Source organism: Sphingomonas sp. BE138 (assembly GCF_031456125.1).
GTDB lineage: Bacteria > Pseudomonadota > Alphaproteobacteria > Sphingomonadales > Sphingomonadaceae > Sphingomonas.
Window position 1 is genome coordinate 1 of sequence record NZ_JAVDUC010000018.1, and the last position, 55,747, is coordinate 55,747.

The 55,747-nt window shown below is 65.1% G+C and carries 59 protein-coding genes and 2 pseudogenes; 35 read left to right on the top strand and 26 right to left on the bottom strand.

The genetic code is table 11. The features are described from left to right. From J2Y58_RS16895 to J2Y58_RS16920, 6 genes and pseudogenes are all read right to left on the bottom strand, one after another. On the bottom strand, window positions 1-906 hold a 906-nt coding region (locus J2Y58_RS16895; protein WP_310105650.1), incomplete at its 3' end, for an IS3 family transposase. Further along, window positions 867-1,034, bottom strand: a pseudogene (locus J2Y58_RS16900) (transposase); the annotation flags it as partial. The gene J2Y58_RS16895 and the pseudogene J2Y58_RS16900, both read right to left, overlap by 40 nt. Before the next feature lie 306 nt (window positions 1,035-1,340). Then, window positions 1,341-2,609: an MFS transporter gene (locus J2Y58_RS16905; protein WP_310105652.1), complete on the bottom strand. Its 1,269-nt coding sequence runs from the start codon at window positions 2,607-2,609 to the stop codon at window positions 1,341-1,343. A 97-nt stretch (window positions 2,610-2,706) separates the two neighbouring features. Next, window positions 2,707-3,690 (bottom strand): annotated as a pseudogene (gene gnd / locus J2Y58_RS16910) (phosphogluconate dehydrogenase (NAD(+)-dependent, decarboxylating)); the annotation flags it as partial. Window positions 3,691-3,763: 73 nt separating this feature from the next. Then, window positions 3,764-4,252 (bottom strand): DM13 domain-containing protein, encoded by a 489-nt coding sequence (locus J2Y58_RS16915; protein WP_310105655.1) that lies wholly within the window; start codon window positions 4,250-4,252, stop codon window positions 3,764-3,766. A gap of 3 nt (window positions 4,253-4,255) precedes the next feature. After that, window positions 4,256-4,729, bottom strand: coding sequence for a TlpA family protein disulfide reductase (locus J2Y58_RS16920; protein WP_310105658.1), 474 nt, complete (start codon window positions 4,727-4,729; stop codon window positions 4,256-4,258). Between the two features lie 319 nt (window positions 4,730-5,048). Between J2Y58_RS16920 and J2Y58_RS16925 the strand changes: the two genes are divergently transcribed. From J2Y58_RS16925 to J2Y58_RS17010, 18 genes are all read left to right on the top strand, one after another. Beyond that, window positions 5,049-5,993, top strand: coding sequence for a VPGUxxT family thioredoxin-like (seleno)protein, type 2 (locus tag J2Y58_RS16925; protein WP_310105661.1), 945 nt, complete (start codon window positions 5,049-5,051; stop codon window positions 5,991-5,993). Window positions 5,994-6,382: 389 nt separating this feature from the next. After that, the gene (locus tag J2Y58_RS16930) at window positions 6,383-6,988 is read left to right on the top strand and encodes a sulfite oxidase-like oxidoreductase (protein WP_126001419.1); all 606 of its coding nucleotides are present in this window, start codon (window positions 6,383-6,385) and stop codon (window positions 6,986-6,988) included. After that, on the top strand, window positions 6,981-7,748 hold the full coding sequence (locus tag J2Y58_RS16935; protein ID WP_310105668.1) for a ferredoxin reductase: 768 nt from the start codon (window positions 6,981-6,983) through the stop codon (window positions 7,746-7,748). The genes J2Y58_RS16930 and J2Y58_RS16935 overlap by 8 nt, the downstream gene beginning before the upstream one ends. Before the next feature lie 72 nt (window positions 7,749-7,820). Then, window positions 7,821-8,840 carry an NADP-dependent oxidoreductase gene (locus tag J2Y58_RS16940; RefSeq protein ID WP_310105671.1) on the top strand — a complete coding sequence of 340 codons (1,020 nt, stop codon included), beginning with the start codon at window positions 7,821-7,823 and terminating at the stop codon, window positions 8,838-8,840. Window positions 8,841-8,919: 79 nt separating this feature from the next. Continuing rightward, complete coding sequence (locus tag J2Y58_RS16945) at window positions 8,920-10,185, top strand: thiolase family protein (protein WP_310105674.1); 1,266 nt, start codon at window positions 8,920-8,922, stop codon at window positions 10,183-10,185. A 14-nt stretch (window positions 10,186-10,199) separates the two neighbouring features. Further along, window positions 10,200-11,270: an NADP-dependent oxidoreductase gene (locus J2Y58_RS16950; RefSeq protein WP_310105677.1), complete on the top strand. Its 1,071-nt coding sequence runs from the start codon at window positions 10,200-10,202 to the stop codon at window positions 11,268-11,270. Between the two features lie 174 nt (window positions 11,271-11,444). Beyond that, window positions 11,445-13,049 (top strand): GAF domain-containing protein, encoded by a 1,605-nt coding sequence (locus J2Y58_RS16955; RefSeq protein WP_310105680.1) that lies wholly within the window; start codon window positions 11,445-11,447, stop codon window positions 13,047-13,049. 19 nt (window positions 13,050-13,068) lie between these two features. Further along, the gene (locus J2Y58_RS16960; RefSeq protein WP_310105795.1) at window positions 13,069-13,425 is read left to right on the top strand and encodes a response regulator; all 357 of its coding nucleotides are present in this window, start codon (window positions 13,069-13,071) and stop codon (window positions 13,423-13,425) included. A gap of 118 nt (window positions 13,426-13,543) precedes the next feature. Then, entirely contained in the window at window positions 13,544-15,277 is a 1,734-nt protein-coding gene (locus J2Y58_RS16965; protein WP_310105682.1) for a cytochrome c biogenesis protein DipZ, read from the top strand. 59 nt (window positions 15,278-15,336) lie between these two features. Further along, window positions 15,337-15,609: a glutaredoxin 3 gene (grxC, locus tag J2Y58_RS16970; RefSeq protein WP_310105798.1), complete on the top strand. Its 273-nt coding sequence runs from the start codon at window positions 15,337-15,339 to the stop codon at window positions 15,607-15,609. A 50-nt stretch (window positions 15,610-15,659) separates the two neighbouring features. Further along, on the top strand, window positions 15,660-15,941 hold the full coding sequence (locus J2Y58_RS16975; protein WP_310105685.1) for a DUF427 domain-containing protein: 282 nt from the start codon (window positions 15,660-15,662) through the stop codon (window positions 15,939-15,941). 27 nt (window positions 15,942-15,968) lie between these two features. After that, window positions 15,969-17,714 (top strand): arginine--tRNA ligase, encoded by a 1,746-nt coding sequence (argS, locus tag J2Y58_RS16980; protein WP_310105688.1) that lies wholly within the window; start codon window positions 15,969-15,971, stop codon window positions 17,712-17,714. 90 nt (window positions 17,715-17,804) lie between these two features. Continuing rightward, window positions 17,805-18,560, top strand: a complete 756-nt coding sequence (locus tag J2Y58_RS16985) for an SDR family oxidoreductase (protein ID WP_310105697.1) — start codon at window positions 17,805-17,807, stop codon at window positions 18,558-18,560. 140 nt (window positions 18,561-18,700) lie between these two features. Beyond that, complete coding sequence (locus J2Y58_RS16990) at window positions 18,701-18,967, top strand: hypothetical protein (protein WP_310105699.1); 267 nt, start codon at window positions 18,701-18,703, stop codon at window positions 18,965-18,967. A 189-nt stretch (window positions 18,968-19,156) separates the two neighbouring features. Beyond that, on the top strand, window positions 19,157-19,657 hold the full coding sequence (locus tag J2Y58_RS16995; protein ID WP_310105701.1) for a DNA starvation/stationary phase protection protein: 501 nt from the start codon (window positions 19,157-19,159) through the stop codon (window positions 19,655-19,657). A gap of 192 nt (window positions 19,658-19,849) precedes the next feature. Further along, a complete protein-coding gene (locus J2Y58_RS17000; RefSeq protein ID WP_310105703.1) occupies window positions 19,850-20,659 on the top strand; it encodes an alpha/beta fold hydrolase in 810 nt (269 codons plus the stop codon). 6 nt (window positions 20,660-20,665) lie between these two features. After that, on the top strand, window positions 20,666-21,151 hold the full coding sequence (locus J2Y58_RS17005; protein ID WP_310105707.1) for a peptide-methionine (S)-S-oxide reductase: 486 nt from the start codon (window positions 20,666-20,668) through the stop codon (window positions 21,149-21,151). An 8-nt stretch (window positions 21,152-21,159) separates the two neighbouring features. Continuing rightward, window positions 21,160-21,837 carry a 2-dehydro-3-deoxy-6-phosphogalactonate aldolase gene (locus tag J2Y58_RS17010; protein ID WP_310105710.1) on the top strand — a complete coding sequence of 226 codons (678 nt, stop codon included), beginning with the start codon at window positions 21,160-21,162 and terminating at the stop codon, window positions 21,835-21,837. A gap of 157 nt (window positions 21,838-21,994) precedes the next feature. Here J2Y58_RS17010 and J2Y58_RS17015 read toward each other — a convergent pair whose 3' ends face one another. From J2Y58_RS17015 to J2Y58_RS17025, 3 genes are all read right to left on the bottom strand, one after another. Beyond that, window positions 21,995-22,489 carry a hypothetical protein gene (locus J2Y58_RS17015; protein WP_310105715.1) on the bottom strand — a complete coding sequence of 165 codons (495 nt, stop codon included), beginning with the start codon at window positions 22,487-22,489 and terminating at the stop codon, window positions 21,995-21,997. 118 nt (window positions 22,490-22,607) lie between these two features. Continuing rightward, the gene (locus J2Y58_RS17020; protein ID WP_310105718.1) at window positions 22,608-23,162 is read right to left on the bottom strand and encodes a PIN domain-containing protein; all 555 of its coding nucleotides are present in this window, start codon (window positions 23,160-23,162) and stop codon (window positions 22,608-22,610) included. A 6-nt stretch (window positions 23,163-23,168) separates the two neighbouring features. Continuing rightward, window positions 23,169-23,813 (bottom strand): hypothetical protein, encoded by a 645-nt coding sequence (locus J2Y58_RS17025; protein WP_310105720.1) that lies wholly within the window; start codon window positions 23,811-23,813, stop codon window positions 23,169-23,171. Between the two features lie 315 nt (window positions 23,814-24,128). On the opposite strand from J2Y58_RS17025, the gene J2Y58_RS17030 reads away from it, so the two are divergent. The 3 genes from J2Y58_RS17030 (at window position 24,129) to J2Y58_RS17040 (ending at window position 26,813) form a co-directional block, all read left to right on the top strand. Then, window positions 24,129-24,632, top strand: a complete 504-nt coding sequence (locus J2Y58_RS17030) for a helix-turn-helix domain-containing protein (protein WP_310105722.1) — start codon at window positions 24,129-24,131, stop codon at window positions 24,630-24,632. 84 nt (window positions 24,633-24,716) lie between these two features. Then, window positions 24,717-25,925, top strand: coding sequence for an abortive infection family protein (locus J2Y58_RS17035; protein WP_310105724.1), 1,209 nt, complete (start codon window positions 24,717-24,719; stop codon window positions 25,923-25,925). 30 nt (window positions 25,926-25,955) lie between these two features. Then, complete coding sequence (locus J2Y58_RS17040) at window positions 25,956-26,813, top strand: serine protease (protein WP_310105727.1); 858 nt, start codon at window positions 25,956-25,958, stop codon at window positions 26,811-26,813. 39 nt (window positions 26,814-26,852) lie between these two features. Here J2Y58_RS17040 and J2Y58_RS17045 read toward each other — a convergent pair whose 3' ends face one another. The 7 genes from J2Y58_RS17045 to J2Y58_RS17075 all read right to left on the bottom strand — a co-directional run bounded on the left by J2Y58_RS17045 (window position 26,853) and on the right by J2Y58_RS17075 (window position 31,292). Then, window positions 26,853-27,038 carry a hypothetical protein gene (locus tag J2Y58_RS17045; protein ID WP_310105730.1) on the bottom strand — a complete coding sequence of 62 codons (186 nt, stop codon included), beginning with the start codon at window positions 27,036-27,038 and terminating at the stop codon, window positions 26,853-26,855. A 67-nt stretch (window positions 27,039-27,105) separates the two neighbouring features. Further along, entirely contained in the window at window positions 27,106-28,383 is a 1,278-nt protein-coding gene (locus J2Y58_RS17050) for a three-Cys-motif partner protein TcmP (protein WP_310105735.1), read from the bottom strand. Further along, window positions 28,380-29,162: a DUF5131 family protein gene (locus J2Y58_RS17055; protein WP_085811331.1), complete on the bottom strand. Its 783-nt coding sequence runs from the start codon at window positions 29,160-29,162 to the stop codon at window positions 28,380-28,382. Before J2Y58_RS17055 ends, J2Y58_RS17050 begins: the two co-directional genes overlap by 4 nt. Window positions 29,163-29,391: 229 nt before the next feature. Next, window positions 29,392-29,790 (bottom strand): type II toxin-antitoxin system VapC family toxin, encoded by a 399-nt coding sequence (locus J2Y58_RS17060; protein ID WP_144037345.1) that lies wholly within the window; start codon window positions 29,788-29,790, stop codon window positions 29,392-29,394. Then, window positions 29,783-30,031, bottom strand: a complete 249-nt coding sequence (locus J2Y58_RS17065) for an AbrB/MazE/SpoVT family DNA-binding domain-containing protein (protein ID WP_085811332.1) — start codon at window positions 30,029-30,031, stop codon at window positions 29,783-29,785. The genes J2Y58_RS17060 and J2Y58_RS17065 overlap by 8 nt, the downstream gene beginning before the upstream one ends. 254 nt (window positions 30,032-30,285) lie before the next feature. Then, window positions 30,286-30,612 carry a hypothetical protein gene (locus J2Y58_RS17070; protein ID WP_310105739.1) on the bottom strand — a complete coding sequence of 109 codons (327 nt, stop codon included), beginning with the start codon at window positions 30,610-30,612 and terminating at the stop codon, window positions 30,286-30,288. 83 nt (window positions 30,613-30,695) lie between these two features. Further along, window positions 30,696-31,292 (bottom strand): recombinase family protein, encoded by a 597-nt coding sequence (locus J2Y58_RS17075; protein WP_405053121.1) that lies wholly within the window; start codon window positions 31,290-31,292, stop codon window positions 30,696-30,698. Between the two features lie 155 nt (window positions 31,293-31,447). On the opposite strand from J2Y58_RS17075, the gene J2Y58_RS17080 reads away from it, so the two are divergent. The 3 genes from J2Y58_RS17080 to J2Y58_RS17090 all read left to right on the top strand — a co-directional run bounded on the left by J2Y58_RS17080 (window position 31,448) and on the right by J2Y58_RS17090 (window position 34,494). Then, window positions 31,448-32,908, top strand: a complete 1,461-nt coding sequence (locus J2Y58_RS17080) for a Mu transposase C-terminal domain-containing protein (protein WP_310105742.1) — start codon at window positions 31,448-31,450, stop codon at window positions 32,906-32,908. Next, window positions 32,908-33,744 (top strand): AAA family ATPase, encoded by an 837-nt coding sequence (locus J2Y58_RS17085; protein ID WP_310105746.1) that lies wholly within the window; start codon window positions 32,908-32,910, stop codon window positions 33,742-33,744. The genes J2Y58_RS17080 and J2Y58_RS17085 overlap by 1 nt, the downstream gene beginning before the upstream one ends. A gap of 93 nt (window positions 33,745-33,837) precedes the next feature. After that, window positions 33,838-34,494, top strand: a complete 657-nt coding sequence (locus J2Y58_RS17090) for a recombinase family protein (RefSeq protein WP_046408804.1) — start codon at window positions 33,838-33,840, stop codon at window positions 34,492-34,494. Window positions 34,495-34,605: 111 nt separating this feature from the next. On the opposite strand, the gene J2Y58_RS17095 is transcribed toward J2Y58_RS17090, so the two are convergent. Next, window positions 34,606-36,180, bottom strand: a complete 1,575-nt coding sequence (locus J2Y58_RS17095; RefSeq protein WP_310105752.1) for a DUF4403 family protein — start codon at window positions 36,178-36,180, stop codon at window positions 34,606-34,608. A 142-nt stretch (window positions 36,181-36,322) separates the two neighbouring features. Between J2Y58_RS17095 and J2Y58_RS17100 the strand changes: the two genes are divergently transcribed. Next, window positions 36,323-36,892: a DUF4142 domain-containing protein gene (locus tag J2Y58_RS17100; protein WP_046408753.1), complete on the top strand. Its 570-nt coding sequence runs from the start codon at window positions 36,323-36,325 to the stop codon at window positions 36,890-36,892. Between the two features lie 66 nt (window positions 36,893-36,958). On the opposite strand, the gene J2Y58_RS17105 is transcribed toward J2Y58_RS17100, so the two are convergent. From J2Y58_RS17105 to J2Y58_RS17135, 7 genes are all read right to left on the bottom strand, one after another. Next, complete coding sequence (locus J2Y58_RS17105) at window positions 36,959-37,453, bottom strand: MarR family transcriptional regulator (protein WP_046408752.1); 495 nt, start codon at window positions 37,451-37,453, stop codon at window positions 36,959-36,961. Between the two features lie 36 nt (window positions 37,454-37,489). Beyond that, the gene (locus tag J2Y58_RS17110) at window positions 37,490-38,917 is read right to left on the bottom strand and encodes an efflux transporter outer membrane subunit (protein WP_046408751.1); all 1,428 of its coding nucleotides are present in this window, start codon (window positions 38,915-38,917) and stop codon (window positions 37,490-37,492) included. Beyond that, window positions 38,917-40,443, bottom strand: a complete 1,527-nt coding sequence (locus tag J2Y58_RS17115) for a DHA2 family efflux MFS transporter permease subunit (protein WP_046408750.1) — start codon at window positions 40,441-40,443, stop codon at window positions 38,917-38,919. The genes J2Y58_RS17110 and J2Y58_RS17115 overlap by 1 nt, the downstream gene beginning before the upstream one ends. Further along, window positions 40,443-41,579, bottom strand: a complete 1,137-nt coding sequence (locus J2Y58_RS17120; RefSeq protein ID WP_046408749.1) for an HlyD family secretion protein — start codon at window positions 41,577-41,579, stop codon at window positions 40,443-40,445. Before J2Y58_RS17120 ends, J2Y58_RS17115 begins: the two co-directional genes overlap by 1 nt. 438 nt (window positions 41,580-42,017) lie before the next feature. After that, complete coding sequence (locus tag J2Y58_RS17125; RefSeq protein ID WP_046408748.1) at window positions 42,018-42,824, bottom strand: NUDIX domain-containing protein; 807 nt, start codon at window positions 42,822-42,824, stop codon at window positions 42,018-42,020. 23 nt (window positions 42,825-42,847) lie between these two features. After that, window positions 42,848-43,297 (bottom strand): PaaI family thioesterase, encoded by a 450-nt coding sequence (locus J2Y58_RS17130; protein WP_046408747.1) that lies wholly within the window; start codon window positions 43,295-43,297, stop codon window positions 42,848-42,850. Between the two features lies 1 nt (window position 43,298). Beyond that, the gene (locus J2Y58_RS17135) at window positions 43,299-44,108 is read right to left on the bottom strand and encodes an enoyl-CoA hydratase-related protein (RefSeq protein ID WP_046408802.1); all 810 of its coding nucleotides are present in this window, start codon (window positions 44,106-44,108) and stop codon (window positions 43,299-43,301) included. A 126-nt stretch (window positions 44,109-44,234) separates the two neighbouring features. On the opposite strand from J2Y58_RS17135, the gene J2Y58_RS17140 reads away from it, so the two are divergent. Genes J2Y58_RS17140 through J2Y58_RS17180 form a run of 9 tightly spaced genes read left to right on the top strand, consistent with a single transcriptional unit; the run spans window position 44,235 to window position 54,359 of the window. Next, a complete protein-coding gene (locus tag J2Y58_RS17140; RefSeq protein ID WP_046408746.1) occupies window positions 44,235-44,999 on the top strand; it encodes a FadR/GntR family transcriptional regulator in 765 nt (254 codons plus the stop codon). Window positions 45,000-45,045: 46 nt separating this feature from the next. Further along, complete coding sequence (locus J2Y58_RS17145) at window positions 45,046-46,182, top strand: nitronate monooxygenase family protein (RefSeq protein WP_046408745.1); 1,137 nt, start codon at window positions 45,046-45,048, stop codon at window positions 46,180-46,182. Between the two features lie 29 nt (window positions 46,183-46,211). Further along, complete coding sequence (locus J2Y58_RS17150) at window positions 46,212-47,384, top strand: thiolase C-terminal domain-containing protein (protein WP_046408744.1); 1,173 nt, start codon at window positions 46,212-46,214, stop codon at window positions 47,382-47,384. After that, window positions 47,381-47,839, top strand: coding sequence for a Zn-ribbon domain-containing OB-fold protein (locus tag J2Y58_RS17155; protein ID WP_046408743.1), 459 nt, complete (start codon window positions 47,381-47,383; stop codon window positions 47,837-47,839). Before J2Y58_RS17150 ends, J2Y58_RS17155 begins: the two co-directional genes overlap by 4 nt. Window positions 47,840-47,843: 4 nt before the next feature. After that, on the top strand, window positions 47,844-49,064 hold the full coding sequence (locus J2Y58_RS17160) for an acyl-CoA dehydrogenase family protein (RefSeq protein ID WP_066781967.1): 1,221 nt from the start codon (window positions 47,844-47,846) through the stop codon (window positions 49,062-49,064). After that, entirely contained in the window at window positions 49,065-50,159 is a 1,095-nt protein-coding gene (locus J2Y58_RS17165) for an acyl-CoA dehydrogenase family protein (protein WP_066781966.1), read from the top strand. A 17-nt stretch (window positions 50,160-50,176) separates the two neighbouring features. Continuing rightward, on the top strand, window positions 50,177-51,790 hold the full coding sequence (locus J2Y58_RS17170) for an acyl-CoA synthetase (protein ID WP_046408739.1): 1,614 nt from the start codon (window positions 50,177-50,179) through the stop codon (window positions 51,788-51,790). 26 nt (window positions 51,791-51,816) lie between these two features. Further along, window positions 51,817-53,391, top strand: a complete 1,575-nt coding sequence (locus J2Y58_RS17175; RefSeq protein ID WP_310105783.1) for an NAD(P)/FAD-dependent oxidoreductase — start codon at window positions 51,817-51,819, stop codon at window positions 53,389-53,391. Next, the gene (locus tag J2Y58_RS17180; protein WP_046408737.1) at window positions 53,388-54,359 is read left to right on the top strand and encodes an alpha/beta fold hydrolase; all 972 of its coding nucleotides are present in this window, start codon (window positions 53,388-53,390) and stop codon (window positions 54,357-54,359) included. The genes J2Y58_RS17175 and J2Y58_RS17180 overlap by 4 nt, the downstream gene beginning before the upstream one ends. A 5-nt stretch (window positions 54,360-54,364) precedes the next feature. Here the strand turns inward: J2Y58_RS17180 and J2Y58_RS17185 are convergent, their stop codons facing one another. Beyond that, window positions 54,365-54,796 carry a PaaI family thioesterase gene (locus J2Y58_RS17185; protein WP_052742494.1) on the bottom strand — a complete coding sequence of 144 codons (432 nt, stop codon included), beginning with the start codon at window positions 54,794-54,796 and terminating at the stop codon, window positions 54,365-54,367. Further along, the gene (locus tag J2Y58_RS17190) at window positions 54,793-55,206 is read right to left on the bottom strand and encodes a PaaI family thioesterase (RefSeq protein WP_046408736.1); all 414 of its coding nucleotides are present in this window, start codon (window positions 55,204-55,206) and stop codon (window positions 54,793-54,795) included. Before J2Y58_RS17190 ends, J2Y58_RS17185 begins: the two co-directional genes overlap by 4 nt. A gap of 113 nt (window positions 55,207-55,319) precedes the next feature. Between J2Y58_RS17190 and J2Y58_RS17195 the strand changes: the two genes are divergently transcribed. Further along, complete coding sequence (locus J2Y58_RS17195; RefSeq protein ID WP_310105792.1) at window positions 55,320-55,661, top strand: MlaD family protein; 342 nt, start codon at window positions 55,320-55,322, stop codon at window positions 55,659-55,661. The last annotated feature ends 86 nt before the right edge of the window (window positions 55,662-55,747 follow it).

The window sequence follows — 55,747 nt, forward strand, 5'->3', positions numbered from 1 at the left end:
GCCAGCAGCTGGTCCAGAACGTCCTCGTCGATTGCCATATCGATGGTCCTTCCTGTCCATCACTATGCCTCCCGCACAGAATTCCTGACACTCCCCGTTGTCCATCCACCGTCCCCGACCGTCCATGCTGATGCGGACTTCGGCCTCGCGTAGCACGCTGGTGAAGGCGAAGCTGGTGAACTGGCTACCTTGATCGGTGTTGAAGATTTCCGGCTTGCCGAACAGGGCCAGCGCCTCTTCCAGTGCCGCGACGCAGAAGCCGGCATCCATGGTATTCGACAACCGCCAGGCCAAAACCTTCCGGGTCGCCCAATCCATGATCGCCACCAGATAGAGGAAGCCCCGGCGCATGGGGATGTACGTCACGTCGGCGCACCAGACGTGGTTGGGCCGCTCGATCGCCAGCTTGCGCAGCAGATACGGATAGACCCGGTGCTGCGGATGCGGATCGCTCGTACGGGGACGCTGGTAGATCGGCGTCAGGCCCATCTTCGTCATCAACCGCCGTGCCCGACGACGACCGATCTCGTGTCCGGCACGCCGCAAGTGCCGCGCCATCTGGCGGCTGCCATACCACGGGCAGTCCAGGAACGTCGCGTCGATCACCGTCATCAGTGCCAGCGTCTCATCGGTCTCCGGCACCGGCGCATAGTAATAGGACGAGCGGCTGATCCGCAGCAGGCGACACTGCGCCGAGATTGACAGGCGATGGTGAGCAGGTTCGACCATCGCCCGCCTTCGGTCCACGCTCATCGACCGAAGGCTTTCGCTAAAAAATCCCGCTCCACGACCAGTTGCCCGATCTTGGCGTGCAACTTCTCGACCTCGCTCTCGCTGACAGCCTTGGCCACATCTCCGGCTCCAGAAAAGCTGCTCGCCATTCCTTCGATGGCCTGCCGCTTCCACGATGCGATCATCGTATGGTGCACGCCATGCTTGGCAGCCAACTCTGCCAGCGTCAGGTCGCCCCGGATCGCCTCCAGCGCCACCTTCGCCTTGAAATCCGCGCTGTAGCGCTTCCTCGTCGTCTTCATTCCCGTACCAATCCATCAGATCGGGAGTAGCTTAACACCCTGTCCGAAAAACCGGCACCACCTCAATCGACTTCGGACCGAAATCCGCAGTCGCGGAAGGCGCGCTCGTAAAGCTGTCGGGTCGCCACTTCGTCATCGCTGTCTCGACCAGCAAGTTCATGTGCCACGGGCAAGAGCTCATGGGGATCTCGACGATGGCACCGATCTACGAGGCCATCGAGGGCGCGCGACCCGGCGAGACCGTGCAGTTCAATGGCCGCGATCTTCTGGTGGAAGAGGTCGCGTAGGACCTGACGTGATTGTCCCTTAGCGCGTGGCGCTTCGACGTCGGTCCTGCTTTTGTATCATCGCGTCGAGCGCCCCCGTGATCATCGCTGCACTTGGGCATCGGGTGGCCTTCACCGCCAATGAGTGCTCTGGGCACCGGTAAACGATGGCCACCGCTGAAAGGACCGTCAGCAGCGCCGCAGCGCACAGGAAAAGGCCGCCGGGACCAGCGAGGTTCATTGCCACTCCGCCGACCAGCGGTCCCACGGCTGTCCCGATGCCGTTGAGCAGCAGAAGACCGCGCGCGGTTCCCAGAAGACGAGCGGCCGGCAGATCGTCGTTCGCGACCGCGACGCACAGCGAGTATATCGGAATCCCGAACCCTCCGAAGAGCGCTCCCGCGGCGAGCAGGAAGGGCAGGGGTGCCTCGGCCGTCAGGGCTACGCCTACGGCGGCCGCCGCAGATGCCAAGGCGGCGCCGGCGATGATCAGATTTCGAGGCACCCGGTCGGACAGCCAGCCGAGCGGCCATTGCAATGCGAGCGTGCCTCCAAGAACCGCGGCCATGAAGGCGGAAATTCCGGAAACATCGAGACCGACTTTCTGCGCGAAGCTCGGACCCATGCCCCAGAACCCGCCGATGGCCAGGCCCGTCAGGAATGCCCCGACTGTCGCAAGAGGGGAGATCGACAGGAGTTCCCGGAAGGCGACCGGCTCCTGCTCGACTTCGGCCGGAGGATGACTGGGTAGCAGGGTGATCGGAACCACCGCCGCTGAAATCAGCACGGACACGATCAGGAACAGCGTCATCCCGGCAGGTGGCGCGATGTTCAAAAGCGCTTGCCCAGCGGCCCACGATCCCATCGAGACGACACCGAAGATCGACAGAAGCTGCCCGCGCGTCGAAGGCAATGCGTGCGCGTTGAGCCAGCTTTCGGTCGCGAGGATCATGCCGGCGTAAGCCACGCCGGTGATCATTCGCAGCGGCATCCAGGCCAAAGGCTCCACCAGCGCGACATGGAGAATGGCGGTGATGGATGCGATGGCCGCGAAGCCGGCGAACGTCCTCACATGACCGACGGACACAATGACGCGCGGCAGCAAAAGCGCACCGATGGTAAAGCCCGAGAAATAGGCCGACATCATCGCGCCGATGCTGCCGCTGGAGAATCCTTCCTGTCCGGCCCGGACGATCAGCAGGGTTCCCAGCAATCCGTTGCCGAGCAGGAGAAAGGCGACGCTCAGCAGCAGCGCGGCCACGGGCGCGAGCGCGAGACCGCGCGTGGCGGCCGCCTTGACCGACTCCATCGGAGGGGTCATCTTCTGTCCCGCCGGATTAACGAGCGCCCGCATGATCGCCTTACGATGGGCCGGCGCGAGCCCTTGTCGCGGAAGGGTGTCACGGTCACTGCGGCATCTCGACATGTCCGCCGAAACCGAAGCGCATCGCCGAAAGCAGCTTGTCACCGAAGGTATGTTCGACGCGGCTCCTGAAACGCGCATACAGCGCGGCTGAGAGGACGTTGACCGGGACCGCCTCTTCCATCGCCGCCTCGATCGTCCATCGGCCCTCGCCTGAGTCCGAGACATGGCCCGAGAACTGCTCGAGCATCTGATCCCGCGCGAGCGCCGCGGCCGACAGGTCGAGCAACCAGGATGAGATCACGCTGCCGCGACGCCACACCTCGGCAACATCGGTGAGGTTGATGTCGAACCGCTCGTCTTCAGGCAGCTTCGCCGACGACCGGCCCTTGAGTATGTCGAAGCCTTCGGCATAGGCTTGCATGAGCCCATACTCGATGCCGTTATGGACCATCTTGACGAAATGGCCCGCCCCGGCAGCTCCAGCGTGGATGTAGCCCTTCTCCGCGCGCGGGTCGTGACCGTCGCGGCGGTCGACGGTGCGCGGTATCGTCCCGAGCCCCGGCGCAAGAGCGGAAAAGATCGGATCGAGATGATCGATCACCGGCTTCTCGCCGCCGATCATCATGCAATAGCCGCGATCGAGCCCCCACACGCCGCCCGACGTCCCGACATCGACGAAGTGGATACCGCGCTCTGCAAGGCCCTTGGCGCGATGGATATCGTCCTTGTAGAAGCCGTTGCCGCCATCGATGATGATATCGCCCGGCGCAGCCAGGTCGGCGATCGCGGCGATCATTACCTCGGTCGGCTTGCCGGCCGGCAGCATCACCCAGTAGATCGCCGGCTTGTCGAGCTTGCTGCGCATGTCGGCCAGCCCTGAGGCACCAACTGCTCCTTCTCGCACGAGATCGGCAACGGGCTCGGGCGAGCGGTTATAGACTACGGTGTCATGGCCGTGCCGGATCAGCCGCCGGGCTATGTTTGCACCCATGCGGCCGAGCCCGATGATGCCGATCTTCATATTCTTCTCCGCCTTGCAACATACGGTGTCGACGGCGGCCGCATCGGACTTGCGGTATCGGCGCGCCCTTCAGGTTTCATGATGCTCGAGCAGAGCGCCGATACTCGGCCGCGCTGATGAAGCGGTCGAACGCCTCGCACCAGATCACCACCGTGCTGAATGCGGCAACGTCGACGTCGGCCGGGACGGCTATGAGGAAACCATCGAAGGTCTTCACATCGCCGATGCGGCGCGACTTGTTCTTGACTGCAATGAACGCTTCTTTCGTGTCTACGAAGCGCGGGGTGAGATAGAGCTTGTAATCTGGGCCGGGGGAGAGGCGGCCGATGTGCGCTATCCGTTCGCGCGACACCTTCACGTCTCCCTCGCCCCAGTGAACGAAATCGCTGCCCTCAAGCCGGCGCTCAAATCGGCCGGTGTAGAGCGCCTCCGCACCGGTCGACGCGAGCGCCGCCGCATCCGGCGGAGGCGGCGCCGTCAGGATCGGCAGAGCGTAGATGCCGGCGGCAAATCCCAGTGACAGTGTCGCGACATGGGTCGTGGCGAGGACGAGCCAACGGCGCATCGATCAAGCCCGTTCCAGATGCGCCACCAGCTTGTCCGCGTCGATTTGGAAGTCCGAGTATACGACCGCGCCCTCAGCATCGATTACGCTGAACCAGGGCGTGCCGCGCGTCCGGTAATCCTCCATGAACGTGGGGAGACGCGCGCCAGGCGGAATAGGGTCGTGGCCGAATGCGACCGGCAGCTCGTACTGCAACTGGTTTGCCCGCAATTTCTCGAAGGTGTTTTCGTGCTCTCCCTCGAAAACCGTCTGAATCACCGCAAAGCCGACGCCCTTCGGCGCCAGGCCGGTATGAAGCCGCTGCAACGTAGGGAAGCCGTGCAGGTGGCATCCGCGGCACCAGTGCTGAAACGCAAAGAGAATCTTCGGTCCTTGCCCCAGTTGAGAAAGTGTGACCGGGGTGTCCAGCTTCGTGCCGTCTCCCCCGATCCATTGGCTAACCCGGAGTTCAGGCGCTGATTGCTCGGGAGCGGCCACTGCGTCTCTCCTCCTCAGAGATGCCGTTCGACATCCAAATCAATTTCTCCAGACCCAAGCGCCCAGCCAGTTGGATGGCCTTGGTGCTTACGATCTGCCGTGTCCGCGAGATCATGACCGCACCTTCCACAGGCTTCGACGTCGATCCGGGCGTCGACACTATGAAGTTCGCGGCACCTGTTTTCCAATAGCTGTAGGCTATAGTTTCGATAGCCAGGCTGTAAGATCAGAGACTCAGATCGCTTCCTGCGAGCCAAAATATTCGACGTCGCAGATATCGATCAGGTGAATTGCCGCTTCGCTTCACTAAATAGATGGCATGACAAAGACACGAGTTTCATATCGCGAGCATCGTGAGCTCGGCGATGTCGCTTGGCTGCGCGACTATGATCATGCCACATCGCTCGCGGCCGCTCAGGGCAAGCCTGTGTTGCTGCTGTTTCAGGAAGTTCCGGGGTGCGCGACCTGCGTGAACTTCGGGCAGGACGTTCTGACGCATCCTTTGATGGTGGAGCTGATCGCCGAGCGGTTCGTGCCAGTGGCGGTCTTCAACAATCATCCCGGCGCTGATGCCAGGATAATGCGCCTCTATGGTGAGCGATCCTGGAACAACCCGGTCACGCGCTTCCTTCACCCAGATGGAACGGAGCTTTTGCCCCGTTTGGCAGATCGGTACGATCCGCTCGCCCTTCACGAGAGGCTCAGCGCAGCTCTGGAAGCACTCGGCGGCGACGTGCCGGCCTATTTCCGCCTGCTGGGGCGTGACCTGCTCATCGAACATGGCCTGAGCGAGGGGGGCATCTATACGACGCCGTGCTTTTGGTCGGGGGAGACGAGCCTCGCTCAACATCCCGCCGTGATCACGACCGACGCGGGTTGGGTGGGTGGCGAAGAAGCGGTGCGGGTGCAATTCGACCCACGCGCCGTCACCCGGGCCGACTTGGACGCCTACGCCCGCGCAGAGGGCTTCGCACCGGTGGCGCGCGGCAGCTTCCGCTTAGACCGCGAGCCGCAATTCTACCTGCGCAAGAACGCCGTCCGTCATCTGCCGCTGTCGGCGGCGCAGCGAACTCAGATCAACCTGGCCGTACCGTATCGCAACCCGATTCCTGATTATCTCAGCCCTCAGCAGTCCGCCTGGCTTGCCGATCCGCTATTGCAGCGCGTGAGCGACGGAGAGACCTACCGCCAAGACATTCGCGATAGCTGGCCGGTGCTCAAGGCGAAGCTCGATTCCGCTTCCGAAGCCATTGACGCGAGATAGCTCGACCGAACCTCGAATTCATATCGGGGCTTGACTGGATCGCGTCGCGGTCGATCGCGGTGCAGCCGCTCGCGTTTGCGGACCACTCCCCAGGCTTTGCGAGTGCGCGAGGTGCCTGGGTCTTGGCGATCACGCGGCATCCAATGCTCTCACGGCTATTGAAACTATAGTCACAGGCTATTGGGAAACGGCAATGCTCCGAAGTTATAGTCAACACGTCGTCGTCACGAATCATGACGAACGAAATCATGTCTATACTGGCAGAGCATCAGGCACCTAGGTTTCACAAAGTTTATCTTCGTTTCGATCCGCGTGCGTAAGACTTGTGACGCAGGAAAGTGAGCTGAAAACTAGGCCGGGGCTGTCGCGACGAACAAGGGGAGTCCGGCATGGTCACGAGAGGTTTTACCGGTCGCGGATCGGGTAGCGACCAGTCCGGCCGGATTCCGCCTGGCCAGCATCTCGTCGAGAATTTTCCGGTCCTGACCGCGGGACCGACGCCGGACCTCGATACCGCGAAATGGAATTTCACGGTCAAGATCGGGCCGAAGCCGGTCAAGGTCTGGAACTGGAGCCAGTTCAACGCTCTGCCTCAGACCAGGGTGAAGAAGGACATTCACTGCGTCACGTCCTGGTCCAAGCTGGATACGGCATGGGAAGGCGTACTCATCGAGGACATCCTCGCGGACGCAGGGCTCGAGCAACCAACCGATTTCGTCCTCGTACATTCGTACGACGGCTACTCGACCAACGTGCCACTGGCGGATCTGCTTTCCGACAAGGCGATGGTCGCGCTCAAATATGCCGGCCAACCGCTTCCGCGCGATCATGGCGGCCCAGCACGCCTGCTCGTGCCGCATCTGTATTTCTGGAAGTCGGCCAAGTGGGTGAAAGCGCTGCAGTTCACAACGCGCGACGAAGCCGGCTTCTGGGAACTTCGCGGCTATCACATCTATGGCGATCCGTGGCGCGAGCAGCGGTACACCCATGACTGATGGCGCCGTGCAGGCAGCGCCGTGGCAGAAAGCCGTGATTGACCGGGTCGCCCAACAGACCCCGGCGATCAAAAGCTTCTTCTTCCGGCTGCGCACGCCTTTCACCCATGTGGCGGGTCAGCACGTCGACGTGCGCCTGACGGCGCCTGACGGCTACACGGCGATGCGCAGCTATTCGATCGCCACGCCAACCAACGATACCGGGGTCCTCGAGCTCGCCATCGAACGCTTGTCCGATGGGGAAGTGTCCCCCTTCTTCCACGACGTGGCAGCGGTCGGTGACGAGATCGAACTTCGCGGCCCACTCGGCGGGCACTTCCTCTGGCCGGGGCAGGCAGCCGAGCCAATCCTCCTGATCGGAGCAGGCTCTGGCCTGGTCCCGTTGATGGCGATGATCCGACAGCGCCGCGAGATGGCACAGACTGTTCCGACAGCCCTGCTCCTGTCCGCCCGCACGGCTCGCGACGTCCTGTTCTCGGACGAACTGCAGGCCATCGAACTGAATGACCCCGCCTTCGTGCTGTCGCTGGCGATCACCCGTGAAGCTCCGAGGCGTGCGACAGACTTCGCGCGGCGGATCGATAGTGCAGTCGTCCAAGAGGTGATCGGTCGGCTTCCCCGCACGCCTGCGCACGTCTTCGTCTGCGGGTCGAACGGCTTCGTCTGCGGGTCGAACGGCTTCGTGAACATTGCGACCGATGGCGCACTGCGCGCCGGTCTGGATGCCGCGGCAATCAAGACCGAGCGCTATGGTGGATAACGGCGCAGGTCTCGCCGCGTCCTCTCGGGCAGGGACGCTAAACCTCGGCGATCAGCGGGGAGGGCCGATGCGATGACGGTCGTCGCGCGACAATTTCATCTCAAGGCGCGTCCGGAAGGGCTGCCCGCATCCGACAACTTCGAGCTCGTCGAACGATCGCTCGCGTGTCCGCACACCGGGCAGGTTCTCGTCCGCAATCGTTGGCTCTCGGTCGACCCCTACATGCGCGGAAGGATGACCGGGCGCGAAAGCTACATGCCGCCGTTCGAGTTAGGCGAGCCCCTGGATGGGGCCGCGATCGGCGTCGTCATCGAAAGCGAAGACAGCGGCCTCAGGCCGGGCGATGTCGTCAGCCACTTCGCCGGGTGGCGTGACTATGCGGTCATCGACGCCACTTCTGCCACCAAGATCGATCCTGCGATCCCGGAGCAAGCCTATCTCGGGCCGCTCGGGTTCCCCGGCTTCGCGGCTTACATCGGCGTTCTGCGGATCGGAAAGCCGCAGTCGGGCGAAACCGTCTTCGTCTCCGCCGCAGCCGGCTCGGTCGGTTCGCTCGCCGTCCAGATCGCAAAGATCAAGGGATGCCGGGTCGTGGCCTCCGCCGGCTCAGAGGAAAAGCTTCGCTGGCTACGCGATGAGGCGGGCGTCGATGCCGCGATCAACTACAAGGAGGCGGAGGACATGTCGGCAGCGCTCGACGCGGCAGCACCAGAAGGCATCGACGTCTATTTCGACAATGTCGGCGGGACGCATCTAGAGGCAGCGCTGAACGCCGCGAACGACTTCGCCCGCTTCGCCCTTTGCGGAATGATCGACCAGTATAACAGCGAGCCGTCCGGCCCCCGCAACATCTATGCCGCGATCGAGAAGAGCATCCTGCTGCAGGGCTTCATCACGATCCACAACATGTCCGTGTGGGAAGACTTCCAGCGCGACGTCGCGCGATGGATTTTGGACGGCGAGGTCAAATGGCAGGATACCGTGCTTCACGGCCTCGAGAACACGCCGGCTGCCTTCCTCGACCTCTTCGCGGGGAAGAACAGCGGCAAGATGGTGATCGACCTGCGCGACGATCCACAGGGAGGATCGTGATGCGACGACCGCAACGCGCGACCGCGACAGCATCCCGCTGCCTCATTCCAGCGCAATTCCAGACTCTCGGGAGACCAGCATGAGCCGCTTCGCCGAACCCGTCTTCGTGGCCGCCGGCCTTCGGACCCCGTTTGGCCGCGGCGGCGGAGCGCTGGGGGCGTACGACACCGTTTCGCTGTCCGTCCCGGTGGCGCAGGCGATGGCGAAGCAGGCGGAGCCGGACCTGGTCGTGTGGGGAACCGTGATTCCGAACCTGGGCTGGAGCAACATCGCCCGCGAGGTCTGGCTCGATGCCGGGCTCAATCCGAGCGTGCCGGCGTTCTCGGTCGTCCTCGCCTGCTCGACAAGCATGACGGCGACCTTCGCCGCGGCGGGCATGCTCGGCGGCGGAACCGACCTGACGCTGGTCGGTGGGGCCGAGGTCATGAGCCGGCCTTCGCTCGCCCTGACCCCGGAGGCATCCAAGCGGCTCACGGATCTTTTCGCAAAGGATCCTGCCGCGGCGCTGGCTGCGCTGCAGGCGCTCACGCCGCGCGACTATGTCCTGCCGACCAGGGGGTGGGCCAACCGCATAACCGGCAGAACCATGGGCGATCACATGGAAGAGACGGCCAAGGCCTGGTCAATCTCGCGCGAAGCCCAGGACGACTGGGCGCTCAAGAGCCACCAGCGCGCGGTCGCCGGCTGGAATGCCGGCTTCTTCGATGATCTCGTCATCCCGCTGCCCGAGCTGGGGCGCGACGCCAATCCGCGCGCCGACACGTCGGCCGAGCGGCTAGCCGCGCTCAAGCCGGCCTTCGACCGGGATAGCGGGCTAGGTAGCCTCACGGCCGGCAACAGCTCGCCGATCACCGATGGCGCCGCCGGCTGCTGGGTCGCCAACGAGGCGGGCGTCGCCAGACTGCCGACCGATACGCCGTACGTCCGGCTCGTCGATTACGAGGTATCGGCCGTCGATCTCCACACCGAGGGACTGCTGATGGCGCCGTCCTACGGGATCCCGCGCCTGCTCGCACGGCATCGGCTCGGCTACTCCGACATCGCGCTCTGGGAGATCCACGAGGCGTTCGCGGCCCAGGTGCTGGCGAACCTCGCGGCCATCACCGACCGGGACTGGGTACGCGCGAAGGCGGGTGTCGACGAAGACATGGGCCAGTTCGACTGGGACCGCGTCAACCCGAACGGCGGTTCCGTGGCGATCGGGCATCCGTTCGGCGCCACCGGCGCCCGCGACCTCAGCCAGGCGGTGAAGGAGCTGTGGGCGCTGCCGGCTGGATCACGGGCGATCGTCAGCATCTGCGCCGACGGCGGACAGGGCACCGTCGCGCTCCTCGAGCGCGTCTGAGGGAGGCCAGCAATATGAAAGCCATCCGATTCCATGAATTCGGCGCTCCAGACGTGCTTCGATACGAAGACGCTCCGAAGCCGGACATCAAGCCGGGAGAAGTGCTCGTCCGCGTGCTCGCCGCGGGCATCAACCCCCCCGACTGGTATCTGCGGGAAGGGTACAAGGCCCTGCCGCCGGAATGGCGGCCGGAGGTCGCGTTCCCGGTCATTCCCGGGTCGGACGTGTCCGGTGTCGTCGTTGCCGTCGCTGACGATGTGCAGGGTTTCGTGCCCGGCGACGAAGCCTTCGGCATGATCCGTTTCCCGAGCTACGGCGACAGCCTGGGATATGCCGAATATGTATCCGCGCCGGCATCAGACCTCGCAATCAAGCCGCGGGCGATCGATCACGTGCATGCCGCGGCCGTCCCGATGTCGGGCCTCACAGCTTGGCAATTCCTAATCGATCTGGGTCACGACGAGCCCAATCCGCTGCAGCCGGATCGGCACGAACCCGTCCCGCTTGCCGGCAAATGGGTTCTCGTCAATGGCGCGGCTGGCGGGGTGGGCCATCTCGCGGTCCAGTTGGCGAAGCAACAGGGCGCGCGCGTCATCGCCGTCGCATCCGGCCGCCACGAGAATTTCCTGGACGATCTCGGTGCGGACGATTTCATCGATTATACGAAGACTGCGGCAGAGGATATTGTGCGCGACGTCGATCTTGTGGTCGACGCTGTCGGCGGTCCTTCGGCAGAACGCTTCCTGCGCACGATCCGACGCGGCGGCGCGCTCTTTCCGATCTTCCCGCTGGGTTTCGCCGGTCAGGATGAGGCGGCTCGGCTCGGTGTAACCGTCTCGGCGACGCAGGTCAGATCGAACGGCGCGCAACTCGCAGAGCTCGGGCAGTTGCTTCGAAGCGGAGCTGTCCGCGTCGCCGTCGACAGCACCTACCCGCTGTCGCAGGCAGCGGCAGCGCACGAGCGCGCTGCGGACGGGCACATTCAAGGGAAGATGGTTCTCACCGTCGGTGGCGCAGATGCGCACTCTGAAGATACATCTGCCGTGTCGTCGACGACATGGCCGCCGCGCACCGTCGGACACTGATGTGCAGCCGCCTGACCCGCCTTTCGCTCGCGCCCGTCGGCAGCTCGGGGCTGTTTCGGGGCGCGGCTACCCGAGCGGGCATGCGCGGGCCAGGTCTCACGCACCGGAGCACTTCGCTGCGGCCTTTCGCGATCACCCATCTCGACAATGCGATCCCTCGATGGGAGGCGATCAGTGGCTTTGAACGCTGACACGGCGGACGCAGGTGCGATCCATCGCGCCAAGGCGCTTGCGGACCTGATGGTTCTCGACACGCCTGATGAGCAGGCCTTCGACGACCTTGTTTTTATCGCGGCGAAGGCCTGCGATGTCCCGATCGCGCTGATCACCCTCCTCGACGTCGACCGACAATGGTTCAAGGCGAAGTACGGTCTGGACGTCCGGGAAACGGAGATCGAGCACTCCGTGTGCCGGATCGAGATCGATCGCGGCGACATGCTCGAAATTACGGATCTGACCGCCGATCATCGCACAAATTGCAACCCGCTCGTCACTGGCGCCCGGCACTTCCGCGCTTATGCCGGTGCACCGCTGGTTCTGCGTTCCGGTGCCGTGGTCGGCCGGCTGTGCGTCATCGACACCGAGCCACGCCCGGAAGGGCTGAGCGAGTTGGAAAGGGCGATGCTGCGGGCTCTCGCTCGCCTCGCCAGCGAGAATCTCGAGCTTCGTCGGACCGCAAGGGTCAGCAATCGCCTGACGGAGTTGCAGGCCGCCTTGGTCGAGATCGGCGAGGCCATTCGAGGTAGCGGGGACGCTGGGCAGATGGCATCAGCTACCGCCGCGATCGTCGGGCGCGTGCTGACCGCAGATCGCGCCGGCCTGGGGTCGGTTGACGACGCAGTCGAGACGATCGACATCAAGACCGACTGGACTGCGCCCGGCATTCTCAGCATCGCCGGCCGTCATCGCCTCGACGAGTATGTGAGTTTGCGGGAGCCGCTCATTTATGGCGACCCGCTGGTGGTCGCTGACGCTCTCACCGACGAACGCGCATTCTCAAACCTTTCGATCGCAATGCGCATCGGGGTTCGCGCGCTCGTCGATATGCCGGTGCGGGAACATGGCCGGACGATCGCCTTCTTCTTCGTCCATTCGGCGCAGCCCAGGCCTTGGCTGGCAGAAGAGATCGCGTTTCTACGTAGCGCGACCGACCGTCTCGAAGCCGGCGTTGCGCGACATCGATCGGACGAGCAGCAGCGCATCGTGAACGGTGAGATCGCGCACCGGCTGAAGAACATGCTAACCATGGTTCAGGCGATCGCGAGCCAGACACTGCGATCGGCCAGCGATCGTGAATCGGTCTATGCCTTCGAACGCCGCCTGATGGCGCTGAGCGCCGCGCATGACGCCCTGCTTCAGAATAGCTGGGCGCAGGCCGACCTCAAATCGATCGCGACGACGGTGGTCGAGGCAATCGGGTTCATGGATCGCGTGAAGATGGACGGTCCACCAGTGGCGTTGGGCGCGCGGGCGGCGCTCTCTTTCTCGCTGATCGTCCACGAGCTTCTGACAAACGCCTGCAAATACGGGTCTCTGACGGGCGACATCGGCGAAGTCTCGCTGACCTGGGAGATCGAGACTGACGATGGTGACGATCGCCTCATGATCAAATGGCGCGAGCGGGGAGGACCTCCAGTCACTCCACCGACGCGACGCGGCTTCGGCTCGAAGCTCATCAGCATCGGCTTGGCCGGCACCGGCGGAGTGGATCTTCGCTACGATCCGGGCGGATTTGCGGCCGACTTGCAAGCCCCCATGCGCCACCTGGCCAAGGGCTGACGGAGGAATGCGTATAATGATGAGGCCCGTGGTTCTCGTCGTGGAAGACGAGCCACTTGTTCGGCTTTTCGCATCGGACATGATCGAGGAGGCCGGCTTCGAGGTGCTGCAAGCGGCCGATGCCACGGACGCGATCGTCACTCTGGAAGATCGGCTCGATGTGCGGGTCGTCTTCACCGATGTAGACATGCCCGGCGGGATCGACGGAATCATGCTGGCGATCTGCATTCGCGAGCGCTGGCCCTCCATTCAGATCATCATCACGTCGGGGAGACCCTGGCCGGAAGGGACCGACCTCCCCGAGGACATGGTCTTTTTCTCGAAGCCATATCGTCAGGACCGGGTGCTGGAGACAGTCCGGAGGCTGGCGGCATGATACCTCGCGCCCGCTCGCCGCGGATCAATGCCGGCGCAATCTCCACCCCCCGGCCAGGACGAGCCGCTGATGCCCGGAGACCCCGGCTACTCCTCTTCTCGCTGAAAAAGTGCTCGTGATGCTGCTGCTGATGCTCTCCTACCTCGCCGGCGTGCTGACGATCATCAGCCCATGCATCCTGCCGGTGCTGCCGTTCGTGTTCGCGCGAGCAGGTCAGCCGTTCCTGCGCAGTGGCCTGCCGCTTCTGCTGGGTATGGCGGTGACCTTCGCCGGGGTAGCGACGCTGGCGGCGGTCGGCGGCGGATGGGCCGTGCAGGCGAACAGCCTCGGGAGGGCAGTGGCGCTGCTAGTACTGGGGCTGTTCGGCCTTCTGCTGCTCTTTCCCGCGCTCGCGGATCGGGCCACCAGACCGCTCGTCAAGCTCGGCGCCCGTCTCACGGAGGCGACCGGCCCGGAACGCTCCGGCGGCAGCTTCTGGACATCCCTGCTGCTTGGGTTCGCCACCGGTCTTCTATGGGCGCCGTGTGCGGGACCGATCCTCGGGTTGATCCTGACCGGAGCCGCCCTGCAGGGCGCCAATGTCGGCACGTCGCTGCTGCTGCTCGCCTACGCCGCCGGCGCGGCAACGTCGCTCGCGCTGGCGCTACTCGTCGGCGGGCGCGTATTCGCCGCGATGAAGCGGTCGATCCGTGTCGGCGACGGATTGCGCCGCTCACTCGGCGCGCTGGTGCTCGTCGCCGTGGCCGCCATCGCGCTGGGGCTCGACACGGGCTTGCTGACCAGGCTCTCGCTCGCCGGCACGTCGACCGTCGAACAGAAACTCCTGGACAGGTTCCGGCTGGATGATCGCTCGGCACAGACCAGCATGCTGGGAGACGGCCCGCTCGGCATCGAAGGGGAGTTGCCACCGCTCACCGGTGCAACGAGTTGGCTGAACTCTCCACCGCTCACGCGCGAGGCGTTGCGCGGCAAGGTCGTGCTGGTCGATTTCTGGACATACAGCTGCATCAATTGTCTGCGAACGCTGCCCTACGTCATAGCCTGGGAGCAGAAGTATCGGGCGGCCGGGCTCGTCGTGATCGGCGTTCACGCCCCCGAGTTCGCCTTCGAGAAGGATCCCGGCAACGTCGCGAAGGCGGTGCGTGACCTGGGCGTCACCTATCCCGTCGCGCTCGACAACAATCACGCGATCTGGCGCGCCTTCGACAACCGCTACTGGCCGGCCCACTATTTCATCGATGGCAGCGGCCGCATTCGATACCATCATTTCGGCGAAGGCAACTACGCCGAATCCGAAAAGGTTATCCAGCGGCTCCTTGCCGAGAATGGCCAAGCCGTCGGCGACATGCGGACCGTATCGGTACGCACTGCGGGAAGCTCTGCGGCAGCGAGCTGGAACGACGTACGCTCCCCCGAGACCTACCTAGGCTATGTGCGTGGCGAGCGTTTCACGTCACCGGGGGGCCTCGTGCGCGAAGCCGGGCATGACTATGTCGCGCCGCCTCGGCTGCCTTTGAATGCCTGGGCGCTTTCCGGACGCTGGATCGCAGGGTCGGAACATGCCTCGGCCCAATCCGCCGGCGCCCGCATCGTCTACCGCTTTCATGCCCGCGACGTCCACCTTGTGCTCGGCCCTTCCGCCACGGGCCAGCGGGTTCGGTTCCGCGTCACGATCGACGGCAAGCCACCCGCTGGCGATCACGGCACGGACATCGATGACGCTGGGAACGGCATGATCGAGGGCCAGCGTCTCTACCAGCTCGTTCGGCAGCAGGGTGCCGTGCGCGAGCGCACCTTCTCGATCGAGTTCCTCGACGCCGGCGCTCAGGCTTTCGCCTTCACCTTCGGCTGAGACGAAATGCCCGAGGCATAGCAATCAACCTCAACAGCGAACGATCGGAGTCAGTGATCATGAAGCCCGAAATTACTCTCTACACGACCAGCTGGTGTCCTTTTTGCCGCCGCGCGAGGGCGCTGCTCACGCAGAAGGGCGTGCAATGGACTGAACACGACATCGAGGAAGATCCTGCTCAGCGGCAGGCTATGGTCGAAGCGTCGGGACGGGCCACGGTTCCACAGATTTTCATCAATGGCACACACATCGGAGGGTCTGACGACCTCCTGGAGCTCGATGCCAAAGGCGGCCTCGACAAGCTTCTCGCGGGTGAGGCGTCCGCCACCTGATCAGCCTGTTGAAGGCGCGCCCAGCCAGCGATGGAACGAGGGAATGGACAATGATTTCGGCAGTTTGGAACGGCGCCACTATCGCCGCGAGCGAAAAGACCGTGATTGTCGACGGCAATCACTATTTTCCGCCGGAGGCGGTCGATCGTAGCCGACTTGAGGCGAGCGATCATTCGTCCGTCTGCCCGATCAAGGGCTCGGCGCGCTACTTCCATGTTCGGGTAGGCGGCGAGCGAAATCCGAATGCGGCCTGGACCTACCCCGACCCGACCGCGGATGCCGAAGCGATCAGGGATCATTTCGCATTCTGGAAAGGGGTGGAGGTTGCGTAGCAAGCTCCTCGCCGGCCGCGGCCGCTGATGCCGGCAGCGCTTCATGCTCGCGTCGCCGCACACCTCGAGCGGGCGCTCGATGCGCTGGAGGCGTCTGGCGACCTGCCGGTCGGTCTCGCACGGAGCGGCGTGACCGTGGAGACGCCAAATGACGCTGCGCACGGCGACCTGTCGACCAACGCTGCGATGGTGATGGGGAGACTTGCCGGCGCCCCGCCGCGGCAGCTCGCCGAGGCACTCGCCCACCAGTTGGCGGCGCTCGACGAAGTGACAAGTGTCGACGTCGCCGGGCCTGGCTTCATCAATCTGCGCCTGTCCGACGACGCGTGGCGGGACGAGCTGGCGGCGATCGCACATGCGGGCGAGCGATATGGCAAATCGGACTCTGGTGCCGGCAAGACGGTGAACGTCGAATATGTCTCGGCCAATCCGACCGGCCCTATGCACATGGGGCATTGCCGCGGAGCGGTCGTGGGAGACGCGCTGGCGAACCTGCTGGCGTTCACCGGGCACCGCGTGATCCGCGAATACTACGTCAACGACGCCGGGGGACAGGTGGACGTCCTCGCCAGATCCGTCCACCTCCGCTACCTAGAGGCGCTGGGCGACAGCGTCGGCGATATTCCGGAAGGCCTCTATCCGGGCGACTATCTCGAGCCCGTCGGCCACGCCTTGGCGGCGGACTTCGGCGACCGCTACCGACATGCCCCGCAAGCCGCGTGGCTTCCGATCTTCCGCTCGCGCGCCGTCGCAGCGATGATGGAAACGATCCGCGCGGACCTCGCGCTGCTGGGCGTTCGTCATGACCGCTTCGCATCGGAAGCCGAACTTCTCGAAGCGGGCAGGCCCGCCGCCGCCGAGGCGTGGCTGCGCGAGCGCGATCTCATCTATGATGGTGTGCTTGACCGTCCGAGGGGATCGGAACCGGAGGACTGGCAACCGATCGAGTTGCCGCTGTTCCGCTCAACCCTCTTTGGCGATGATCAGGACCGGCCGATCCGCAAGGCAGATGGAAGCTGGACCTATTTCGGCGTCGACCTGGCCTACCATTTCGAGAAGGCACGCGACGCCGATCAGATGATCGACGTCTGGGGCGCGGATCACGCCGGCACGGTGAGGCGCATCGTCGCGGCTACCGATGCCCTCACCGAAGGGCGCAAGCGTTTCGACGTCAAGCTGGTGCAGATCGTTCGCCTGCTTCGCGCGGGCGAGCCGGTGAAGATGTCGAAGCGCGCCGGCAACTTCGTGACGCTCTCCGATGTGGTTCGGGAAGTCGGCAAGGATGTCGTCCGCTTCACCATGCTGACCCGCAAAGCCGAAGCACCGATGGACTTCGACTTCGCGAAGGTTGTCGAGGCGTCCAGGGACAACCCGGTCTTCTACGTGCACTATGCCCATGCGCGTATCCACTCGCTGTCGAATCGCGCGGCCGAAGCCGGCATCGAGCAGGGGGGCACACCCGACCTGACCCGACTGGACGACCGCGACCTCGCTCTCGTGAAACATGCGGCACAATTTCCGCGCATAGTGGAGGCGTCTGCAGCGGCGCGCGAACCGCATCGGATCGCCTTCTTCCTTTTTGAACTTGCCGGCGCATTCCACGCCATGTGGAACGCCGGCATCGATGATCCGCAGCGCCGCTTCATCCTGGAAGACGACGCCCCGCTCAGTCACGCCCGGCTCTCGCTGGCGAACGCCATTGGACAGGTCATCCGCAACGGCATGGCGCTGATGGGTGTCGAACCGATGCAGCAGATGCCTCGAGCACCGTGAGCCCTCGAGCCGCGCCCATACTACCCACCTGTCGGCGCCCCTACTTTCGATCGGCGCGCGGACATCCAAGCCTCAACAGGAGAAGCTCAAATGTCGAATGTTCTAAAAGGCAAGGTCGCGCTGATCACCGGCGGCTCTCGGGGTCTCGGGGCCGTGCTGGCCGAAACGCTCGCCGAACAGGGCGCTGATATCGCGATCACCTATGCCGCCTCGGCCGCTAAGGCGGAAGCCGTGGTCGAGAAGGTGAGGGCCAAAGGGGTGCGCGCGATTGCCATCCAGTGCGATCAGGCAGATAGCTCCGCTGCGCAGCCGATGGTTGAGCAGGTGATCTCGGAGCTCGGCAAGCTCGACATCCTAATCAATAACGCAGCGATCGCGGTTCAGGGCAAGCTGGTCGACGATCCCACGCTTGATGGGCCGGCCTTCGACAAGCAATGGATCGTCAACGTTCTCGGGACCGTGGCGGTAACCCGGGCGGCGGCGCAGAAAATTTCGGACGGCGGCCGGATCGTTTTCATCGGATCCGGACTAGGCACGCGCGCGATCGTGCCGGGGGTTGCCGATTACGCAGGCACGAAGGCGGCGATCGCCGGGTATGCCCGCGGCGTGCAGCGCGATCTGGGGCCGCGCAATATCACCGTGAACGTGGTGCAGCCGGGCATCATGCCAACCGACATGGCGGCAGGAGCTGCGGAAAATTTCCCTGAAGCCGTCCTGGACCTGCATCCGATACGTCGCATCGCTACCATCGAGGAAGTCGCGTCAGCGGTGAGCTATCTCGTTGGTCCGACGGCGAGCTATACAGCCGGGGCCGTGATCGACGTTTCGGGCGGTGTCCTGGTCTAAAGGCGCTCGTGATTGTAGTCGCATCCTCGCCGGGTCGCCGCATCGCGGCGCCCCGGACATCAGGCAGGCGGGTCGGCTGGCGCGCCGCGCAAAGGTGCCTGCCGACCTCGTCCCGTCCCGATAGCGCACCAGCTGCCTGAATGGAGAACGCCGACTTCGAAGCAGCGCTCGAAGGTCTGCCGCGCGGCTACAGTGAAGGGACTTTCGACGGCCGCCGCTACGGCGTGACGGTGCAGCGGTCTGACGATGGCCGGCGAAACAGCCTGTTTGCGAGAGATCTCGCCGGCACCGATATCGTAAGTTTCAATTTGTACCGAGTGGCGAACGGCAAGACGTTGCTCAGGCCTTGCGAGATGTCCTCGGAGAAAGTGGTGAGCTTTGTGCTTGGGTTCACGCCCGAGAGATAAACTCCATCTCGCGCGCGGTGTAAGACTTGCGACTTAAGTGCAGCTCGCGCCTTCGTCGCCGCAGGCTATCGAAACTATAGCCGCTGGTTATTGGACATCGATCCGAGGCAAACTCATTCTGTCGGCCTCAGCGGCCGAAGGGGAATCGATGCCGGCTCCTGTGAAAGCCACCATTCAGGGAGCTTCTCGATGACCAACGCCAGTCCTGCGCCAGTTGCAACTCCCACTGACCTCGACGAGTCCGCGACGATGACCGTGGCCGATGCGCTCAAGATCATTCTCGCGAACAGCTACGCTGTCTATCTGAAGACCAAGAATTTTCACTGGCATGTCTCTGGTCCCTATTTCAGGGACTATCATCTTCTGCTCGACGAACAGGCGGCCGAGATCCTCGCCGTCACTGATGCGATCGCCGAGCGTGCCAGGAAGACGGGCAATCGTACGCTCACATCGATCGGCGACATCGCACGCCACCAGACCATCAAGGACAACGATGCCGAATTCGTGACGCCGCAGGACATGCTGGCCGAGCTGAGGGCCGATAATCTGCACATGGTGGAGGCGTTCCGGCGCGCGAAGGAGGTCGCGGACGACGCGAAGGATAACGCCACCTCTGGCCTCATCGACACATGGACCGATGAAGCGGAACGGCGCGCATGGTTCCTCTTCGAAGCCAGCCGGCCCAGCTGACCACCGCAGTCTAGGCATCGCTGCTCGGGCAAACCGATCGCGCCTTCCAGACAATAGCAAGCCGCCGGGGCGCCGATCGCCATGAAGCTAGCCGAAGGCCGATCCGCGCGGCTTGTCGGTCTGATATTGTGAGGGATCAGTATGAACTCTGGCCACTTGCGCACGCAATTCGTGCAACATGAAGGCGGTGCCGTGGCGTTCGACGACACGGGAGGCGCAGGTCCGATCGTTCTCGGCATTCCCGGGATGGGCGATCTGCGATCGGAGTATCGGCACCTGAAGCCGATCCTGCAGCAGGCGGGGATGCGGGTCGTTACGATGGACGTCCGCGGCTTTGGCGAAACGTCGTCTCAATGGGATGACTATTCAGCCCGCGCCGTCGGCCGTGACGCGGTGGCCATCATCCGACACCTAGATGCTGGGCCGGCATTCATCTTGGGCAACTCTTTTGCCGCAGGGGCCGCGCTATGGGCGGCGAAGGAAGCGCCAAACCTGGTCAACGGAGTCGTCTTGCTGGGGCCGATCGTACGCGATCTTCCACTCTCCACGGTACAGAAGCTCGCTCTTACGATCGGCTTCGCCGGACCATGGCGCATATGGTTCTGGACGACTTACTGGGCTAGCCTTTTTACGAAGTTACGAGCGCCCGACCATACCGAGGTCAAGCGGGCAATCGCCCGCAACCTGAAAGAGCCGGGTCGAATGGACGCGCTCCTCAAGATGCTCTCGCTTTCAAAAGCGGACACCGCAGCCATCTTGGACGACAGTGCCGTTCCGGCGCTTGTGGTGATGGGCACCAACGACCCGGATTTTTCCGATCCCGGCGCCGAAGCTGAAATGCTCGCTGCACAGCTCAATGCAGAAACGATGATGGTAGAGGGCGCCGGCCACTATCCCCACGTCGAGATGGCCGACGCAGTCGGGCGTCGTATCGTGGCGTTCATCGGCGCCGGTCGCTCCCGCCATCCAACGAGCGGCGCTGCGCCCGCTTACCCAAGGTAGAAAACGATGAAGATTGGCTTCGGGGGCGGCTGCCATTGGTGCACCGAAGGCGTCTTTCAGGCGCTCAGAGGGGTCACCCAAGTGGACCAGGGCTTCCTGCAGTCCGAACCTCCCGCGGACACCTGGGCCGAAGGCGTCATCGTAACGTTTGACCCGTCCGTTATCAGCCTAGAGACGCTGGCCGAAGTGCATCTTAGAACACACTCTTCAGGCAGAGCACGTTCACCTCGCGGGAAGTACCGCAGCGCGGTCTACACCTTCGAACCTAACCAAATTGCGGACGCTGAGCGGGCAGTGCGCCGGTTCGCGGAAGAAGCTGCGAAGGAAATTTACACGCAGGTAATTCCCTTCATCGGCTTCTTACCGTCGGACGAGCGCTACCAGAACTACTATCGCACCGACCCTAGCCGGCCGTTCTGCCGTCGGTACATCGATCCGAAGCTCGATTTCATCCGCCGAGAGTACGCAGATATCGCGCTGCCCTCGAAATGAGCAGTCCCATGACGCATCAGCCTTCGCATATCGGTCCGTTCAACGACGCTTTCGAACGCTGCCCGCTCATAGCGATCCTGCGCGGCGTCCGTCCTGGGGAAGTAGAGGCGATCGGCGAAGCGCTCGTAGAAGTGGGCATCGGCCTAATCGAGATACCGCTGAACTCGCCGGAGCCGCTGCTCAGTATCGAGCTTCTGGCAAAGCACCTTGCGGGACGCGCGATCGTGGGGGCAGGGACCGTTGTTCACGTCGAGGATGTCCCAAGGGTCGAGGATGCCGGCGGTACGCTGGTCATCGCGCCAAATACGGATGTTCGCATCGTCGCCGCCGCGTCCGAGCGAGGCATGGCGGCGCTGCCGGGCTTCGCGACACCCACAGAAGCATTCGCGGCGATAGCGGCAGGTGCGGCGGCACTTAAGCTCTTTCCGGCCGAGGGTTTCACCCCGGCGTTCGTAAAGGCGTCGCTGGCGGTCCTGCCGCAACGAACTCGCATACTCCCGACCGGCGGTATCCTTCCAGAAACGATGGGGCGCTGGCGATCGGCTGGCGCTGCCGGCTTTGGGTTAGGATCAGCGCTCTACTCGGCTGGCATGACGCACGTAGAAGTCCGCGCGCGAGGCGAGGCCTTCGTCACTGCTCATCATGCGCTTTCGTCAGAAGCGAGCAGCGAGAGGGCGCTAGCATAATAAGGGAGGTACAGACGAGCGGTGCGGCTTCAGGCCACCGCGCCACAGCCGAACTGCCGCTTCCTATGGGAGCGCAGTATCGCCCAGATGGATCGGCCGCGCTGGTCGATCACGTTCCGCAGCCCCTCGGAGCTGTGGATCGCCAGATGGGCACGGCCTAGTCTGCGCGCCATTTCTCCAGCGCAGCGGCATGCCGTGCGCGCGCCTTAGTGACGGCCGCCTCCATTTTCGCCATCGCCTCGTCATGCCGCGCCTCGAGCGACCGCCTTTCATGGCGCAGCGCCTCTTCGCGCTGTCTGAGGTCCGCGACCGCCGCGCGATGATCGGCTTCGGCGCGCGTTACTGCCTCTTCGGCCGCATCAAGCGCCACGCGCGACGGCCGTGGCTTCATCCGCGCCGGCTTGGGCGGTGGCGCCGGGGCCTCCGCGGGCTTGGCGTCCGCACGGCTTTTGCGCGGTGGCTTGGCCGGCGCCGATCGCGGTTTGCGCGGCGGGGCCTCGGCCTCCGGCTTTGGCACGGCACGGCGTTTCGGTCTTGGTGCGGGCTTCGCGGCTTCGGCGAGCTGCTCCTCTGTTGTGCCCCGAAGCCGTCGCACCACCGTCCCCGGCTTGGCCAGCGGTTCAGCCGCCAGCGCGTCGTCCGTCACCAGCACGGCGACGCCGCGCGCGAATAGGTCAGCGTCGCTCCCCCACGCCTCCAACGCGGCCTTTTGACTCGGCGCCGCGACATAGGCATCGTGAAAGCCGATCGGGGTTCGGAAGACCTTGAGTTTACGCGCCACCGACGATCTCCTGTGCGCGGACGGCGGCAACGAAGTCGGGAACGTCGCGCTCCAGCCAGTCTAGCAGTTCGGCACGCCCGGCTGGGGGATTACGATACCCCGCGGCCTGCCGGCCGAGTGCGCCCAGCACGGCCTCGGGCATGGCCAGGAACCGCTCATACAGAAACGCGTCCGGTCCGATGGCGCGCAGACCGTCAGGCAGCGGGACGAAATCCTTGAGATTCGCGGTGACGATTAGGTCCGCGCCGATCGCGACCGCCGCCGCCGCGACATGCCGATCCTTCGGATCGTTCGGCATCGCACGCTCGTGCGGTGCCCAGTCCTCGACCGCCGCGTCCGGGAACGCGATCGCCATCTGACGCTGCAAGCGCTCGGCGCTCTCCAGCGTGACGCGGTGATCCTCGATCAGGTTCCGCGACATCTCGTCTAGGATCCGTTCGGACCAATGCGCGCGGAAACACCCCGCCGCTGCCACGCGCAGCAACGTGTCCCGCAGGATCATGGGGAAAAGCACATTGGCGTCGAGAACCGCTGCCGGAAGCATGACTGACTATTCCTTCGCGGCCTTCGCGGCCCGGACCCGCTTCGCCGGTTTTGCCGGTGTGGCTTCGTCCTCGGACGCGCTGCGCTTCGCCGCATTGATTTTGGCGTGCTTGCGCGTGACGTCGTTCGCTCCCACGTCGATCGCCCGCTCGAGGAAAGCGCTCATGGTCGCGTCCTGCAGCCCGCCGAGACCGGGTGGATCATAAGGTCCGTTTCGCTGCGCCTGCTTCTTCTCCCACAGATCGAGCAGCACGATGTTGGGATTGGGCAGGAAGGCCAGGCCGAACTTCTGTCCGCCGCTCGGGCGGATCTCCACGAACCCGAAGCTCTCCAGTAGCTTCATACGCTCCTGCCAGCCGCGCACGCCGCGCGGGCCGGTAAAGCCCGAGGCATAAGGTAGGTCAGTCGATCGGCCGAGCCGGACCAGGCCATTGTCCCAGGTCGCGCAGAACAGCGCAAAATAGGTGTACCCCAGCGGCTTCCCCTTGGAGAGCTCGTCGAGCGCCCGCATGAGGAGCGGCATAGTCTTGGGCACGGTCGCGAACCCATGATGCTTGCCGCGATCCCATAGCCGTTCGGCTGCATCCTCGAAATAGGTGTCGCGCAGCTCGATATCCTTGGAGCGAACTGCTTTCCCCTTCAATGTGGCCATCGCTTCAATCCTCACCTGATTTCGTGGCTGGATTATCTCATTGATTTACCAGCAAAAATAGAGACATACGCAAGGCATCTCGCCGGCTGGACGACATCGAACCAGCGTTTCAACCTTAGTAAGCTGACTCATATGAGTCACGAAGCTTCCAGGATGTGCGCCATATGCGGCAACATGGGTCCGATTTTCCAAGGCTTCTCCGTGGCTTAGGCGAGGCCGCTATGTGCTCCGAGATGCTACGGTGCTAACCTGTGCTGACATGTGCTCCGATGTGCTCCAGTCGTCGACCTGCTCCTCACCTCCTGTTGGTTGCGTTTGGGTCGTTTGCTCGCCATATTGACCTCTATGGCAGATGTTCGAACCTCCGAGTCTCGCAAGGGGCGCAAGTCGGTTGCCCATGGCGAACGGACAGCGGTGACGCATCTGGCCGGCATGTTCGCCACCGTGAGCAAGGGCAAGGCACGCACCGCCGTGCATGTCGTCGATGCAACCGGGCGTCAGCTCGAACTGCCGGCGCCGCTCGCGGACGTCATGGCGCGCGCCGCTAAGCTCATGGCGGAAGGCCGACAGGTGTCGGTGGTCGCCGACGACGAGATGCTGACGACGCAGGCAGCGGCCGAGCGACTGAACGTCTCCCGACAATATGTCGTGCGCCTGGTCGATCGCGGCACCTTGCCCGCGGTCAAGGTGGGCAGCCATCGCCGGCTTCGCGCGGCCGATATCGAGGCCTATCGGGTCCAGCGTGATGCGACCCGCAATGAGGCGCTCGATCAGCTCGCGGCGCTGAGTGAGGACATGGACGGCTACCGCCTTCGCTGACCGCCCACGTCCCCACGCTCGACCGATCGTCATGAATGGGCGCGCCTGTCCTGTGCGTCGTCCGGTGAAAGAGGGGTTCAAGGCATGGGGGCTGATCCGTCCCTGATCAAAGCGATCCGAACACGCGCGGCCGAGATCATCGCCGGTGCCAAGGCCTATGACGTGCCAGCTCTATGCGAACGGCTCGGCCTTGAGGCCGGGACGGAAGACGAGGCGATGCGCAGCAAGTTCAAATATGCGCATTCCCGGCTGATGGAGGTGCCGGCACCCAAGCTGCTGCCGATGATCCACGCGCTTCTGGCCGAAGAGGTGGATTTCGCGTTGTCGGAATTGCTCGCCAAGGCCGGGGAAGCTGACGGGCCTAGGGTCTCTGCGCTGACGCGCCGTCGGATCATCAGCCTCTTCGACGGCCAGTACCTCTGCAGCGAATATGACGAGCTAACCTTTCTGGAGACGATCTGGCCGCTCGGCGCGATGCCATCCGTCTTTCAAAATGATTGGGGCGAGCGCGGCAGTCTGCGCGAGGATGTCCTCCAGCACACGGTACGCAACGACGACTGGAGCAATCGCGAGCTGCTCGAGCATCTCGGCCTGATCGACTGCTCAAAGGCGCTGTTCTTTCGAGTTCTCGAAGCCCTGGTCCATCCGACCGCTGTGCCAGATACGGTCCAGCAGGCGCGGGTCGAAGGCATTAACGAGCATCTGCGCCATGACGGCTATCGCCTGCAGAGAGCGGGCCGATTGTCGGGAAGCGTGATCTACAAGGTCGAAGCGGCTGCGATCAGTTCGCCGGCCGAGGCCACCATCTCCGGGACGCTCGCGCGGTTCGAGCCCGAGCAGGTCCATGCGCGGTGGGAGGCGGCACTCGATCGTCGCGCGACCGATCCGGCAGGCGCCATCACGCTGGCGCGCACGTTGCTCGAAGACGTCTTCCGCTGGCTGCTGGACGATCTCGCGCCGACGCTCGAGGCGCCGGCGACGGACCAGGACGATCTGCCGCAGCTCTACCGCAAATTGTCGAAGGCGCTGAACCTGGCGCCCGATGGTCATAGCGAGCCGGTCTTCAAGCAAATCCTCGGCAATTGCCAGTCGATCGTCGAATCGCTCGGTGCCCTGCGCAACAGGCTCGGCGACGCGCACAGCAGCGGTCCGCGCAAGGCGAAGCCCGCGCCGCGCCACGCCGAACTGGCGGTCAATCTTGCAGGATCGATGGCGACCTTTCTTGTGGCGACCTGGGAAGCCCGCAAGGATGCGGTCCCTGCGAACGAAGCGGCGGCCGATCGTGCAGCCTGAGCCTGGCCAGAAAGGGGAGCTGAGATGCTAATGGGCCAGCTCGACATCGCGCCGCCAATCATGGCGGGCTTCAAGCTACACACCGAAAGCCTGCGGCTTGGCGCCGCCACCGATTTTGGCGCGCAAGGCTTCACCCATGACGAAACCGGCATGGTTCTCAGCCTATGCAGTATGATCGAGGGTTCGGTTCAGGCCCTCGGCACCGCGTTTTTGGTGTTACCCGGTCTCGCCATGTCGGCGGCCCATGTCGTCGCGGACTATCAGGAGGCCGGCCGGCTCGAGGCCGGGCCGCTCCTCCTTATCGGCGCGTTCGGGGAGGACCTGCGCGCCTGGGCAGTCGATCGGATCCGCATGCCCAAGGAGGGCGACGTCGCGCTGCTCGAAATCGTCCCCAGGTTCGATCAGGGCGAGGGGGTCCATATCAACCATGTGCACCTCAGCGCGCGGCTGCCGAAGGTCGGCGAGCCCGTGCTCGCGCTCGGTCTGATCGCCAGCGCGCCGGACTTTCCCTTCGACCCCGCCGCCGACGACGCGCTGATCGCGGTCACCGGCGTGGCGGCGACAGGGACGGTTCTCGAATTCTATCCGCGCCGCGATCGCAATCTGCCGGGTCCGACTCTGCGGTGCAATTTCATGGCGCCCGGGGGAATGAGCGGTGGTCCAGTCTTCGACAAGGATGGCTATGTCTGCGGGATCGTGAGCGCCTCGATGGAAATCGATGGGGCATGGGAGAGCTATGTCAGCCTTCACTGGCCCGCGATCATGTTCGAAACCCATCCGTCCTGGCCGGAGAAGCTGTATCAGGCGGCAACGCTGTGGCCCGGCCATGTCCATGAAAACTGGCATCTGGGAATAAACGTGGACGAGATCGCTTATTTCGAAGACTAATCCGCAAGTTCCGCCGTTCCAAGACGCAGATCGCGCTCGTCAGTCATCTGCGGCCTCTACACGCCGTTCGGTAATCAGCTCGTCCGACACATACCCGTCGACCGGAGCAAAAAGCCGCAGCATAGCCTGAATAGTTTTTAGCCCGTTACGTTGGGGGCGCACATGAACTGCGCCGTTGACGACCTGTAGGTTTTCCTGAAACGGTGGACGGAACTGCCTGTGCATGGCGCGCCCTAAAGCAGTAGACGTTTGCCTGAAACAGTGGACGATCAGCTTCCCGGTTAGGCCGATCCTAGTTTCCCCCCGCGTTGAGAAACATCGGAAAGAAGCTTTTCTGGCGTTTGAGCTTCAGCACGTCTCCGACACCGATAGCGTTCGCGCTGCGGCGCTCGCCGCCCCCAGGCGTAATGACCTGGACATCAGGGTTCTCGATTATCGCCTGATGCACATCATCGGTGTGGGCTGGCGTCGCGTTGTATATGCCCTCGTAGAAATCCCCCACTTCGATGACATCGCCGGCCTCTGAGATCAGGCGCGGAATATCGACGAGCAGCTGGTTGCGGGCCTCTTCGCGACCGGAGAGATCGAAGAGGTACAGCGCGCCACCATCGTGGCTCGGATCGTAGGACAGCATGTTGAGCCCAGACCGACCGAAGTGCGCTTGGGTGGTGCTGTTCTGATGGAGCACATTGTTATATACTTTTCGGGCGCGGTAGATGTTCGCGAAGTGGATCAGCCAATAGCGCCATCCACCCGGATTATTGATGGAGAATGGACTTACGAACGGCGCGCAGGTCCGGAACGTCTCAAACACAAGCCGCTCCGCGGCGCCAAGCCACAGGTTCTTGCTCATCGCCCCTTCGAGCTGCTCGAGATCGGTAGCTTCGATCCCGAACGGACGAAGTTGGGCGGCAAGCTGCACCGGGTCCGATTTCTGCAGGAAGGAGAGCAGCGCTTCGATAGCGAACGTGTAGAAGATCTCGACAGAAGGATTCGACCGCATGATGTCGAGAAGGGTGGTACGCTCGACGTGGCTATGGCCGCATTGGTCGAGGTTGAAGATAAGGTTGCGATAGCGTCCCTGTGCGAGCAGCTTCTTGATCGTGGGGTATGCCGTCTCGAAGCTCTCGGTCAGATATTCGACGCGGAGATGAAGCCGGGGCACGTTGTCTGCGATCTCGGCCTGAAGCGGCGCAACGTTGGCGCGCAGGCTGTCGATCGCTGCCGGGCTCTGGTCGTTGAGCACGAGCAAGCACTCCATTGACACAAGGCCGAAGCCCTGTGCCGCGCGCATCGTGTTGATGGTGTCGATTGCACGCTGCGACTCCTCAATGAAGATGAGCGGCGAACCTGGCGTGCCGCAGGTGTACCGGCCACCGCCCGCGAAACCATCGACGATCGCCAGCCGGAATTGGGTCTGCTGAGGGAGCTGACAGCGAACGCCAAGATACTGCGCGAAATACTCGCGGAGGATCTTATGCTTGCGTCGGGAGTGTTCCTCGAGCGCTGCCCCGCTCGCCCAACTATAGGTTTCTCGGCCATGCAATCCTGTCGCTTTCGGGCTGATCATAAAGCGGTTATGAAACCGCTGGGCATTTCATCCCAAGTCTGACCACGGTACTCGCGCCCGTTCGCCTTCTTTGACCGCTTCTTGTTGTCCTTGCCCCAAGTACCCCATTGTTTGAAGAAGAAGGCTGTCTCGTAGGCGATGCACTGATCATGGATCTCATCCACCCAAGCCTCGCGGATCGGTCGCGCTGAACGGCCACTTTCACCGCCCACGATCGCCCAATCGATCCCTGTCAGATCGATCGCGCCGACCGGCCCGATCAGCGGCTCGAACGAGATGAAGCGGATGGCTGCCGGCACCGCGCGAAGGTGGTCGACGCGCTCCACAACCTCGGCATCCTCGATACTGGTGCCCAGCCAGACATTGGGCAGCACCTCACCGATCAGTCGGCTGACCACCGCTGCCATGCGCTCAGGGCGCTTGGTGAGAATCTGATAGTGATGGCGGGGCGTCTCGCGCATGACGTGCCATACCGCCTGGATAAAGGCGTCGCTGACCTCTTCATGGAACAGGTCGCTCATTGAATTGACGAAGATCTTACGCGGTTTTCTCCAACGGTATGGGATCGCCAGGGCGGCCTGATCTTCGCGCACGACACCCTGCCATATAGTTCGCCGGCCGCTGCGCCGTGTGAGTCCGGCGTATTTACCGACGCCCATCGCTTCAAGACGCCGTGCCATGTCCATCGCATAGCAATGACTGCAGCCGGCGCTCACGATCGAGCAGCCGGCGACCGGGTTCCAAGTCGCGTCAGTCCATTCAATCTCGGTTTCAGCCATGCTCCACCGGTCCTACGCGCGTCGCAGCTGGTGTACTATATCGAGAACGGACAGAGAACAGGAAGGATGGGCGGAGCCGATGCAGCCTTGGCAACCGTGCTATCTCATCTGAATCGTGAACCACACCAACTTCGTGTCGGTTGAGGCGCATTAGCGCGTGCTGTTCGATCACATACGCCCCTTCTGCATCGCCATCGACCGGACCGTACCCAGAAGCACGAATGTGCAACTACTCCGCAAGCGGCCGCACATTGGTGATGGTGATGCCAACGTCCGCGCTCGCCAGCGGGCCATCGGTCGTGAACATCTCCGCCTGCAGGTCGATCGCCAAGGCAAGGCACGCTCGGTCACCAAGCGAGAGGCCAAGCGCCTTCGTCGACGGCCGGAGGTCGCCTACTATCAGTGCCTGGGCAGGAGAGAGCGGCCGGACGTCGAGGTGAAGCCCGCCAAGCGCCTCACGCACCTCGTCGAGCGGCAATCCTCGGTCTCGAAGCTTGGAGACGACCTCGGCGAGGTTGGTCGTTCCGATGATGCTACGGGTCAGGACGTCCGCTACCCGATCCGCCCCGGGCTCGTCATTCAGCAGGCAGAGCAGGGCGGGGGCGTCGAGGACGACCTTGCTACTCACGCTCCGCCTCGCGCCGGCGCTCCGCAATCAGCTCGTCAGCCAAGCCGACGCCTTCGGGCACATACCTGCGCAGGATCGCGCGAGCACGTTCAAGCGCTCTAGGTACTGATCGTACCCGCAACTCGCCATCGTCCACATCGACGAGAACGGTGTCACCCGTGGCGATCCCGAGCTCCCGGCGCATAGCCGCCGGGATAACGAGCTTACCACCATCCACGATCTTGACCCTCTGTGCTTCCATCTGCACTGAACTCGCTTGGCTGACCCGATCACCAAAATGTACCGCATGACGTCGCTGATGCATAGCACGAAGGAGGGCACTCCTACGCTCTTGGTGATCAGTGCTCGTTCATGTCCGTGCCCAGTAGCTACTTAGGCCTGGTTTGTTGAGCTAGGCTCGACAGGATCGGCGCTTGCTATTCCTGTGGACTCCGACGCTGTTTGGCACGGTTCCGTGGCACCAAGCAGGCACGCGGAACCTGCTGGCAGGGGCCGTCAGCGAGGGCGCTTCAGGGTTCTCGCCATTAGCGCCAGGTGCAGCGCGTGTACTCCGACGAAGGTCAACGCCAAGGTCAGGATCACGGGTATTTCTAGGTTTGCCTGACCTCGGTGCGGCTCCAAGAAGATCGTGGAGAGGACAGTGCCGACGAGGACGATGACCGCCAACACGGGCGTGAACGCGAGGGCGAGCGGGCGGGGAGCCGTCCAGTTCACCGAGCCGTCGATCCACCACTGCATCGGCAACCTGCTCTCATTCTGAAACCGGAAGTTTGCGCGAAGCGACATGCGCAAGAGCACGGCCGACGTGATCATCAGGATCAAGGAGGCAGCTACTGTTTCAGCCATCGCGCGATCTCCCTATCGGCTGCAGGATCATAGCACTTCTAAGGGATGCTTGCCCGTAATTAGGCAGCTCTGGCAGTGCTCTCGCCCGCCTGCCGCCCGAGCGTCCGGTAGACGGTCGGCCGCGAGATCGAGAACAGCTCGGCCAGATCGCTGACCGAGTAGTCGCCGGTGTCGTACATGCGCCGGAGCTCGCGCTGCTGCCGATCGGAGAGCTTGGGCTTCTTGCCGCGCAGCTTACCCCTGGCGCGCGCGACCGCCATACCTTCGCGGGTGCGCATGCGGATCAGGTCGGCTTCGAACTCGGCGAAAGTGGCCAGGATATTGAAGAACATCTTGCCCATTGGGTCGATCGGGTCGTGAACGCTAGACCCGAGCTGCAGCTTTACCCCGCGCTCGGCGAGCGCATCGGCAATCGCGCGGGCATCGGGAACGGACCGGGCCAGCCGATCCAGCTTGGGTACGACCAGCGTATCCCCGGCCCTAACCGCCGCCAGTGCCTGGTCGAGGCCGGGCCGCATCCGGTTCGATCCGGTATAGCCATGATCGGTGTAGATGCGATCGGGTGCGATACCCATTCCGGCGAGAATACCTTTTTGCGCCGCTAGGTCCTGTTTGTCGGTCGAGCACCGGGCATAGCCGATCATGGTGTTGGTCATGGGCCGATGTGTAACGATAGTGGCCCCGTCAATGCAAAACATATAGTACTAGCTTTGTGAGACTCGACCCGGCGCGGTTTTGCGTCCCCCGCCGGACTGGGTCCGGCCGTCCGCTGAACGGCCCTCTTTCGGACACGAGCTCGGGAGGCGATCCGATGACCGACCGGCAAGACAGGGCGGCGGACCGGCTGGCTCTCCTTCACGTCCATCTTCACGACGGCGTGCCGCTGGCGAGCGCCGCGCGCGATGCGGGCGTGCCCATCCGCACCGCGCGACGCTGGCTCGCCCGCTTCCGCGACGCCGGCCCGGCCGGACTCGCGGCGAAGACGCGATCAGATGCGGGCGGGCGCAGGGTTCGGCGCGAGCTCGTCGAGCTGATAGAAGGGCTGGCGTTCACCAAGCCGCGGCGGTCCGCGGCGTCGATCCACCGTCGGGCGGCCACGGTTGCGCGTGAGCGAGGTTGGCGGGCTCCGTCTCTCACCACTGTCCATGCGATCATAGCCGAGCTCGACCCTGCGGCGCTGACGCTCGCTCATGACGGCGAGGCAGCGTTCCGTGACCGTTACGAGCTCGTGCACCGGCATCGGGCCGAGCGCCCGAACGCGATCTGGCAGGCCGACCACACCGAGCTCGACATCCTGATCCTGGACGCGAACGGGAAGGAGGCGCGACCGTGGCTCACGACCGTGATCGACGACCATTCGCGCGCGCTCGTAGGCTACATGGTGTTCCTGGGCGCGCCTTCGGCGCTGAACACGTCGCTGGCGCTCCGGCAGGCGATCTGGCGCAAGGTTCGGCCCGACTGGCACGTATGCGGCATCCCCGACGTGCTCTATGTCGACCACGGGTCCGACTTCACCAGCAACCACCTTGAGCAGGCGGCGGTCGACCTGCGCATCCGGCTCGTCTTCTCAGCCGTCGCGCGCCCGCAAGGGCGTGGCAAGGTCGAGCGATTGTTCGGGACGATCAACACGGAGCTGCTGGCGGAGCTACCGGGCGCGCTTCGCAACGGCGCGCCCACGTCGCGGGCGCGTCTGTCCCTCGCCGAGCTGGACGCGAAGATCGGCGCCCACATGGTGGGCGTGTACAACCACAGGAGCCATCGCGAGATCGGCGCCGCGCCGATAGACGCTTGGCGAGGGAACGGCTGGTTGCCCCGCATGCCCGACACACTGGAAGAGTTGGACCTGCTGCTGGTCATGGTGGCCAAGCCCAGGACCGTCCATCGCGACGGCATTCGGTTTCAGGGCCTGCGCTACTTCGACCCCACGCTCGCAGGCTTCGTCGGCGAGCCGGTCGCCATCCGCTTCGATCCCCGCGACATGGGCGAGGTGCGCGTGTTCCACCGCAACCGGTTCCTGTGCCGGGCGGTGAGCCCGGAAGAGGCGGGCCGGAGCATCACGCTCAAGGACGTGCAGGCCGCGCGCGCCGCCCACCGCCGCGCCTTGCGCGACGAGATCAGGGACAAGCGGGCGCGCGTCGCCGAGTACCTGCCTCTGGCCGCGTGCCTTCCCGCTCGTGTTTCGCCGCCGCCGAGACCCGTCCCGATGTCGGCGTCCACGCAGGCATACGGGGTGCTGCCCCCGCGGCTACGCACTTACCTCGAGGACGACTGATGAGACGCGCCGATGGCGAGCGCGACGGCCGCTTCATCAGCACGCGCGAGCATCGGCGGTTCGTCGAGTTCGCCGAGGCGGTTCGCAAGCACCGCTACATAGGCCTGTGCTACGGTCCGGCCGGGGTCGGCAAGACGTTGTCGGCGAGGCGCTACACCCGCTGGCACATCGCCGAGGAGCGGATCGTAGGATGGGGGCCGGAGGTCAAGGTTTCCGAAGCGCAGGTCGGCGCGGCCGTCTCGCGGACCCGCTCCGTCCTCTACACCCCCATCGTGTCCGGCCCGGTAGGCGAACTGCGGCGCGAGCTGCCGCGGCTCATGGAGCGGGTGGAGTGGGCGATCCAGCGGCACCTCACCCCGCTTGGCGACACCGTCTACATTTCTAGCCGCTGGCGGAGCAGATATGTCGAGCTGGTCATCATCGACGAAGCCGAGCGGCTGTCCAACAATGCGTTGGAGTGGGTGCGTGACCTGTTCGACCGGAACGGGATCGGGCTCATCCTGATCGGAATGCCCGGCATCGAGAAGCGGCTGTCGCGCTATCCCCAGCTCTACAGCCGAGTAGGGTTCGCCCACCACTATCGCCCGCTTGGCCCTGAGGAACTGGCGTTCGTTCTTACGCGCCGCTGGCGCGAGCTCGGGCTCGATCTAGACGATGCCGATTTCACGGACGCTCAAGCAGTAGCGGCGATCGTGCGGATCACGGGCGGCAATTTCCGCTTGGTCCAGCGCCTGTTCGTCCAGATCGAGCGCGTCCTCAAGATCAACGGCCTGACCTCCATCACCGACGAGGTAGTCGAAGCGGCGCGCAGTACGCTCGTGATCGGTGCTACATAGCGCCGGAGAACCGTGCCAATCAGCGCTGAAGCTCACAATTCCGAGCCGGTTGCCGCAGCACTGGCTCACATGGGTGTACCCAACGGAGCCAACATGAGTACGACAGTCCGCGCTGCTCGCGTGTACCTGCGCGTCAGCACCGACGAGCAGGATCTTGAACGACAAGAGGCGATGGTCGTGTCCTCGCGTGCCGCGGGGTATTATGTCGCAGCTGTTTATCGCGAGAAGGCTTCCGGCGCGCGTCCTGACAGGCCCGAGTTGCTTCGCATGATAGCCGACCTGCAAATGGGCGAAGTGGTTATCGCCGAAAAGATCGATCGGATCAGTCGCCTGCCGCTGGCTGAGGCGGAGAGGCTCGTCACCGCTATCCGCGACAAGGGAGCGAGGCTAGCCGTACCAGGAATCGTGGATCTTACCGATCTTGCCGAGGACAATGGCGGGGTGACGCGCATCGTCCTAGAGGCAATTCAAGACATGTTACTGAGGGTTGCGCTTCAGACCGCTCGCGATGATTACGAACTGCGCCGCGAGCGGCAGCGGGAAGGCATAGCGATCGCCAAGCGGGAGGGACGCTACACCGGTCGAAAACCAGACTTGGCCCATCATCGCCGCATCGTCTCACTTCGTGAGGCTGGGATGAGCATAGCGAAAACGGCGGCGCTGGCGGGTTGCAGCATCGCACAAGTCAAGCGCGTCACAGCCCTCCACCGGGCGACCAAGCAGAGCGATGCGCGTCCGACGATACCGTGAGACAGAGCCGGATGATTTGATTTGACCTTTGAATAGTTCTGCCAAGATCGAAAGAGGCTGCAGCGTTGCCGCTGGGACGATCAAGCAGGCGTCAAGGCTGCAGCAGAGATCTCAATTTCCGGCCCGCCGTGGCGCAAGGCCGATCGTGGCCGTGCCGCGCCCCCATACCGGCAGGTAGACGCCTTGCCCCGCCGCCTTCAGCTGGCCCGTCCGCACGTCCGTGATGCGGGCGCGCACGATCAGGTCGCCGATACGCTTCTCGTCGATCGCACGGATGATCTTGCCGAACAGCTTGTCGAAATCCTTTTCGAAATTCTGGGTCAGCGCGGCTGACACAGTGCCAGATATGCCGGGAGTGTTGGCAAGCTTCAGCAGCAGGCTTGTCCGGACCGAGTCGGTCACACTGGCGACGGTGAGATCGTCGAACGCGACACGGCGATCGTTGACGGCGTTGCGCGGCGTGGCGGTAAGCCAGATCGTGCCCCGCGAAGGCTCCCCGCCTTCGGCTGCCGCGCTGAAGCGAAGCCCGACTGCGATCTTGCCGCCCGTCGTGCCGTAGATGGTCACTTGGTGGAACTGCGCGCGCACGGCCCCGACACCGGGCACTTCGAAGGGGCGGCGCGACCGCTTCACCAATGCCTTGGCGAGGACCGGCTCCAGCTGACGATAGTCGGCGATGACGGGTATGGCGAACAGGATGCGGCCGGGTCCGGGCTGCGTGCGCGTCATGTCGGGGAGCGGCCGGCGCTGCGGATCAGGTGGCCGGTCGCCGACGAACGTCTCCGTAACTGCCGTCAGCCCTAGAGCCAGGTTCACCCGGTTGCGCGAGATGGTGTAGCCTCCGTAGCTCAACTGCCGGGGCGTGATCCGCATCCACACCGGCGGGTTCGCCCGGTTCAGTTGGACGGAGGTGAACGCCGACCCCCAGACCTGCGCGACCTGCTCGCGCAGCTGCAATCTGCCGAGTTCCTGCGGCAGCGAACGCTCCAGGCGCGCGACGACGCCGGCGAGCTTGGCGTCAGCCTTGCTGGTGAACTCGATGCGCTGGCCAAGGAAGTCGACGTGGGGCTCGTCGGTCCAGTCGTAGGCGATCGACACCGTGCCGCGCGGCGACCAGTCGCGGGCGATGTCGAGCCTGATCACAGCCCGGACGCGGGCGTCCGCCTCGGCCGTTTCCCGGCTGAGTACGCCTCCCACGTCGCGCGCGCTGATCGCGGCGTGAAGCGGCATGGTGACAATGATCGTTTTTCCCGAGCCCTCCAGCACCAGCGGCCCTCGGACGACGGTGCCGGTGATGCGGCACTGGATGGCGGGCGTCTTTATCTTCGCGAAGAGGATCTTGACCTTCTTCGGCGGAAGGCAGGTCTGCCCCGGCTTGTCGATCGACCAGAGGCGACGTGGAATCGCCTGTTCGAGGCTTCGGGCCAGCTTGTCCAGGTCCGCGACGATCGGCACATCGACGGTGGACGTCTGCGGTGGCACGTTGATCGTGTCCGTCGCTCGCGGCGGCGCCTGGCGAGGCGTTCGGTCGCAGCCAGCGAGGCAGGCGACGCAGAGCAGGACGGATGCGATCGAGGCACTCGAGACTTCGCTCCTGCGCAAGAAGGACCCGGCAGTCCGGCCTGGCGCTTCAGCTTTTGACGCTGCCGGCGCGGGAACGGTCCCCCTGGCCGTCGTGTTCTTCATCGCCGCGCACCTCCAGCCGTCCGAGCGGCCATCCATCCAGTGGGTTCACCAAACGAGTTTAGAGAAAGGGAACCGTTCCGTTTCCTTATCGTTCAGCTCGTTGATTTCGGTCAACGCCTCACAACACCAATGGAGGATCTCAATGAAGACTGCGATAGTGGCTGCGTTGCTCACCCTGGCGCCGATACCAGTGTTGGCGCAGGCCGTTTCGCCCGCCACTTCGGGAACGATGACCAGCGCCGACGTCGGCGTTTCGCCGATCGCGAGCCAGAGCGGACCCAATTACGTGCTCGCGGCGGCCGACGCCAACCTTTACCAGATCAAGGCCGCGCAGCTCGCCGCGACACGCGCGCAGCGGGATGACGTCAAGGCCTATGCCAAGCGCGTGCTGGCGGAAACGCAGAGCAGCCACCAGGCGCTACTTGCGGCGCTGAAGAACGATCAGCGCACGATAAAGGCGCCGCCCTCGAGCCTGTCCGCCGACCGAGCCGCCCTGCTCAAGCTGCTCCAGAAGGCGCCCAAAAGCGCGTTCGACAATCTGTATCTGACCCAGTCCGCGCAGGTCCAGCAGGCCGCATGGGCCGTGCACAAGGGTTACGCGCAGGATGGAACCGATCCGGCGCTGCAGCAGGTCGCCGGCACTGCGGTCCCGGTGCTGGAGAACGAGCTCACCACTGGCAAGTCCCTTACCCCCTCCGGGCTTGCAGGATAGGTGAAACCGGCCGGGCCAGGTCGATGAAGCCCCCCTTCGACCTGGTCCGGCATCTGTTTGCGGCGATCACTGTCTGGAGTGCAGCCGGCGGAATTGCTCCCGTGCTTCGGCGCGCATGAGCTGCTGCATAACAATCCAGTAGCCCGTGACGGCTGTTTCTCCTGCCGCTTGGTAAGCGTTCGCCATGTTGCTCCTGAGATGCTCGAAAAGCGCGTTTTCTAGCGCTCGTCCCTTATCGGTCAAAGAAAGCAGCTTCTGACGACGATCGCGCTCCCCGACCCGTCCGGAGACGAGCCCGCGATCCATGAGGTCCCTCATGACCCTGCCAAGCGATTGCTTGGTGACGCTTAGAACGTCCAGGAGTTCGCTGACGGAAATTTCGGGATGCCTCCCCAAGAAATAAAGAACGCGGTGGTGTGCCCGCCCGAGGTTCTGCTTAGCCAGCTCGGTATCGACATGAGCCAGATGGGATCGGTGAGCAAAGAACATCAGGTCCATCCCTCCCCTGATCGCGTCATCACGCAGATACTGGGCAGGTGGCGGCAGAAGCGGCGCCGTCACGCGGTCAGGCCCCTCCCTGGCATGGCTGCAAGACCGTCACTGCTGGCTCCATCCCAGTCCTATCGCCTTCTGCAAGGCGATGAATGCACGATCAAGTTCACCCGTCGCTTCCAGGACCGACTGATCAGCAGCCAGCGCCGCGCGTTCGGCCTCGATGGATGTGGTCAGCGGGATCGCCCCCTGCTCGTATCGCTGCTTGGCGTAGGTCGCCGACTGCCTGGAACCATCCCGGCTCGCGATGCTCGAAAACAGGTTACGTCGCTGATTGCCGAAGCGGGTCAGGCTGGTTTCCGCATCGGACAGCGCGCCGAGAACAGCCTTCCGATATTGTGCTTCAGCCTCGTCACGGTCGGCCCGCGCCTGTTCGACCCGGGCACGATTGCGGCCGAAGTCAAGGAAGCTCCAGCTGATCCGCGGCAGCAGCAGACCCGCTACGCTGTCAGGATCGACCGCATCGGCAATATTGGGACCACCCAGGCCGATGATGCCCATGATACTGACCGAAGGGAACTGCCGGGCAATGTTGACGCCAATCTTTGCGTTCGATGCCGCCAGCTGCCGCTCGGCCGCGCGAATGTCTGGGCGGCGCCGAAGCATGGCGGCGGGATCGCCGATCGCGACAGTCCCGGGGATCATCGGAATCGGAGCGGGCGCGGAGAGCGCCGCGTCGTGCGCACCGGGCTCGTCGCCGGTGAGCAGGGCAAGCTGGTCCAGCGTGGTCGCGATCTGTCCCTCAAGCGGCAACAGTCCCGCCTCCGTGCGAGTCAGCTCGGTCTTCAGACGCACCACCTCGTCGCGCGATGAGGCGCCGCGCTGCTCGCGCTGTTGCAGCAGGGCGAGTGATCGCTGCTGAAGCTGCGCGGAGCGGCGCGCCAGGATCAGGCGCTGCTGGAGTTCGCGCAAGGTCACATAGTTCTGGGCCACCTCCGCCGAGAGACGAACTTGCGCATCAGCTCTATTGGCTTCGGCCGCCTGAGCCTGGGCCTCGGCACCTTCGGCCGCGCGGCGCCGTCCGCCGAAGAGATCGATCTCCCACGACGCATCAAGGCCGGCATTGTAGAATTCGGCCCTGATACGATCGGATTGCTCGCCCTGCGTCGGCAGCGCGAGCGAGCCTGCGGGAAGATCGGCGACGATCGCAGTGCCCGACGCCGAGACGGTGGGCAGCTGGTTCGCGCGCTGTTCGCGCAAGCTGGCGCGCGCCTTGCGGATGCGCGCCTCCGCGATCGCCACGTCGGGATTTGAGGCAAGCGCGCGGTTGATCAGCGTCGTGAGCTGCAGATCGCCCATGCCTTCCCACCAGCGCGCAACAGGGGCTTGCGGTGACGTGACTACCTGATCTGCGCGGCGAAATGTCGTTCCGGGACGCTCGCCGCTCGCGACGCCCGGCGGGCCTCCATAATTGGGTCCGACGACGCAGCCGGTCAGGAGGGCGGGCAGAATGGCCCAGCTAAGTCGCTTCATCAGTGCATCGCCATCTGCGTGTCGGAGGAGATCGGGCGGAGGAACAGCGCCAGCGGGGTAGTGATCGCAATCGCGACGCCGAGCGCGAAAAACAGATCGTTATAGGCCATGACGGTAGCTTGCTCGAGGAGCTGCCCGGCAAGCTGCCTATAGGCGCCCGCTTCGCCGGACGGCATGGACATGGCCTTCGCGAACCACTCCTGCGTGGTCGCCGCGTTGGCCGACACCGTCTCCCCTAGCCGATTGAAATGCAGGAAAGTCTGCCGGTCCTGGAGGGTCGCCATCAGGGCGAGGCCGATCGATCCGCCAAGGTTCCGTCCCGCGTTGAACAGCGCGGACGCGTCGCCGGCATCCTCGGGCGCCACGGCGCTGATCGCGGCCTGGTTAAGGAACATCATGGCGAAGATCTGCCCGAAGCCGCGGACGAGCTGGGAATCCCTCAGATCGCCCCCCGCCGATTGTGCGGTGAGGTGCCAATCCATGGCGCAACTGACGCCGATCAGCGTCATCCCGACGAAGACAGCCAGCCGGACATCGAGATATTTGAACGCGAGCGGCAGGAACGGCATCAGCATCAGGGCAGGGATGCCGGAGACGAAGACCACCTTGCCCGATTGCAGGGCGCTGTAATCCGCCATCGACGAGAGGAATTGCGGGATCAGGAAGGTCACGCCGTAGAGCACGACGCCGATGACAAGGCTGAGGACGAAGACGCTGCCGAACGACCGGCTGAAGATCAGCGACAGCTTGAGAACCGGATGCGCGGAGCGGACCTGTCCGATCGTGATGAGCGCAAAGCCGAACACCGTTGCGATCGCGAGCTTCACGATCATCGCGGACTCGAACCACATCTCGCGCTGTCCCTCCTCCAGCATGACGGTGAGCGCTCCCAAGCCGATCGCGAGCCCCGCGATCCCGAACCAGTCGGCATGGCGCAGCTGGTCGAGCCGCAGCTTCTCGTGCTTGAGCCCGAACAGCAGGAGCAGGACGAGCCCGGCACAGACCGGCACGTTGAGGAAGAAGGCATAATGCCAGCTGTAATTGTCGGTGAGCCAACCACCGATGATCGGCCCGAGCACCGGGCCGAGGATCGCGGTGCCGCCGAACGCGGCGGTGCCGATCGGCTGCTGTGACGGGGGCAGCCGCGTCGCGATGATGGTCATGGCAGTCGGAATCAGCGCACCACCGGTAAAGCCCTGGCCCACACGGCCAGCGATCATCATCGGCAGCGTCGTCGAGATGCCGCACACGACGGAAAAGCCGGTGAAGCTGATCGCCGCGCCCAGCAGGAAGTTGCGCAGACCGAACAGGCGCACCAGGAAGGGGCTTAGCGGGATCATGACGATCTCCGCCACGAGATAGGAGGTCGCGACCCAGGTGCCCTCGGTGCCGCTCGCGCCGATTTCGCCCTGGATTGTGGGCAGGGCCGCATTGACGATCGAGATGTCGAGAAGCGCCATGAACGACCCGATCGTGCCTGCAGCGACGGCAAGCCAGTCGCGCAGGCCGGCGCGTTCCGCCGCCATCAGCGCGCGCCCTGCGTCTCGCCGCGCTTCAGCCGCTCGGTTTCCTGCTTGATTCGTTCCCGGCTTCCCTTGGCGCCGATCGTGTCGACCGTCACCTCCACCGACAGTCCGGGACGCAGCACCCGCCGCGCCTCCGGACCCGCCTCGATGCTGATCCGCACGGGCACGCGCTGGACAATCTTGGTGAAGTTCCCGGTCGCGTTCTCGGGCGGGATGAGTGAAAACTGCGCGCCCGTCCCCGGAGAAAAACTGGCGACCCGGCCTCGCAGTTCGGCACCGTCCAGTGCATCCACCTTGATGGTCACGGGCTGCCCGACGCGCATCAGCGCGACCTGAGTTTCCTTGAAGTTCGCCTCGATGTAGAGTTGATCGACTGGCACCACCGACATCAGCCGGGTCGCCGGCTGGACATATTGCCCAGCCCGGACGGCCTTGTCGGCGACAACGCCGTCGATGCTGCTGCGGATCTCGACGGCCCCGAGGTCCGTCGAGGCGCGCGCAAGCTGCGCCTGCGCGGTGCCACGCTGCGCCTCCGCCTGACCGATGCGAGCCGCTTGGGTTGCAACACTGCGACGGGCGGCGAGGTAGGCCGCTCGCTGCGCGCGCAGCTCCGCGGCAGCCCGGTCACGCTGAAGCACCAGGCTTGCCAGCCGCTCACGCGATTCCGCCCCTGTCCGGGTGAGCGGTTCGTAGCGTCTTACCTCGTTCTCTGCCGCTGCGGCGGCAGCCTCGGCGCTCGCGACCTGGGCGGCCGCCTGGGCGACCGTGGCCTGTTGCTCATCAAGTGTCCGGCGCGCAGTGGTGATGTTGGCGCCGGCTGCGGCGATCTGGGCTTGCGCCTCTTCGACATTGGCGCGGTAGTCGCGAGGATCGAGCACGGCGAGCAGCTGACCGCGACGGACAGGCTGGTTGTCGGCGACGAGAACACGCTCGACATAGCCGCCCACCTTCGGCGAGACGGTCACGAAGTCCGCGCGCACATAGGCGTTGTTGGTCGACTGCAGGAACTGGCCGCTCGCGCGGTAATTCATGTACCAAACGATAGCCGCGATGATGCCGGCGACAAGCGCGGCGATGAGGACGTAGCGAATGATGGGGTAGCGCTCGAGAAGCGACGGCTTCTTTTCGCCATTCATCTCCTCGGAACCGTCCTCCGACCTGGATTCTGGGTGAAAATTCGCGTCCGGGTCGTCATGTCTCACTTTGTTTTCGTGGTTCTCAGCCCGATCGTCAGCCACCCTGCCGTCCCGTCAAATGTAAACCGAACCGTAGCATAGTCGGAGCTCGAGAGTAACGCTACAGACATTCCGGGCGTCGCACATATGACGCCCGAATGAGTCGCGTCGGGAAGCTAATCCGACGCTGGCCAAACCACGTTCGAATTGTGTCTCGCCGCCACCCAAGATGTGACGGTCGGTATGTGCAGATCCTGATCTCGATCTGGCCGGGCGCCAGCCGACGCGAAACGTCGGCCTTCGGCAACTTCCAGGTGTCAGGCCAAAGTCCCAAGAAAAGGCCGCTCTGTTTTGCCAGAGCGGCATGGGGAGGTTCTGCAATAGTCGGAACCTGGGATGTCAGGCCCTGAGCTCAGTCAAACTCTGTGTGACTTCACCATAGCCAGCATCGAGCGGAATGGTCAGAACGCGCTCTCCGTCCCGTGTCTCGATCTGCGGGAGCACGGTGACCAGCGGACGTGCCTCCGCTCGGGCGAGGCAATCCGCTGCGCTCTCGGCCTCGGCCAGCAGCTTCACGTTCATCAAGGTGGGGAAGATCACGGTTCGGGCGCCGCTTCGGGCGAGGTCCAGGACCGACTCTGGCGCGATCCACTCGGCATCGACCGTTTCATGTCCGTCGCAGATCGCGACCTGGTCGGCCGGAGCGGGGGCAGCGTAGAACCAGGTGTCGAACCGCTTCGGCATCATTTCTGGAGTGATCCAGCGGGCGAAAACGGTCAGGGCGGTCAGCGAGAGCTTCACCCCCAATCCGGCGACGACATCGAGGAAGGCGAGTTCCCCGGTATCGACCTTCCGGCGGGCCTCGGCGTCGCATACACTGGAGAAGCCGCGGCCGTCGGGATAGTTGGCCAGCAGGATCCCCGCTTCCTCGAACGCCTCGCGGATGGCGCCGATGCGCAGCGCGCGCTGGGTCGCGTCGATTTCGTCCCACCCGGTTACGTGATCGCGCCAGCGCGGATCGTCGTCACCGGGGTGCATCTTGCCTCCCGGGAACACCAGCGCTCCCGAGGCGAAATCGATCTGGTGGTGTCGTCGCACCATGAGCACCTGATATTCGGGCACATCCCGCAGCAGCAGGATGGTGCCGGCCGGTCGCGGCTCGGCCGGAGTGCGCCTGGCGTCCGCCGACGCGGTCTCGATGCTCATGATCTCTCCTATTCTCTGCACGGTCATGTCGCGATGCCGCCGTCCCGCATGAGATACGAACCGCGACCGCTGGCGAGCAGCACGTCGTCGGGCGAGCGCACCTCGCTGTCCGCGACCGACAGCGTCCGTCCTATCTTCACGACGCGCGCGTGGATGTGAAGCGGGCCGCCGCTTGCCGGACGGTGATAATCGACGTGGAGCGACGCGGTGGCGCTGACCGCACGCGTCCTCGTCAGCAGGACATACATGCCGGCGAGATCGATCAGGCTGGCGAGCACGCCGCCATGCACGGACGGGATCCGCGGATTCGATACGATCTCGTCGCGCCACGGCATGCTGAGGTGAAGGACACCGTCTGTCACGTCCTCGACGCGAAGCCCGAGCCAGGCGTGGAACGGCGCGATCGAGAGCGCGCCTTGCAATGCGGCGCCCGCCAGCCCGTTCGCGATACCCGAGGATGCCTCGTCAACCATCTCAACGTCCCTTGAAAACGGGTGTACGCTTTTCCATGAAGGCGCGCGGACCTTCGCGCGCGTCTTCAGTTCGGAACACCGGCGCGGCGAAGCCCGACTCGAGGTTCATGCCTTCGCTCTCCGGCCGCCCGATACAGGCGCGCGCCGACGCGCGGATCGCCTGCACCGCGATCGGGCCGTTGGCGGCGATCCGTCGCGCGAAGTCGAGCGCCGCAGGCAGCACCTCCTCCGGCGCAACGACGCGGTTGAGGAAGCCATAGTCGAGCGCGGTTCCGGCATCGATCAGATCGCCGGTGAGCAGCAATTCCATCGCGCGCGCAAAGGGAAGCTGGCGCGGCAGTCGCACCGTCGATCCCCCGCCCGGGAAGATCGCCCATTTGACCTCCTGCACGCCGAAGCGCGCGGCGCTCGATGCGATCCTGAGATCTGTACCCTGGACCAGTTCCATGCCGCCTGCGATCGCATGCCCGTTGATGGCGGCGATCACCGGCTTGACGACGTCAAATGTGCGCAGCAGCGCGGTGCCGAGAATATCGCGGTCAGCGAGCACGCGGCGATCCCACTCGTCCTCCGGCGGTCGCCCGCCGCTGACGAGCGGGATAAGGCGGCCGAGGTCGGCACCCGAGCAGAAGGCGTCGCCGGTGCCGGTCACGACCGCGACGCGGATCTCGGCGGCGTCGCGCACCCTGCTCCAGCAGTCGGCCAGTTCCACCAGCATCTGCGGATCAAGCGCGTTGCGCGCCGCGGGTCGGTTGAGATGGATGATGGCGATATATCCATCGGTTTCCATCCAGGCTGCGTTGTCGGTCATCAATTCCCCTCCCGCGCTTTAACATTATACCCTTTTAATAGCCTTGCAAGCCGGCGACGGCAGCAATTTGCCGCTGGACAAAGATAAAGCAGTGGAGCAACATAAAACCATGATAAGGATTCATTGATGCCGGACGTGGATGAGCAGGGCGAGGCGCTCTCGTTCGCAAGGGGCAAGCGCGCGCTTCGCGTGGCGCAGGCGATCGTGCACGACATCGAGGCCGACGCACGCCAGGTCGGCGACCGGCTGCCTCCGGAGCACGACATGCTCGCGCGGTACGAAGTCGCCCGCGCCACATTGCGTGAGGCGCTGCGTTTTCTGGAACTGCAGGGCGTGCTCCACCTGCAGCCCGGTCGAGGCGGCGGGCCGGTGGTCGCGCGGCCGCAGATTGGCGATTTCACGAGTTCGCTTGCGCTCGTACTGCACTTCGTCGGCACCGACCTGCGCGCGCTGATCGAGCTGCGCGAGGCGCTGGCCCCGCGGGCGGCCTCTCACGCTGCCCGGCGCGCAACGGCGGCGGATCTGATGGCGCTGGCAAGCTGCTTCGCCGATCTCGAGCAGCAGGTGGAATCGATGCTGTTCGAGGAAACCAACCGGCGCTTCCACGACCTTCTGGCATGGGCGAGCGGCAATCCGCTGTTCGGGTTGCTCACGTCCGCGCTGCATCTGCTGACCCGCGACCTTTCGCGCCAGCTCGGCTATTCCGAGCACGAGCGCGAGAACCAGGTTCGTCGCCTCGCGCGCGTCGTCCATGCGGTGCGGCTGCGCGACGCGGTCACGGCGCGGCGCGAGATGGAACGGCTCGTCGAGGGATCGGCGGAGTATCTCGGGCGGCGCAGCCCCGACCTGATGGATCAGAAGGTGCGCTGGACCCAGGCGTTCGAGGCGTAGCCGCCGGAGTAGATCAGCAACGAGAACGATGTGGGAGAGACGGACAATGGCCCTGAACAGCCGAATCTGCGGGATGCTCGGCATCGACTATCCGATCGTCCTGGCCGGCATGGGCGGGGCAAGCGTCCCGCGACTGGCGGCGGCGGTGTCCAACGCGGGCGGGCTGGGCGTGCTCGGCGCGGCAGCGTGCTCACCCGAGCAGCTCCGCGCGTGGATCCGCGAAACGCGCGCGCTGACCGACAAGCCGTTCGGCGTCGACACGCTCCTGCCCGCCTCGGTGCGGCGCGGCTCGGCGCCGCAAACCGGGGCCGCGCCGGCGGACCCGCGCGCGGTGCTCGCCGACTATCAGGCGTTCACGCGCGACTTCATGGAGCGCGAGGGGCTGGAGATCGTCGCGCGTGATTCCGGCCGCGCCGTCACGGAGGGTGCGGCAAACGGCGGCGCGGCGCTGTTCTCCAAGGAGTTCTTCGAGGCCCAGATGGAGGTCGTCGTCGAGGAGAAGGTGCCCGTCTACGCGGCGGGGCTCGGCAATCCGGGGCCGTGGATGGATCGACTCCACGCCAACGGCACGGTCGTCATGGCGGTCGTCGGCAAGGTGAAGCACGCGCTGCAGGTGGTGGAGTCGGGCATCGACGTGATCGTGGCGCAGGGGCACGACGGCGGCGGGCATAATTCGCCGATCGGCACCATCTCGCTCATCCCGCAGGTCGTCGATGCCGTGGGGGACCGGGTGCCGGTGCTCGGCGCTGGCGGCATCTCCGACGGGCGCGGTGTGGCCGCGGCCTTCATGCTGGGCGCCGAGGGCGCCTGGGTCGGCACCGCGTTCCTTGCGACGGAGGAGGCAGGGATCGAGGACTTCCAGAAGGAAGCGATCGTCGACAGCGGCGATGCCGATACCGTGGTAAGCCGCTCGATCACGGGCAAGCCTGCCCGCATGATCCGCAGCAAGTGGGCCGACGCCTGGGTGGCGGCGGGCAAGGAGCCGCTGCCGATGCCATACCAGTCGATGATCGCCGGTCCGGTGATGGCGTCGGGCATCCGTGCGAAGCGCAAGGACATCATCCCGGGCTTCGCCGGGCAGGGCATGGGGCTGATCCACGCCGTGCGCCCCGCCGCCGAGGTGATGCGCGACCTCGTCGCCGATGCCGAGCGCGCGCTCGGCCGCGCGGCGGGCCTCCGCTGAGGGTCGCGGCTGGTACAGGAGGGACAGATATGACCTTCTCGGACAAGGCGGCGATCACCGGCGTCGGGGAAACCGATTACGTCAAGGGCACCGAGCGCACCGCGGTGGACATGATGCTGGAGGCGTCGCGGCGCGCGATCGCGGACGCGGGGCTGCGCCCGTCCGACATCGACGGCATGGTGCCGCCGCCCATCTACACCACGTCGGAGGAACTGGCGGCGAACCTCGGCAACGACGTGCTGCGCTACGCCGCGACCGTCCACATGGGCGGCGCGAGTCCGACGACCGCGCTCCAGCATGCGGCGATCGCGATCGCGGCGGGGCTGTGCGACCACGTGCTCGTCACGCTCGGCTGGAACGGCTTCTCCGCGCTGCGGCCCAAGCCGGGCGCTCCGCCCACGCGGCCGATGAACATGAACACGCTGACCAACACGATCCGCGGGTATTACATGCCCTATGGCGTGTTCCTGCCGGTGCAGATGTATGCCTGGCTGGCGACCCGGCATTCGCAGCTCCACGGCGTCGGTCCGGAAGCCATGGGGGCGGTGGCGATGGCGTGCCGACGGCATGCGCAACTCAATCCGAAGGCGTTCACCTACGGCCGGCCGCTCGACTGGGAAACCTACCACGACGCCCGGATGGTGTCGGAGCCGTTCCGGCTCTACGACTGCTGCCTCGAGACCGACGGCGCGTGCGCGGTCGTCGTCTCGCGCACCGACCGCGCGCGCGACATGCCGCATGTGCCCGTCACAATCGCAGGCGCCGCCGAGGGGCATCCCTATCCCGCGGACGATATCCCCTCGCGCCCGGATCCGTTCAAGATCGGGCTGAGCTACGCCGCGCCCAAGGCCTTCGAAATGGCCGGTGTGCGCCGCGAGGAGATGGATTTCCTCCAGGTCTACGACTGCTTCACCTACGTCGTGCTGCTCCAGCTGGAGGCGATGGGCTATTGCGAGCCGGGCGGCGCGCTCGACTTCGTGCGTGACGGGCAGATCGAGCTCGGCGGGCGCTTTCCGCTCAACACCCATGGCGGGCTGCTGAGCGAGGCGCACGTGTGGGGGCTCAACCACGTCGTCGAGGCCGTGCGCCAGCTGCGGCACGACTGCGGCGAGCGCCAGGTGCCGGGAGCACAGACGGGGCTCGTCACCGGCTGGGGCGACCTGGGCGACGGCAGCATCGCCATCCTGCGGAGGTTCGCATGAACGACGACGACATTGCGCCCAAGCTGCGGGCACCCGCCGTCTCGCCGCCCAAGCCGTTGCCGCACCCGCAGGATCCGGTAGAGCAGGAGTTCTGGCAGCGCTGCCAGGGCGGCACGCTCCATTTCCAACGGTGCGGCGAGTGCCGGACGTGGCGCCACCTGCCCCGCTACATGTGCGCGCGCTGCGGCTCGCCGTCGTTCGCCTGGGAGCCGAGCAGCGGGCGCGGGCGGCTGTTTTCCTGGACGGTGACGCACCAGGCGCTTCACCCCGCCTTCGCGGCCGACGTGCCGTATGTAGCGGCGGTGGTCGAGCTGGACGAGGGCGTCCGCATGGCGACTCGGCTGACCGGCGCCGACCCTGCCACGCTCGCGCTCGACATGCCGGTGGCGCTGGCCTTCGAAACGATCGGCGACGGGTTTCGGCTGCCCGTCTTCACACCAGCTGCAGGAGCGTGAACCGATGGACCTGAGTTACGGCCCGGAATACGAGGCGTTCCGCGATGAGCTGCGCGCGTTCATCGCCGAGAACCGCCACCGTGCCCCGGCCGCGCCCGGCGCGGCGCAGCGCGCCGGGGCGGACGCGGTCGCGTGGCAGCAGCTGCTGCTCGAACACGGCTACACCGCGCGCACCATTCCGCGCGAATATGGCGGCTTCGGCGCCGAACCCGACATCCTCACCTCGCGCATCATCGCCGAGGAGTTCGCCGCGGCGGGCGTGCCGGGCGGGCTGTCGAACCAGGGCATCTCGATGCTCGTTCCGACGCTGCTCGAGCTCGGCACGGAGGAGCAGAAGCGCCGCTGGATCGCGCCGACGCTGCGCGGCGAGATCGTCTGGTGCCAGGGGTATTCGGAACCGGGCGCGGGCTCTGATCTGGCGGCGCTGCGCACCAGCGCGCGCGAGGAGAACGGCGAGTTCGTCATCAACGGGCAGAAGATCTGGACCAGCACCGCGCATCAGGCGGACATGATCTTCTGCCTCGTGCGGACGGAAGCGGACGCGCCCAAGCATGCGGGGATCAGCTACCTCATCTTCTCCATGAAAACACCCGGGATCGAGGTGCGCCCGCTGCGCACGATGACGGGCCACGCCGAGTTCAACGAAACCTTCTTCACCGACGTGCGCGTGCCCGTGGACCAGATCGTCGGCCAGCGCGGGCAGGGCTGGATGGTGGCCAACGCCACGCTCGGTTACGAGCGTGGCATGCTGGGCGACCCGGCGGCGCTGGAGAATCGCCTCGCCGCGCTCGTGCAGCTGATGCACGATGAACGGATCGACGGCGTGCGCGCGATCGACAACGCGGCATTGTGCGACCGGCTGGTGGCGCTGCAGGCCGAAGTCGCGGCGATGAAGTTCAACGGCCTGCGGCTGCTGTCCAATTCGCTGAAGGGCGAACCCGGCGGCCTCGCCAAGCTGATCGTCAAGCTCCAGTCGTGCGAACTGGCGCACCAGATCTCGGCGCTGGCGATCGACGCCATGGGGGAGCTCGGCCTGCTGTACGGCGGCAGCCGGCGCGAGCGGGCGGGCGGAAGCTGGCAGTGGAACTACATGTTCCAGCTCGGCCTCATCATCGGCGGCGGCACCGCGCAGATCCAGAAGAACATCATCGCCGAGCGGGGGCTCGGCATGCCGCGCGAGCCGAAGCTGGAGCACGCGCGCGCACCCAAGGCGGGGGCGGCATAGATGGATTTCGGTCTTTCCCCCGAGCAGCGGATGCTGCGCGACGCGGTCGATCGGCTGCTGCGCGAACATTGCCCGCTCGATCACGTCCGCGAGGTCGCGGAGGGCGGCCATGCCGTCAGTGCGGCGGTGGTGGCGGCGCTGTCCGAGCTTGGCCTTTCCGGCATCATGGTGCCCGAGGAGCACGGCGGCCTCGGCCTGGGCCTGCTCGATGCCTTAGTAGTGGCGGAGGCGCTCGGCGCAGCGGTGGCGCCGGTGCCGTTCGTGGCGCGCTGCGTCCTCGCCCCGCTTGCGCTGCGGCTTGCCGGCACGCCGGCGCAGCAGGCGCGCTGGCTGCCGCGCATTGCCGACGGCAGCGCGCGCTTCGGCGTCGGGCTGACCGAGGTCGTCAACCGTCGCGACGGCGGCGGCGTCACGGCCGCGGACGGCACGCTCAGCGGCTCCGCGCTGTTCGTGCTCGACAGCGCCGACGCCGATGCCTTTGTCATCGCCGACCAGGGCGGCCAATTGCATCTGGTCGCCGGCGAGGCGGACGGGCTCGAACGCCTTCCGCTGTCCACGATCGACCTCACGCGGTCGGTGGGAGAGTTGCGGCTCGACGGCGTCGCGGCCGAGCCGCTCGGCGAGGACGACGGCGGGACCGCCAACCGGCTTGTCGCCGCGGGCCGCGTGCTGCTCGCGGCGGACAGCGTGGGCGCGGGCGACGTGATGATCGCGCGGGCGGTCGATTATGCCGGGGAGCGCGAGCAGTTCGGGCGCGTCATCGGCAGCTTCCAGGCGGTCAAGCACATGTGCGCCGAGATGGCGGCGCGGCTGGAGCCGTGCCGATCGCTCGTCTGGTACGCGGCGCATGCGTTCGACGCGGTCCCGGATGAGGCTTTGCTGATGGCATGTCATGCCAAGTCTCACACCGGGGAGGTGGGCCGATTCGTCGCGCGTACCGCCACGGAGGTCCACGGCGGGATGGGGTTCACCGACCTGCTCGGCCTCCATTACTGGTTCAAGCGCATCGGCTTCGACCGGCAGTTGCTCGGCGGGCCGGAGATCGTGCGCGCGGAGGCGGCCGCGCTGCAGGGCTGGGGCAAACGCGCCGCCTGAGACGAGGAGCAGCAGGCATGACGCAGTGGAACCTGGGCGACATCCTCGACGCGATCGAGCCCGTAATGCCCCACGACGCCCCCGCGCTGATCCACGGCGACCGGGTCATCACCTGGCCCGAGATGGCGCGCCGTTCAAACAACATCGCGCGGGCGCTGCGTGCGCGGGGCGCGGGACCGGGCGCCAAGGTCGCCTTCTATATGCGCAACCGGCCCGAATACGGCGAGCTGATGGCGGCGTGCTTCAAGGGACGCCTGACCCACGTCAACATCAACTACCGCTATCGGCCCGACGAGGTGTTCTACATCTTCGACGACAGCGACAGCGAGGTCGTGGTCTACAGCGCCGAGTTCCGCGCCTGCATCGAGGAGCTGCACGGCCGGCTCGGCAAGGTGCATACCTTCGTGGAGATCGGTCCTGAGGCGGAGCGCGCCTCGTTCGCGCTGCCCTACGAGGCGCTCGCGCGGGAGGGCGACGGCGCGCCGCTCGGCATCGCGCGCTCGCCCGACGACGAGTTGTTCATCTACACCGGCGGCACGACGGGGATGCCGAAGGGCGTGATGTGGCGGCACACCGACATGCGCGAGGCGCAACTCGACGCGCAGCGGCTGATGGGGCCGACGCCCGCCGACCTTGCAGAAACCGCGGCGCTGACCGCGCGCGACGGACCGGGCCGGCGTACGATGCCCGCCTGCCCGATGATGCACGGCACCGGCTTCATCACGTCCATCGGCACGCTGATGAGCGGCGGCTGCATCGTGACGCTCGGCGGTGAATCGTTCGATGCCGACGAGCTGTGGCGGTCGGTCGATCGCGACCGCGTCGAATCGATCGCGATCGTCGGCGACGCCTTCGCCAAGCCGATGCTGGCCGCGCTGGATGCCGCGCCCGGGCGCTACGACACGTCCAGCCTCGTCACGATCGTTTCATCCGGGGTGATGTGGAGCCGCGAGGTGAAGGCTGGGTTGATCCGGCACATCCCGCAAGTCGTGCTGATGGACAGCTTCGGCGCGTCGGAAGGGCTGGGGTTCGGCCTGTCGGTCACCAGCGCGGCGGGCGAGACGGCGACCGCACGCTTCACCATCGGCGGGCTGTGCGACGTGTTCGACGAGCATGACCGGCCGGTCGTGCCGGGCAGCGGCACGCCCGGTTTCATCGCGCGTAAGGGCGCGATCCCGATCGGCTACTACAAGGATCCGGAGAAAAGCGCGAAGACGTTCCGCACCATCAACGGCGTCCGTTACTCGATGCCTGGCGACTGGTGCACCGTCGCCGCGGACGGGACGCTGACGCTGCTCGGGCGCGGCAGCGTGTGCATCAACACGGCGGGTGAGAAGGTCTATCCGGAAGAGGTGGAGGAGGTGCTGAAGACGCATCCAGCGGTCGCGGACGCGCTTGTGGTCGGCGTGCCCGACGAGAAATGGGGCCAGGCGGTGACGGCGGTGGTCCATGCCGCACCGGGGGCGACAGTAGACGAGGCGGCGGTGCGCGCTCACGTGCGCGCCGCGCTCGCCGGCTACAAGACGCCCAAAGCGATCGTCGTCACGGACCGACCGCTGCGCGCGCCGAACGGCAAGGCGGATTACAAGGCGGCGACCGACATCGCCGTCGCGGCAGTCGCTGCGCGATGACGGGCGTGCCCGACATCGACGCGCTGGTGATCGGCGCGGGCTTCAGCGGGATCTACCTGCTCGGGAAGTTGCGCGAGAACGGCTTCAACGTTCGGCTGGTGGATGCGGCGGCGGAGCCGGGCGGCATCTGGTACTGGAACTGCTACCCTGGCGCGCGAGTCGATTCGCATGTTCCGATCTACGAGTTCTCGGACGAGCGGGTGTGGCGCGACTGGACCTGGTCGGAACGCTTCCCAGGCTGGCGCGAGTTGCGTCGCTATTTCCGACATGCCTGCGACGTTCTCGACCTCTGGCCTGCAATGACGCTCGGCGTCAGGATGCGCTCCGCCGTGTTCGACGAACATGCCGGCTTCTGGCGAGTGGAACTCGCCGATGGAGAGCGGCTGACCACCCGCTATCTGCTACCGTGTACCGGCTTTGCGGCCAAGGCGTACATCCCGTCACTTTCGGGACTCGACAGCTTTGCCGGCCCGGCCCACCACACCGCCCACTGGCCGCAGGAGGGCATCGACTTTGGCGGCAAGCGCGTCGCGATCATCGGGACCGGCGCGAGCGGTGTGCAGGTCGCTCAGGAGGCGGCACGCGAGGCTGCGCAGCTGACGATCTACCAGCGCACACCTATACTGGCTCTGCCGATGCGCCAGCGCCCATTGACCGCGGCTGAGCAGGAGCAGGCCAAGCCCGGTTACCCCGAGATCTTCCGTCAACGCCGACTGAGCAGCGGCGGGTTCGAGATCCTGCGGCTCGACCAGTCCGCGCTCGAGGTGTCAAGCGAGGAGCGCACCGCGGCGTTCGAGCGGCTGTGGGCGGCGGGCGGCTTCCACTATTGGGTCGGCAACTACGCCGACATCCTGGTGGACGAGCGCGCCAACCGGCTGGCCTACGATTTCTGGCGAGACAAGGTGCGCGAGCGGATCACCGACCCAGCGTTGCAGGAGAAGCTCGCACCCAGCGACCCGCCGCATCCGTTCGGGGTCAAGCGGCCGTCGCTCGAGCAGACTTATTACGACATCTTCAACCAGCCGAACGTCGAACTCGTCGACCTGCGGGAAGAGCCGATCGAACGGATCCTGCCCGACGGCATAGCCACGAGCGTCGGTGAGCGCCGACACGACGTCCTGGTGCTCGCGACCGGTTTCGACGCAGTGACGGGAGGGCTGATGCAGATGGACATTCGCGGGCGCGGCGGGGCGACGCTGGCGCACGCGTGGGGCGAAGGCGCACGCACGCATCTCGGCTACGCGGTTTCGGGCTTCCCTAACATGGTGTTCCTCTACGGCCCGCAGAGCCCGTCCGGCTTCTCCAATGGTCCGACTGCCGCGGAGGTGCAGGGTGACTGGGTCGTCCGGTTCCTCGAGCATCTGCGCACGGGCGGGTGGTCCCGCTTCGAGGCCGAGCCGGACGCGCACGCGGCATGGGCGCGCCACATCGACGAGATCGCCGCCATGACGCTCTTTCCCAGGGCCGATTCCTGGTACATGGGAGCGAACATCCCAGGCAAACCGCGTCAGCTACTCAACTATCCGTCTGTGGTCGGCTATGCCGAGATCTGCGATGCGGTCGCCGAGGCGGGCTATAGCGGTTTCCGGCTGTCGGCATGAGCGCCGCCGAGGCTACCGGATCGTCGGACATCGACCCGATATGGGCCGAGGACGGGTCGCACCTGCCGGACTGGTTCGTCGATGCGCTGGCCGTTCCGCGGGAAGAAGGCTTCGTCACCGTAGAGGGCGCGCAGATCCACTACCTGCGCTGGGGCGACCGCGCAAAGCCGGGCGTGCTCATGGCGCACGGCTTTCTTGCCCATGCGCGCTGCTGGGCGTTTATCGCGCCGTTGCTCGCCGCGGACTACCATGTGGTCGCCTATGATCTTGCGGGCATGGGCGACAGCGACGCGCGCGTGGGGATCGATGGTGACGGCCGCGGGCGCGAGATGATCGCGGTGGCGGAGGCGACCGGGCTGTTCGACGGTGCTGCGCCGCCCGTGATCATCGGCCACAGCTTCGGCGCGGGGGTCGCGGTGACCGCGATGACGATCGCGGCCGAACGGTTCGCGGGCGCGATCATCTGCGACCTGATGATCATGCGGCCGGAGGCGCTTGCCGCCTACTGGCGTGGCGGACGCGGCAGCCCCGGCTCGGGCGACCCGAACAAGCCCGCCAGCCGGTATCCCGATTACCCGACCGCACGCGCGCGCTACGTGCTCGCGCCGCCACAGCCCGCGGGTGAGCCGTTCCTGATGGACTACATGGCCTATCATTCGCTCCGGCGGGACGGGGACGCGTGGACGTGGAAGTTCTCGCCCGCGGTGTTCGCGCGCGGCAACTCGGCGGACGAATGGATGACGATGGGTCGCCGTGTCGCCGCGGCGCCCGGTCGGCTGGCAATCATCTACGGCGAGCACAGCGCGCTCTTCGGCAGGGATTCCGCGGCATATCTGCGCGAACTGGGAGCCGGCGCGATCCCGATCGTCGCGGTGCCCAACGCGCGCCATCACCTGATGCTGGATGAGCCGCTCGCCTTCGCGACGGCGCTCAGAAGCATCCTTGCTCTCTGGAGATCGGCCCGCTGAACCAATCAGGAATGTCGGGTGTGATCCTCGTCTCCGGAGGATTGTCCGACGGCGAATTCCAGCTGCGCAAGGCACAGTTTTCCGGTTCCGTTTCGCTCGACGCCTTCGGCATGCACCACTGCGACACGACGCCCTACGCGCACCAGCGTCGGCGTCGTGCTGACTGCGCCCAGTCTGACCGGGGCGAGAAATTGAAGGTTCATGCTGATCAGCCGGCAGGACTGCCCTGGCGAGAGTGTGCGGGAGAGAGCAAGCTGTGCGGCCAGCTCAAGAAAGGACGCGATCGCGCCTCCATGCAAGGCGGGCAGAATGGGATTCCCGACAAGCTCCTCCGTGGGGATCAGCGTGAACGTTTCACCGCTTTGCGTCATCATGGTACCGAGTAGCTTCGCAAAGCCGTTCCGCCCGGTACTGGCCCCGATCGCGCCTTCGTTCATGGGGCGACAGCCCGATTGATCGAAAAGACGCCTTGGGCAGTCGCGATCAGGTGAGACGGATCTGTATCCCAGACTTCGGCGCGTACGAACGCACGGTGCTCGGTCGCGTCGTAGCAGTGAGCCCACGCCGTCGCGGGGCATCTCGCCTCGGCGGATCGCACATGGTCCACCTTCAGGTTAAGGGTGGAGATCGCCAGCCGTCTGCCCAATCGAGACATCACGGCAACGCCGCAGGCCTGATCGATGAGGCTCGTCAACACACCGGTCGCGAGCGCCTCCTCCTCGTCCGCCAGCTCCGCGTGCCAATCGACCCGGAGCGAACTGAGCCCGTCGCCGATCGAAACGAGCTCAAGGCCCAGCCGATTGCCCCACGGTATGTCGCCCGGTCGCAAGCTCAAGTCTCCAACCATAAAACCCCTCCCTGCCCAGACGATTCCTGTTCCCCGCCGCGTCCACAAGCCAAGCACAGGAAAACGGTACGGTTTACTTACAAACTTCTTCGCCTTAACGTCTGCATCCTGCGATGGAAACGCGATCCAACAAATTCCTTGTGCTCGCGGTCACCGGCCTTCTGCTGAGCACGCTTCTCGTCTTCACCCTTTGGCTTTTCGATGCGCGAAGTGGAGACGGAAACCCGTATCTCATCCGTTTCACCGGGAGCGTCGCCGGCCTGGAAAAGGGATCACCAGTGACGTTCTCGGGCGTCCCGGCGGGCCATGTCACGTCCATACGGTTTGACGGAGCTGATCCCTCAGCGGTTCTCGTCACCATCAGCCTCGAACCGGGAACCCCCATCGTCACAGGTGTCAAGGCAACGATCGCGCGATCCGCACTGGCAGGGACGGCCAACATCAGTCTTGTGTAGGGCGGTGACAAACCCGGCCACGGGAGCGCCGGCATAGGTGCCGGTGCGGCGGAGAGAAATCCTGCCAGTGGTAAGCTGCTCCATTT

Coding starts and splice junctions, on each gene's coding strand:
- J2Y58_RS16905 (WP_310105652.1), bottom strand. CDS start 2,609: ATGGAGTCGGTCAAGGCGGCCGCCACGCGCGGTCTCGCGCTCGCGCCC.
- J2Y58_RS16915 (WP_310105655.1), bottom strand. CDS start 4,252: ATGCGCCGTTGGCTCGTCCTCGCCACGACCCATGTCGCGACACTGTCA.
- J2Y58_RS16925 (WP_310105661.1), top strand. CDS start 5,049: ATGACAAAGACACGAGTTTCATATCGCGAGCATCGTGAGCTCGGCGAT.
- J2Y58_RS16930 (WP_126001419.1), top strand. CDS start 6,383: ATGGTCACGAGAGGTTTTACCGGTCGCGGATCGGGTAGCGACCAGTCC.
- J2Y58_RS16935 (WP_310105668.1), top strand. CDS start 6,981: ATGACTGATGGCGCCGTGCAGGCAGCGCCGTGGCAGAAAGCCGTGATT.
- J2Y58_RS16940 (WP_310105671.1), top strand. CDS start 7,821: ATGACGGTCGTCGCGCGACAATTTCATCTCAAGGCGCGTCCGGAAGGG.
- J2Y58_RS16945 (WP_310105674.1), top strand. CDS start 8,920: ATGAGCCGCTTCGCCGAACCCGTCTTCGTGGCCGCCGGCCTTCGGACC.
- J2Y58_RS16950 (WP_310105677.1), top strand. CDS start 10,200: ATGAAAGCCATCCGATTCCATGAATTCGGCGCTCCAGACGTGCTTCGA.
- J2Y58_RS16960 (WP_310105795.1), top strand. CDS start 13,069: ATGAGGCCCGTGGTTCTCGTCGTGGAAGACGAGCCACTTGTTCGGCTT.
- J2Y58_RS16965 (WP_310105682.1), top strand. CDS start 13,544: ATGCTGCTGCTGATGCTCTCCTACCTCGCCGGCGTGCTGACGATCATC.
- grxC (WP_310105798.1), top strand. CDS start 15,337: ATGAAGCCCGAAATTACTCTCTACACGACCAGCTGGTGTCCTTTTTGC.
- J2Y58_RS16975 (WP_310105685.1), top strand. CDS start 15,660: ATGATTTCGGCAGTTTGGAACGGCGCCACTATCGCCGCGAGCGAAAAG.
- argS (WP_310105688.1), top strand. CDS start 15,969: ATGCCGGCAGCGCTTCATGCTCGCGTCGCCGCACACCTCGAGCGGGCG.
- J2Y58_RS16985 (WP_310105697.1), top strand. CDS start 17,805: ATGTCGAATGTTCTAAAAGGCAAGGTCGCGCTGATCACCGGCGGCTCT.
- J2Y58_RS16990 (WP_310105699.1), top strand. CDS start 18,701: ATGGAGAACGCCGACTTCGAAGCAGCGCTCGAAGGTCTGCCGCGCGGC.
- J2Y58_RS16995 (WP_310105701.1), top strand. CDS start 19,157: ATGACCAACGCCAGTCCTGCGCCAGTTGCAACTCCCACTGACCTCGAC.
- J2Y58_RS17005 (WP_310105707.1), top strand. CDS start 20,666: ATGAAGATTGGCTTCGGGGGCGGCTGCCATTGGTGCACCGAAGGCGTC.
- J2Y58_RS17010 (WP_310105710.1), top strand. CDS start 21,160: ATGACGCATCAGCCTTCGCATATCGGTCCGTTCAACGACGCTTTCGAA.
- J2Y58_RS17020 (WP_310105718.1), bottom strand. CDS start 23,162: ATGCTTCCGGCAGCGGTTCTCGACGCCAATGTGCTTTTCCCCATGATC.
- J2Y58_RS17025 (WP_310105720.1), bottom strand. CDS start 23,813: ATGGCCACATTGAAGGGGAAAGCAGTTCGCTCCAAGGATATCGAGCTG.
- J2Y58_RS17035 (WP_310105724.1), top strand. CDS start 24,717: ATGGGGGCTGATCCGTCCCTGATCAAAGCGATCCGAACACGCGCGGCC.
- J2Y58_RS17040 (WP_310105727.1), top strand. CDS start 25,956: ATGGGCCAGCTCGACATCGCGCCGCCAATCATGGCGGGCTTCAAGCTA.
- J2Y58_RS17045 (WP_310105730.1), bottom strand. CDS start 27,038: ATGCACAGGCAGTTCCGTCCACCGTTTCAGGAAAACCTACAGGTCGTC.
- J2Y58_RS17050 (WP_310105735.1), bottom strand. CDS start 28,383: ATGATCAGCCCGAAAGCGACAGGATTGCATGGCCGAGAAACCTATAGT.
- J2Y58_RS17055 (WP_085811331.1), bottom strand. CDS start 29,162: ATGGCTGAAACCGAGATTGAATGGACTGACGCGACTTGGAACCCGGTC.
- J2Y58_RS17065 (WP_085811332.1), bottom strand. CDS start 30,031: ATGGAAGCACAGAGGGTCAAGATCGTGGATGGTGGTAAGCTCGTTATC.
- J2Y58_RS17075 (WP_405053121.1), bottom strand. CDS start 31,292: ATGACCAACACCATGATCGGCTATGCCCGGTGCTCGACCGACAAACAG.
- J2Y58_RS17080 (WP_310105742.1), top strand. CDS start 31,448: ATGACCGACCGGCAAGACAGGGCGGCGGACCGGCTGGCTCTCCTTCAC.
- J2Y58_RS17085 (WP_310105746.1), top strand. CDS start 32,908: ATGAGACGCGCCGATGGCGAGCGCGACGGCCGCTTCATCAGCACGCGC.
- J2Y58_RS17090 (WP_046408804.1), top strand. CDS start 33,838: ATGAGTACGACAGTCCGCGCTGCTCGCGTGTACCTGCGCGTCAGCACC.
- J2Y58_RS17095 (WP_310105752.1), bottom strand. CDS start 36,180: ATGAAGAACACGACGGCCAGGGGGACCGTTCCCGCGCCGGCAGCGTCA.
- J2Y58_RS17100 (WP_046408753.1), top strand. CDS start 36,323: ATGAAGACTGCGATAGTGGCTGCGTTGCTCACCCTGGCGCCGATACCA.
- J2Y58_RS17110 (WP_046408751.1), bottom strand. CDS start 38,917: ATGAAGCGACTTAGCTGGGCCATTCTGCCCGCCCTCCTGACCGGCTGC.
- J2Y58_RS17115 (WP_046408750.1), bottom strand. CDS start 40,443: ATGGCGGCGGAACGCGCCGGCCTGCGCGACTGGCTTGCCGTCGCTGCA.
- J2Y58_RS17120 (WP_046408749.1), bottom strand. CDS start 41,579: ATGAATGGCGAAAAGAAGCCGTCGCTTCTCGAGCGCTACCCCATCATT.
- J2Y58_RS17125 (WP_046408748.1), bottom strand. CDS start 42,824: ATGAGCATCGAGACCGCGTCGGCGGACGCCAGGCGCACTCCGGCCGAG.
- J2Y58_RS17130 (WP_046408747.1), bottom strand. CDS start 43,297: ATGGTTGACGAGGCATCCTCGGGTATCGCGAACGGGCTGGCGGGCGCC.
- J2Y58_RS17135 (WP_046408802.1), bottom strand. CDS start 44,108: ATGACCGACAACGCAGCCTGGATGGAAACCGATGGATATATCGCCATC.
- J2Y58_RS17140 (WP_046408746.1), top strand. CDS start 44,235: ATGCCGGACGTGGATGAGCAGGGCGAGGCGCTCTCGTTCGCAAGGGGC.
- J2Y58_RS17145 (WP_046408745.1), top strand. CDS start 45,046: ATGGCCCTGAACAGCCGAATCTGCGGGATGCTCGGCATCGACTATCCG.
- J2Y58_RS17150 (WP_046408744.1), top strand. CDS start 46,212: ATGACCTTCTCGGACAAGGCGGCGATCACCGGCGTCGGGGAAACCGAT.
- J2Y58_RS17155 (WP_046408743.1), top strand. CDS start 47,381: ATGAACGACGACGACATTGCGCCCAAGCTGCGGGCACCCGCCGTCTCG.
- J2Y58_RS17160 (WP_066781967.1), top strand. CDS start 47,844: ATGGACCTGAGTTACGGCCCGGAATACGAGGCGTTCCGCGATGAGCTG.
- J2Y58_RS17165 (WP_066781966.1), top strand. CDS start 49,065: ATGGATTTCGGTCTTTCCCCCGAGCAGCGGATGCTGCGCGACGCGGTC.
- J2Y58_RS17170 (WP_046408739.1), top strand. CDS start 50,177: ATGACGCAGTGGAACCTGGGCGACATCCTCGACGCGATCGAGCCCGTA.
- J2Y58_RS17180 (WP_046408737.1), top strand. CDS start 53,388: ATGAGCGCCGCCGAGGCTACCGGATCGTCGGACATCGACCCGATATGG.
- J2Y58_RS17185 (WP_052742494.1), bottom strand. CDS start 54,796: ATGAACGAAGGCGCGATCGGGGCCAGTACCGGGCGGAACGGCTTTGCG.
- J2Y58_RS17190 (WP_046408736.1), bottom strand. CDS start 55,206: ATGGTTGGAGACTTGAGCTTGCGACCGGGCGACATACCGTGGGGCAAT.
- J2Y58_RS17195 (WP_310105792.1), top strand. CDS start 55,320: ATGGAAACGCGATCCAACAAATTCCTTGTGCTCGCGGTCACCGGCCTT.